The 57671-nt window shown below is 46.8% G+C and carries 16 protein-coding genes and 1 pseudogene (1 of these 17 running past the window's edge); 4 read left to right on the top strand and 13 right to left on the bottom strand.

Annotation, left to right across the window (positions count from 1 at the left end):
- From HP401_RS14815 to HP401_RS14780, 8 genes are all read right to left on the bottom strand, one after another.
- A protein-coding gene (locus tag HP401_RS14815; protein WP_173605531.1) for an SDR family NAD(P)-dependent oxidoreductase crosses the window boundary here: on the bottom strand, positions 1-3836 show its 5' portion. 7360 nt of this gene lie to the left of the window's left edge; 3836 of the gene's 11196 nt are visible here — the first part of the coding sequence; the start codon lies at positions 3834-3836; the stop codon falls past the left edge of the window.
- Between the two features lie 2 nt (positions 3837-3838).
- Positions 3839-25285, bottom strand: coding sequence for a non-ribosomal peptide synthetase (locus HP401_RS14810; protein ID WP_173605530.1), 21447 nt, complete (start codon positions 25283-25285; stop codon positions 3839-3841).
- Positions 25282-37140, bottom strand: coding sequence for an SDR family NAD(P)-dependent oxidoreductase (locus HP401_RS14805; protein WP_173605529.1), 11859 nt, complete (start codon positions 37138-37140; stop codon positions 25282-25284). Before HP401_RS14805 ends, HP401_RS14810 begins: the two co-directional genes overlap by 4 nt.
- A complete protein-coding gene (locus HP401_RS14800; protein WP_173605528.1) occupies positions 37137-45350 on the bottom strand; it encodes an SDR family NAD(P)-dependent oxidoreductase in 8214 nt (2737 codons plus the stop codon). The genes HP401_RS14805 and HP401_RS14800 overlap by 4 nt, the downstream gene beginning before the upstream one ends.
- 18 nt (positions 45351-45368) lie before the next feature.
- Entirely contained in the window at positions 45369-46184 is an 816-nt protein-coding gene (locus tag HP401_RS14795) for a methyltransferase domain-containing protein (protein ID WP_173605527.1), read from the bottom strand.
- A gap of 8 nt (positions 46185-46192) precedes the next feature.
- On the bottom strand, positions 46193-46993 hold the full coding sequence (locus HP401_RS14790) for an alpha/beta hydrolase (RefSeq protein WP_173605526.1): 801 nt from the start codon (positions 46991-46993) through the stop codon (positions 46193-46195).
- Positions 46994-47031: 38 nt separating this feature from the next.
- Positions 47032-50334 (bottom strand): ACP S-malonyltransferase, encoded by a 3303-nt coding sequence (gene fabD / locus HP401_RS14785; protein WP_173605525.1) that lies wholly within the window; start codon positions 50332-50334, stop codon positions 47032-47034.
- An 85-nt stretch (positions 50335-50419) separates the two neighbouring features.
- Entirely contained in the window at positions 50420-51268 is an 849-nt protein-coding gene (locus HP401_RS14780; RefSeq protein ID WP_173605524.1) for a 4'-phosphopantetheinyl transferase family protein, read from the bottom strand.
- Between the two features lie 286 nt (positions 51269-51554).
- On the opposite strand from HP401_RS14780, the gene loaP reads away from it, so the two are divergent.
- From loaP to HP401_RS14760, 4 genes are all read left to right on the top strand, one after another.
- A complete protein-coding gene (gene loaP, locus HP401_RS14775) occupies positions 51555-52088 on the top strand; it encodes an antiterminator LoaP (RefSeq protein WP_173605523.1) in 534 nt (177 codons plus the stop codon).
- A gap of 195 nt (positions 52089-52283) precedes the next feature.
- On the top strand, positions 52284-53114 hold the full coding sequence (locus tag HP401_RS14770) for a lipase family protein (RefSeq protein WP_173605522.1): 831 nt from the start codon (positions 52284-52286) through the stop codon (positions 53112-53114).
- Between the two features lie 38 nt (positions 53115-53152).
- Positions 53153-53971, top strand: coding sequence for a lipase family protein (locus tag HP401_RS14765; RefSeq protein WP_173605521.1), 819 nt, complete (start codon positions 53153-53155; stop codon positions 53969-53971).
- 161 nt (positions 53972-54132) lie between these two features.
- Positions 54133-54546 carry a hypothetical protein gene (locus tag HP401_RS14760; protein ID WP_173605520.1) on the top strand — a complete coding sequence of 138 codons (414 nt, stop codon included), beginning with the start codon at positions 54133-54135 and terminating at the stop codon, positions 54544-54546.
- Between the two features lie 254 nt (positions 54547-54800).
- Here the strand turns inward: HP401_RS14760 and HP401_RS14755 are convergent, their stop codons facing one another.
- From HP401_RS14755 to HP401_RS14735, 5 genes and pseudogenes are all read right to left on the bottom strand, one after another.
- Entirely contained in the window at positions 54801-54935 is a 135-nt protein-coding gene (locus HP401_RS14755; protein ID WP_015892250.1) for a cyclic lactone autoinducer peptide, read from the bottom strand.
- Positions 54925-55461, bottom strand: coding sequence for an accessory gene regulator B family protein (locus HP401_RS14750; RefSeq protein ID WP_173605519.1), 537 nt, complete (start codon positions 55459-55461; stop codon positions 54925-54927). Before HP401_RS14750 ends, HP401_RS14755 begins: the two co-directional genes overlap by 11 nt.
- Entirely contained in the window at positions 55454-56110 is a 657-nt protein-coding gene (locus HP401_RS14745; RefSeq protein ID WP_173605518.1) for a hypothetical protein, read from the bottom strand. The genes HP401_RS14750 and HP401_RS14745 overlap by 8 nt, the downstream gene beginning before the upstream one ends.
- A gap of 534 nt (positions 56111-56644) precedes the next feature.
- Positions 56645-57055: a hypothetical protein gene (locus HP401_RS14740; RefSeq protein ID WP_173605517.1), complete on the bottom strand. Its 411-nt coding sequence runs from the start codon at positions 57053-57055 to the stop codon at positions 56645-56647.
- Positions 57056-57064: 9 nt separating this feature from the next.
- Positions 57065-57671 (bottom strand): annotated as a pseudogene (locus HP401_RS14735) (hypothetical protein); the annotation flags it as partial.

The following is a 57671-nucleotide window of genomic DNA, read 5'->3' as shown; positions in this document are numbered from 1 at the left end:
ATTGCATGAAAAATGCTGTAGCACTGTTCGGATGAAAACGCTCGTAGACCGCACTCTGCTTGTAAGGAGGGCAGATTCAGGGCATGTTTCTCTGCAACAGAAGGAAGCATGACGCTGCCTTGACTGTGTATGACTCGTTCTGCATCCACAGCCTCTAACTTGCTATAGATTTCAAAAGTAATCTCACCATTTTCTTCGGGAACAAGACCGATATGTATCTGTGCAGGCTGGTCCCCCACAACAATTGGCCGTGTCCAAACCACGTTGTTGAGTTCAATCTTGGCTGGTTCTTCTGTCAAGGAAGCCGTTGCTAGCTCTGCTGCTACTCTCGCCATTTCCAGATAGGCAACTCCCGGCAAGATTTTCTGCTTCTTCACGACATGGTCCGTTAAGAAAAACTCCTGACCTGTAAAAGTGGAGCTAAACCTCTGTTCGGAAAAATCAGAAGTATTTCGCTGCAACAGTGGATGAATGGCAGCTTCGCCAGTGAATGGAGCTGCTGTCTTGCCGCTTACCGATTTACTTTTGCTTTCCGGAATCCAATAACGATTCTTCGCAAATGGGTACGTCGGCAAGGGAACACGTCTCGGTTTGTTATTCAGGTAAAGCTGTTCCCACTCCATTTCATAGCCTGTCACCCAACATTCAGCTATTTTTCTGATGTTGCCTTCAGCAATCCAGCTCTGCATAAGCTGTTGCGGGTCTTGGGCGTTGTTCGGCTTCAAGCTTCCTTCCCAACAATGATCGATCGTATTCTCGCCTCTTGAATAAGCTTCCAATTTTCCGATCAGCTCGGGTATAGCCTCGACGACAAAGGCTACTCGTTCTTTCATCGCTTCTCGTCCAACTTGCAGGGTATACGCCACATTTTCTAGATCGATTTGCGTTTCTCGATCAGCAAAAGTCTGAACTTTTTCCTCTATCTCGTCTCGATGGTTATCCATGAGAGAAGCGATGACGGAAGCAATGGAGCTGCTTTGATCGAACTCCTTGATATCTAGCTGAATAGGCAGCTCCTCTTGCAGTTTTTGCTTGAGCTGTGTGAGTTGGACGAGGTCTACTCCGTATTCATGCCACTCTTGTTCGCTCTCAATGCTGTTTTCTCCCACATGAATAATACTGGATAAAATCTTGCGGAGCTTCTTCTCCAGCATTTCTTGAAGGTGATTGTCAGATGATACCCCTTTTAGAAAGTCCGCTACTTTTTGCGCATAAGCCTGCAATCGTTCCTTATTCTTGGCAGATAGCGGAATCAACACTGGGTTATTTTTATGGCCAATTACTTGTACTTTCAGCTTTGTTTCAACCGGGATGTATTCTTCCAAAATAATATGGGCATTCGACCCCGAAGCTCCAAACGAACTTACCCCTGCCCGTCTTGGAACGGTGACTTCTTGACCGTTTTCTACGATCATCGATTTCCATTCTTCTGTCCGCTGCTGTACATAAAAAGGAGATTGCGCAAAATCAATAAACGGATTTACTTCCTTGGCGTGTAAGGAAGCAACAAGCGTTTTATGGTGAAGCTGAAGAACAGCTTTTTGCAGACCGCTGATACCCGCGGCAGATTCTGCATGCCCGATATTTGACTTCACCGAGCCTATTGAACAAAATTGCTGATCTTCTGTATATTGACGAAACGCTTTCACCAATCCTTGAATTTCAATCGGATCGCCTAAAGACGTTCCGGTCCCGTGCGCTTCCACATAACTGATCGTTCTCGCGTCCACACCGCTCTTCTCCAGGCAGGCTGTAATCACTTCTGCCTGTGCAACAGGGCTTGGCACGGATGGCCCGCTCACCGATCCGACGTGGTTCACACTGCTTCCTTTGACCACGGCATAAATATGATCGCCATCCTCCATCGCTTTTCGCAATGGCTTTAATACGACCGTACCAACGCCTTCTCCAGAAACATACCCATCGCCATCCTTGCCAAAGGTATGACAATAGCCATCACTGGCGTGCATATCCATCATGCCGTAGGACAAGTATTTTCCAGGATGCAAGGATAAATTGACGCCCCCCGCCAATGCTACCTCACATTCACCGCGCTTGATGCTTTCCAGCGCCAAATGAACAGCCGTCAGCGACGATGAGCATACGGTGTCAATCGCCATGCTCGGACCATGAAAATTGCAGAAATAAGAAACGCGATTGGCAATCGGTGCGTAGTTCAAGGATAACGGGAACATTTCGCCTCGTGACATCGCTTCCGCTCCGATGAGGGAATAATCCTTGTGCATCACGCCAACAAAGACACCAACCTGCCGCCTGTTACTGCTCCCCCGAGGCGGAACAATCGTCTTCGGCGTATAGCCTGCATCTTCCATCGCTTCCCAGCATGTTTCCAAAAACAAACGCTCCTGGGGGTCCATCGTCTCTGCTTCCCGCGGTGATATTCTGAAAAAGGGAGAATCAAAGCAATCCGGATCTTCTATAAACCCTCCCCATTTGGACATCTGCTTTCCAGATGGGGATTTGAGTTCTCCAAACTGCTGCCAATCCCAGCGAGATTTCGGGACTTCTTTGATGCAGTCTTTGCCTTCTTTTAGATTCATCCAAAATTCTTGGAGATTTCTTGCCTCTGGATAACGCCCCGCCATCCCGATGATCGCAATTTCTTCATCAGCGATCGCTGCATGACTCTTGGCGTTTGCTGATGAATCTACAATCCCGGCAGGTTGCGGCCATTCTTGTCTACCTTCCTGATTCATCAAATCAAGCCCGTTAAATACGGAAGCATGATTCTCGGTCAAATAGGCGGCCAACTCAGCGATATTCGTATACTCAAACAATAAAGTAGGAGACAGCGGCGCTCCTACTTTCGCTTCGACAGCCTGCACCACTTCCAACAAGCCAGGTGAATTTAGCCCCATTTCATAGTAACCAATCTGCGTATCGATCAACGCGGCTGGAACTTGTAATCGATCTGCCAGCAGTTGTTGTAAAAAAGCTTGTGCTTTACTCGATTCCTTTGACAGAGATACGGTTTGCTTTGAAGGTTGGATCAGGCCAGGATCACGAACTAACTTGCCCGCATAATTTTGCAAATGCGCAATTTTTTTGCCTGAACAATCAAAGAACTCCATCGTCATATACATCAGTTCATTTTTTCGTTGGATGGATGAGGTTTGTACGCTGACAAAGCAATGCTGCTGTAATAGAGCTGTGGCGCGAAAAGATTCATAAAAAAGCGGCAAAAATAGTCGCTGCTCTTCTTGGATTACCGAAGTGAACAATAGCATCGAGCCGATGGCAGCCCCGTCGATCAAGGTCGGGTGAAACATGAACCCTTCCGCACTGGGAAGGGCATGTTTACCGAGTGAAATATCCATTACCGCCGCTGAATCTGTTTCGTAAATCGTTCCTTCTGCCTTCATAAAACCTGTATGCACCAATTCCTGACGGCGGCATTGCTCATACACGTCATGCAGATTGATCTTTTTGTTTGCCGCATGCTCTAGCAAGGGAAGATTCAGCGTTTCATCGAACTGCGCGGAAGCATGGTGATGCATTTCAGCAGTGACATACAGCTTTTTCTCCGAGTCTAAAATGCCGTTGCGCTGTGTCTGACCCTCCATCCGAATCTGCCACTGTCCTGCTTTGCCTTGCGTGCACTGAATGCTCAGCATGACATCATAATCTTGTCCGACCATGATCGGATGATAGATCGTTAGATTACGAAGCTCAAGCTCGCGGTAATCATGGCCATTTTCTCGAAACATTTGATACAACAGATCAATATGGGCTAATCCGGGCAACAGTTCCTGACCGTGCACTTTATGATTTTTGAGGATTGGATGGTTGATCGTTATGAGAAACTGATCATGCACGTTTATCCCTCCACTATTTGTCGCTTCCAAATACTGATCGTATGGTTGGGTTTCTCTTCACGGTAGACGTCAAATCGGTTTAACGTCGGAGGTGCAATCGAATGTCGTTTGTTCGGACGTGAGACTGCCTCCTCCCAGGATTGTAAAACGACGTTGGCGTTGGTTCCCCCATCTGCAAAACAATTAATCGCTGCTATTCTGGGCGAATCGTTCCATTCAGAAAGCTGTCGCTGAAAATAAAAAGGCGTTGACTCCATAGGGAAATGAGTCATTGGCTCTTGCCCTGACAGGAACGGAACCAATTGTCGTTGTTTGAGCATCAGCACGACTTTTATCAAGCTGGCAATCCCTTCTGCACATAATGGATGACCGATATTTGGCTTGATTGATCCTAATCCGCAAGCCTCCGTATGAGATGAGCGATAGACAGACTGAATGGCTTTGAGTTCAAGTAAATCGGTAACCTCTGAACCTGATCCATTCGCTTCGATATAACTGATTTGTTCCGGCTTCACGCCAGCTTTAGCCAGTGCCGACTGCATCACCTCTTTTTGGGCTTGCAAATTCGGGGTGGCAGGACCTGCTGTTCGTCCATCATTGTTGACCGCTACTCCCTTGATGACGGCATGTATTTCATCCCCATCAGCTAGTGCTTGCTCCACGGTCTTCAATAGAACCATTCCTACGCCTTCTCCCAATACGAGTCCGCCCGCACGTCTATCAAAAATATGGAAGGCTGGCTCCTCGCTTAAAATTCCTCTTTGGTGGAACATCCGATGCGCTTCATCACCGTTTAATACATTAACCCCGCCGACGATAGCAGCCTCAATCTCTCCACTTCGAAGGGAATGAATCGCCATATTCATCCCGACCAGCGCTGAAGAGCATGCCGTATCGATGACCATACTCGGACCTCTAAGATCGAAGTATTGGGAAATATTCGTAGCCAAATAGTTTTGTCCCACGGTCATAATCGGGTTTTGTGTTTGATGCAGACGATCTTCGCTTGGGCGGTGATTACTTCTTGCCCCGATGTAGACGCCTACCGATTTTCCCTTGATGTCTTTCGGTGTGTATCCAGCCTGATGCCAAAGGTGAAGACTTTCCTCCAATACCAATAACGCTTGCGGGTCCATCGCCTTGGCATCTTCTTTTGCAATCAGGAAGTAAGAAGGATCAAACGTCGTGATGTCGTCCAGAAGTCCTGCGTGATAGGAATTTTCATAACCCCAACGTTCCTTGGGTACAGCACCAATGGCTGAACGGCCCTCCGCTAACAACATCCAATATTCTTCCACGCTACGTGCACCCGGAAAACGACAAGAGAGCCCCACTACCGCAATATCTGACGGATTTGGAATTGCCTCCCGATATTGCGCAGCCTGACTACTCGCCATTTGGCTTTTCACAGTCTCCCTACGGATGGGCTGACTCTTCGGATCGCCGTTCATTTCAGGAGGTGTCAGCTTCAGATCGTCAGCGATGGAATCGCCGTGATTGCTGGACAGCCATTCTGCAAGAGTTTCAATGGTGGGATATTCATATAAAATCGTCGGGTCCAACTCCTTGCCCAACCATTTACTGATCTCATTCATGACTTGAGCCAGTAACACCGAATCGATCCCATAGTCCGGAAACTCTTTGTCTATCTCCAATCTAGCAGGATCTATTTTCAGTTCCTTCGCAAACAGCTCAATCAATCTTGTTTGCGCTGTCTTCACAGGATCCACTGAGCTTTGCGGCGGCTTGCCTGCAGGTGGACGACGAGACGACAGATTCGCTCCAGAAGCTTCTTGCTTTTTGTGTTTCATCAGCTGATGGGGTTCCCACAGTTCTTGGTTAATAGCTGCCGGGAAAACTACAGGACCCATTTTCTCCAAAAGAATATGATCCAGTAATCGCAGTCCTTGCTCGTCAGTGATGTGTACGAGTCCTGTTTGTTGATAGGCTTTGGTCGTAACTGCACCAATTCCTGTTTCCTTCCAGCTCGGCCACTGAATGCTGATGATCGGGCAAGAATCCGCATGTGCGTAAGCAAAATAATCCATATAGGAATTGGCTAACGCGTAATCACTCTGTCCCGCTGCCAAGGACGGAATGACTGCCGAAGCAGATGAAAAGAGAACAAAGAACTGTAAAGGCTCGTCCTTGCAGATTTGGTAGAGCGTATGCAGCCCAGCCACTTTCGGTTGTAATACCTGCTGAATTCCAGCCGTCGTTTTCCGAATAAAGGCAGGATTTTGATCATCGCTAAAACCTGCGCAATGAATCACCCCGCCAATAGGACCCATCGTCTGTTTTATCTCGTGTACATCCTGTTTCCAAGCCTCTTCATCAGTTAAGGATACAGATAAGACTTGAACCTGTACGCCTTGCGCTTCCAAAGCTTGTATCGCCCGAATTTTCTTTGCTGTGGAAGTGCTTTGCTGCTGATAATCTCCCCATTGCTCTCGTGGCGGCAGGCTTTCTCTCCCTGTGAGCACCAGTTTTTTGACACCATAACGCTCGACAAAATGCTTGGCACATAAATACCCAAGCCCTCGTGTACCGCCTGTAATCAATAGAACATGGTTCTCAGGGAATACAAGCGCTGGCTCCTGACTGTCAGCTACCATCTCTTCCTGAAGATAAGCGCTATAACGCTCACCTGATCGATAGCAAACCTCTGCTTCCTGATCATCCATGAAAAACTCTGCTGCAATCTGTTGCGCAAGTTCTTCTCCATCGGCTAATGGATCTAGATCCACATGACGTGATTGCAGATGCTTATATTCACTTTGCAGCATTCGGTACAAGCCAACACGGGAGGCACCCGCCAAATTGACGGCGTCATTCTGGAAGGCCTCCATGCCTTTTGTCACACCCAATAGCTTTATGCCTTCTTTATGACCATTCTCAATGAGTTGTTGCAGCCATGGAATCCAAGCCAGCGAATCGGCCTGCTGATGTCCACAACCGATCAAATCTACGATACCATCATAGTTATTCCACTCCGTCTCATCCTGATGGAGTCGTGATTCAAGCTCGTTGTGCTCTATGATTTCACTCTTTGCGAAATGGTTGGACAGTTGAAGCGCCAATTGCTTCGTTTCATCTGTTGTGAAAATACCGATCGTTCGATGAGCTACCTTGGCTGGCATCGCTGGGCAAGCCTTCCATTGCTTTTTCATGATGCGCATGTCTGGCTGAACGGGATGCTGCTCATATGTGGAGAGGGATGCTGCACCTGTAAATAACGTATGTCCACCAGGCACCCAATAAGCTTCTCTGCTAAATGGATAGGTTGGAAGACTGATCCGTCGAGGCTTTCTCTCCCCATACAAGCTGCTCCAGTCAATGTTTAGCCCTTTCACCCAAACATCCAGCAATTTTCCGTATTTGCCTTTGCTCATCCAAGAATCAATCATTTGCGGCATATCATCATCGGCTGCAAAGATTGCCAAGGTCTCTTTATGACGTTTTACCTGTCCGTGATACAGGTCCTCAATGTCCTTCTGTCTGCTTATGAATTGCTTTAATTTCTCTTCAAGTTCCATCATCGAGCACGCGATCACAGCCAAACGTTCTTCCATCGCTTCTCGTCCCACTTGCAGGGTATACGCCATTTGAGCTAAATCCGCATCGGATAATCCCTGTTCTGAAATGGCTCCGAGCAGTCGTTGTACCCGTTGTTGAAGCTGCTCTTCATTTTTGGCCGATAAGAGAATCAACACAGGATTTTGCGGACTTGCCATTAGCGTAGGCTGCTCTTGCGTTTTTGGAATGTATTCTTCAATCACGACATGGGCATTCGATCCACCCGCACCAAAACTGCTCACACCGGCACGACGTGGAACCTCCCGTCCGTCAATGACCGGACGCTTCCACTCCGCCAGCTCTTGCTGAACAACAAACGGCGTTACGCTGAAATCTATATTCGGATTGAGTACTTCAGCATGCAGGGATGGGGCTAATTGTCCATGCTTGAGCTGCAATAAAACCTTCGTCACCCCAGCAATACCCGCTGCACTCTCGCAATGCCCGATGTTTGATTTTGCCGATCCAATGGCACAAAACTGTTTGTCATTTGTATACGCTTGGAAAGCCTTCGTTAAGCCCGTCATTTCAATGGGATCGCCTAAAGAGGTCCCCGTACCATGTGCTTCCAGATAGCTGATCGTCCGTGGATCGATCCCTGCTTTTTGGAAAGCACGTCCAATAACCCGAGCTTGGGCATTCGGGCTAGGCACATTGTAGCCATTGGTTTTTCCTCCGTGGTTAACGGCGGTTCCTTTTATCACACCATAAATTTGATCTCCATCGGCAATCGCTTTCGCCAGAGGTTTAAGCAGGACTGCTCCCACCCCCTCGCCAGGTACATACCCGTCGCCGCCAATGCCAAAGCTTTCGCATCGTCCCTTGCTAGATGCGAATTTGCCCTGTCCAAGCATCAAGTATTTATTAGGGTGAATCGAAACGTTGACACCACCTGCAATAGCAGCTTCACATTCCCCTTGCTGTAGACTTTGGCAAGCCAAATGAATGGTTGTCAGGGAAGAGGAACACATCGTATCGACCGCCATGCTAGGTCCATGGAAGTTGCAGAAATAAGAAACGCGATTCGCAATGGAGGCTGGACTTCCTGCCAGCGCCATCGGTCTGCCGAGCATCGTTTCCTGGGCTCCATAGAGCTGGTATTCTTCGTACATAACTCCGACATAAACCCCGACATTACCGCCTAGGCCCATGCCAGGTGTTGAACCGAGAGATTCACGAGTATACCCGGCATCCTCTAACGTTTCATAGACGCATTCCAAGAACAAGCGCTCTTGCGGGTCCATGATTTCAGCCTCTCTTGGTGTAATATTGAAAAATAACGGGTCAAATTGATCCACACCGTCCAGGAAGCCCCCCCACTTGCTGTAGGTTTTTCCTTGTTTTTTCTTATCTGCATCAAAGAATAGGCTGTGATCCCAGCGCTCTTCGGGAATTTCTGTGACACAATCCTTGCCATCACGCAGGTTACGCCAGAACTCATTCATGGTTCTCGCTTTCGGATAACGACCAGAGACCCCAATAATCGCAATGTCTAAGGCGTCGTTTGCTGGTTTGGTTTCACTCATCGTTTCCTTCAACGCATTGCCTTTGCTCCTGCGGTTATGGATGATCGGTTTTGCCGTTGCAGCAACCGTCGTCGGTGCAACGTTCGATCTTTTAGCAGGGGATACCGTTGGTGCTTCTTTTTCATCCATACCCAGGATACTCATCATCTGATCCTGATGCGCTGCCAGGAAGTATTTCGCAATTTCTTCGATGGTTTGATATTCGAAAAATAACGTTTTCGACAACGAACCAAACGTTTTTTCTAATTCATTTGTTAATTGCATGACCATAATCGAGTCAATTCCGTACTTTTCCAACAAAGCATCTGCTTCAATGCGGTCTATCGGCAGCTTGATCACGGAAGAGACCAGCTTTTTGAAATAATAGATGGCTTTTTCCTTTGGCAAATGATAACTCGTTGGTTGTACGACGGTAGAAGCTTTGACTTCTTGTTCTGTTGTCTTCGGTCTTCCCACCACTGCTGCGTGGAGGCGTTGTAGATCTCCTTCCATTACCATCACCTGATCTTTTCGAGAAGCTATGGCTTCATAAAAAGCACGAATACCCGTCGCAGTCTGCAAAGCAATCATTCCAACCTTTTGTTTCACCATTTCCTCAACTGCTTCATCTACTTGCATCCCGCCCTCTTTCCAGAGCGGCCAGTTGATGGAGACTGTTTGACCTTGACGTTGCTTTGCCTGCACTCGTTCATTCCGATCTTTCGCATAGCCATCCATAAAGGCATTCGCGCAAGCATAGTCTGCCTGACCACTATTTCCTATACTTCCTGCTATCGAAGAAAAGAGGACGAAGAAATCGAGAGGCTGATCTTTACTCGCCTCATCTAGATTCGTAAGACCCGCAACTTTTGGCGCTACCACTTGGCTCCATTCTTCTGTCGTTTTCTTGAGAATGAAGTTATCTCGCACGACACCCGCGCTATGGATGATGCCGTGAAGCCCTCCGAATTCCTGGTGAATGCTTTGGATGAGTTGGTTTACTTCCTGCTTGTCCGTCACATCAACTTGACGGTAGACAACCGTTGCCCCTGACCTTTGCAAATCATGAAGGATCGCTTGCTTATGTTCGTGCAAAGGAGAACGTCCTGTGAGAATTAAGGTTGCCTGTTTCGCTTGACTCGCGATTTCCCTTGCAAAAATCAACCCTAAACCGCCTGCTCCACCCGTAATCAGATAGGTTCCTTGCTCTCTCCACGGAATGGTGACCTCATCGTGCAATGGCTCGGTTTCGCACCAGCCCAGTACATAACGTTTACCATCTTGATAGCGAATTCGGTCATCCATAGGCTGGCAGGCATTCTCTTGCAGCTTGTTTACGATTTCTTCTGCATGTTCACCTGGGTTTAATTCAAGGAATTGACCGATGACATTTGGGTTCTCCTGCTGGGCTGTTTTCAGCAAGCCAGAAAGTCCGCTTACGTGTGCTTGCTCCGCTTTGTCGGGAACGACGACCTGTACGAACACTTTGCCAAGTATCTTTTGTTGAAAGATGCTTTGGATTTCCAAAAATACTTGGGTAGCATAGGCCTCGAATCTGTCGGTAATGCCATCCTGTTGGGACTGCAAAGGAATCAAGCGCACTTCGTTCATCTGTGCGGAAATACTCGCAAGCGACGATTCAAAGCCTTCCGCCATCATCACGATATGCTGTGCATAGACAGGAGTCACCGTTTTTTGGACAGCTGCTTGCTCCTTCCAGCAAGGATGAACCATCAACATCTCTTGTGCCTCAGTTGTTTCGAAGTCTACCGCTTTACCGTCCAGCTTACGAGACGAAAATCGCTTCATTCTGACGCAAACGTTCCCTTGCTCGTCACATAAGTCAATATCCAGCTTTTGTACATGATCAGAAGCGTTGCTGCCATCACTGTAGCGAATATACGCCCACATCTGCGTCGTGCATGGACTGAAGATTTCCAGCTCATCCAGCGCAAAAGGCAAGATTGGTTTGAGCGAATCAAGCTGGTAATCGAAGCTCCTGTCATCAGCCCCCATAAACAAGCCAATCGCCGCCTGTAAAGCAGAATCCATCATACTGGGGTGCAGCACAAACTGTTCTTCTGTCCCCAAAACAGTGAAAGGTAGGGACAGCTTTGCCAACACCTGCTCCATGCCCTTATGCACTTGCTCGATTCCTTGTAGCGCAGGACCATACTGGATTCCCATTCTTTTATAACCGTCATAGCATTGACTGCCGCTCAAGATGCCTTGGCCGCACGCGGCTTGTAACGCAGCGAGATCGAGCGTCGGCGTCTCGGCAACCGTATGGAATCCAGCACTTCCTTGACTGTGCACAATCTCTTCTGCTTCATTTCCTGCATGCTCACTGTAAATTCGATAACCAATCTCCCCACTATCCTCGAGCTGAAGAGCAATGTGAACGTCGACTGGCTGATCATCGACAGCAATTGGCTTGGCCCACACAATATTGGTGAGCTTCAAGCTATTCTGTCCCGCTTTCAAGGCTCCCGCTGACTGATCGATTGCCTCGCGTGCCATTTCAAGATAGGCAACACCCGGTAAGAGCTGCTGACCATTCACAACATGATCTGCCAAGAAAAATTCCTGTCCACGGAAGGTGGAACTATACCGCTGTTCCAACAATTCAGACGTATTTTTCTGGAGCAATGGGTGAAGGAAGAGCGCCCCTTCTGATGCCGCTGCCACTTCGCGCGCAAATTGCGTATCCATCTGAGGAATCCAATAACGTTCTCTTGCAAACGGATACGTAGGCAGGCTCACGCGCCGAGGCTTCTTCTCACCGTAGAGCTTGTCCCAATCAACCACGCCTCCATTTACCCATAGATCAAGCAACTTGGTGTATTTTCTTTTGCTGATCCAAGCATCGATGGCCTGTTTCAAATCTTCATCCGCTTCAAACACGGCGATTTTCTTTTTGTTGCCTTTCACCTGTCCACGGAATATATCTGTAATACTTTCCTGTCCATCTACAAATTGCGTCAGCTTTTCCTGAAGCTCTTGAATGGAGCTGGCCATCACGCCCAGTCGCTCTTCCATGGCTTCTCGCCCAATTTGAAGCGTGTAAGCAATATCTGCTAAGTCCATGTCAGAAATGGTCCGATCCTTGATCACCGCTAACAATCGCTGTGCCTGTTCGTGGAGCTGGCTTTCATTCTTCGCTGACAGGAGAATGATCGCTGGATTTGCGTGACTTACTTGGATAGCTGGACGTTTCTCATCGTCTGGAATGTACTCTTCCAAAACGATATGAGCATTCGAGCCACCCGCACCAAAGCTACTCACACCGGAGCGTCTTGGAATTTCCTGACCGTCAATGACAGGACGTTTCCACTCCGCCAGCTCTTGCTGGACGACAAACGGAGTCGTGCTAAAATCAATATTCGGGTTTAGCACCTCCGCATGCAAGGATGGTGCTAGCTGTCCGTGTTTGAGCTGTAACAGGATTTTCGTAATCCCAGCAATTCCCGCTGCGCTCTCACAATGCCCGATATTGGACTTCGCTGATCCGATGGAGCAAAACTGCTTGTCAGTTGTGTATGCCTGGAAGGCTTTGGTCAAGCCTGCGATCTCTATCGGATCTCCTAAAGAAGTACCTGTTCCGTGGGCTTCCAAATAACTAATCGTCCGCGGATCAATTCCTGCCTCCCTCAAGGCACGCCCAATTACGCTCGCTTGTGCATTCGGGTTCGGTACGGTATAACCATTTGTTTTGCCGCCATGGTTAATAGCGCTTCCTTTAATCACACCGTAAATTTGATCTCCATCAGCGATTGCTTTCGCCAGAGGTTTGAGCAGCACCGCGCCGACACCCTCACCGGGCACATAACCGTCGCCGCCAAGCCCAAAGCTTTCGCATCGTCCCTTGCTGGAAGCAAATTTCCCCTGTCCGAGCATCAAATATTTATTCGGGTGAATGGAAACATTGACACCACCCGCAATTGCAACCTCGCATTCACCGCGCAGCAAGCTTTGGCAGGCAAAATGGATGCCCGTTAGCGAGGAGGAACACATGGTATCAACAGCTACGCTAGGACCATGGAAATCAAAGAAATAAGAAACACGGTTCGCTACAGATGAGAAGCTTCCGCCAAGGGCCATTGGTCTGCCCATCATGGTTTCTTGTGCACCATACAATTGATACTCTTCATACATGATGCCCACATAAACACCGACATTTCCGCCAAGTCCGAAGCCTTGGGACGATCCGAGAGATTCGCGGGTATAACCTGCATCCTCTAAGGTTTCATACACACACTCCAGAAATAAACGTTCCTGCGGGTCCATGATTTCTGCTTCCAGAGGAGAAATGTTGAAGAACAGCGGATCGAATTGATCCACACCGTCTATGAAACCGCCCCATTTGCTGTAGGTTTTCCCCCGTTTGTTCTTATCCTCATTAAAATACAGACTGTGGTTCCAGCGCTCTTTGGGGATCTCCGTAATGCAATCCTTGCCATCGCGCAAATTCGACCAGAACTCTTGGATATTCCGCGCTTTCGGATAACGTCCAGAAACCCCAATGATCGCAATGTCCAAAGCTCCTGCTCCTTTTGCTGGTTGGGTTTCCTTCTGAGTCGAAATGAACCGCGAGCCTTTGCGATTGCTTCCGCGATGGCTATTCCTTTGCCTTTTCGACGTGTTCTCTTCTCTTGACACGGATACTGTTTCACGGGTAACAACTGTTTCCTGCTGTTCAGTAAGACCCAAGATTTCAATGCATTTGTCTCGATAGGAATCCAGGAAATATCCAATCAATTCTTGAATCGTTTGATACTCAAAAAATAACGTTTTCGGCAGCGAGCCAAAGCTTTTCTCTAGTTGGTTGGTTAATTTCATGGATAGAATCGAATCAATTCCGTATGTCTCCATCGCGGCATCTTCTTCAATTCGATTCACAGGCAATTGCAGAACCTCGGCAAATTCCTTTTTCACAAAATGAGTTGCTTTCTCGTGGAGAACATTATTTTCCACACTGGTTGTCGCTTGTTTTTCATTTGGCTCTACCTTGGTTGGTGTAATCGATGCGACTGGTTGCACCTGTCTGACCAGCGTGTCTTCAAATTCTTCCAGTAAATAAGATGCAAGCTGCTGAAGCGTCGGACACTCCACGAATACAGTCGGAGTCAGTCCGATGTGATATTTCTGACTGAGCTTGTTGGCGAATTCAGTTAGTAGAACCTGATTAAATCCGAGTTCAGACAGCTCTACTTTGCCATCAATATCTGTGGTAGGAACCTCAAGCAGCTCCGACACGGTTTGCATCAAGGCCAATTCCACTTTTTGCAGCAGGCTGCTGGTATCCACTGTGACCGAATGCTTGGATTGAAAATTGTTGACTGGCGTTTGCAAAAACAGTGTTTGCTTGAGCTTGGCCAGATCACCTTCCATCACCATGACCTGTGCTTTTCCAGAGGCTAAGCCTTGGTACATCGCTGCAATCCCCGTCGCAGTCCGCATAGCGACTACTCCTCTGCTATGCTCCAACATGTCACCTGCCTCTGCATCAGCCTGCATTCCGCCCTCTTTCCACAACGGCCAATTCATCGACAATGTCTGTCCGTGACGTTGCTGTAACGCAACCAATCCATTGCGATAGTGAGCAAATCCGTCCATAAAGGCGTTGGCGCACGCATAGTCTGCTTGTCCGATATTTCCCAAGCTGCCAGCCACCGAGGAAAACAGCACCAGGAAATCCAGTTCTACATCTTTAGTGGCCTCATCTAGATTGATTAGACCCGTAACCTTCGGATCCTGAACCGTTTGAACCTCCTTCCTGGTTTTCTTGAGGATATAGCTGTCACGAAGCACGCCAGCACTATGAATAATGCCATGAAGACGCCCATAGTCCTGTTGAATCGTGCGGATCAATTCTGTCATTTCCTGTTTCTGTGTCACATCAACTTGGCGGTATTCAACTCTTGCACCATATCTTTTCAAGTCATGGAGTTTACCTTGCTTCTCCTCATCCAATGGGGAGCGTCCTATCAGAATCAGGTTCGCCTGTTGAACCTTCTGTACAATTTCGTTGGCAAAAATATAACCCAGTCCACCTGCCCCGCCCGTGATGAGATAAACCCCACCGTCTTTCCACGGAATGCTCGTTTCTTGTGGAGCATCGAGTTCTACCCACCCAGCTACATATCTCTTTCTAGATCGATATCGAATCTGAACATCCAATGGGCAGCGTACATTCTCATTTACTTTTCCAGCGATCCCGAATTCGTCGTCGCCCGATTCTATCTCGATTACCTGTCCAACCAGGTTGGGATTCTCCAATTTTGCCGTTTTCAGCAAACCAGAGAAAGCGGTGAAAGACGGCTGTTCTACTCGCACGGGAACGACAATCTGAACCAATACCTTGCCGCGTACTTTTTGCTTGAAAATCCCTTGAATTTCCTCCAATATCTGCGTCGTATAATCAATGAAACGCTCGGCAATGCCTTCTTTGGCGGATTGTAAAGGAAGGCAGCGGACTCCATTCAAGTTGGATTGGAGATTGTTCCAAGTATTGCGATCCGGTTCAACCATCATCACGATCCGCTGTGTATAGTCAGGGGCTTCGGCGTTGCTCACAACTGCTTTTTCCTTCCATTCAGGATGAACCAGCAGTGTTCCGAGTTTCCCTTTGGAATCCAGCATCTCTACTTCGCCTTCTAGCACTCGTGCCGAGAAGCCCTGCATACGCACGCGAACCGTTCCTTGATCGTCACACAAATCAATATCTACTTTCTGTACCTTGTCTCCCGTTCTATTGCCGTCAGCCTGTCGAATCCATACCCACATCTGGGAGGAAGTCTGACTAAAAATACTCAGCTTCTCCAGTGCAAAAGGCAGTATTGGCTTCAGAATCGCTGTATCGCCTGTGCCAAGCAATAATCCAATAGAGGATTGTAAGGCCGAATCCAGCATACTCGGATGCAAGACGAATTCTCCTTGCGTATCGGCAACTTTGGAAGGCATGGCTAACTTGGCCAATACTTGTCCTTCACCCACGTACACTCGCTCAATTCCTTGCTGAGCTGGCCCATAGGCAAGTCCCATTGTTTGAAAGGCTTCATAGCACTCTCTGGCATGAAGCGTACGATAGCTACACTGGGCTTTGAGCTCATCGAGATTATGCGTGGGTGCAGCAGTGATCCCTGCAAACACCACACTCCCTTGACTGTGTACCACTGATTCGGCCTGGTCTATCTGCTGTTCGCTGTATATTTCATAACGAAGGTCGCCGTTATCCTCAGGATAAATCCCGATGTGTACTTGAACAGGCTTGTCTTCCATCACTATCGGTTGCGCCCAGACAACATTTTTCAGCTCCATCGCGCATTGCTCGTCTTCCAACGCTCCCGCTGCGAGATCCGCAGCTGCTCGAGCCATCTCCAGATAAGCAACTCCAGGGAGAATTCTCTTTCCTTTTACAACATGATCCGATAAAAAGAATTCCTGACCATCAAAAGTAGAGCTGAATCTTTGTTCACGGAGATCCGAAGTATTTTGATGCAGCAAAGGATGCAGGGAAGCGGTCAGACCAGGCGTACCTTTTGTGTGAGTTAACAGTTGTGTCTTCGGTTTGGGAAGCCAATAATGCTCTCTGGCAAAAGGATACGCAGGCAAGCTGATCCGACGAGGCTTTTTGTCGTCATAAAGCTTATTCCAGTCCATATGCAAGCCCTTCACCCAGAAATCGAGAAGCTTGGCGAATTTTTTGCGTTGCATCCATTTTTCAATCGCTTCTTGCAACTCTTCATCGCCTGCAAAGATGTCTGCTGTTTCCCTCCCGCGCTTTACCTGGCCGCGATAGAGGTCGACAATGCTGTCATCACCTGCAAGAAAGCTGCGCAACTTCTCTACCAGCTCTGAAAGCGAGCTCACCATTAGGGCCAGGCGTTCTTCCATTGCCTCGCGTCCCACTTGCAGCGTATACGCAATATCAGCCAGGTCCACATCTGTAAAGGATTGCTCCTCAATCGACGCTAACAGCCTTTGCACTTGTTCGATGAGACGCTCCTTATTCTTTGCCGACAGAACAATGATCGCCGGATGTTGCGGACTGACCGTGATCGACGGGCGTTCCTTAACCGCAGGAATGTATTCCTCAATCACAACATGTGCATTGGACCCTCCTGCACCAAAAGAAGAAATCCCGGCAATTCTCGGGAATTCTCTCAATACACCATTTACTTCCATTAGCGGTCGTTTCCATTCAGCCAGGTCCTGCTGAACGACAAAAGGCGTTTTCGAAAACGGAATATTCGGATTCAGTTCCTTCGCATGCAGACTTGGGACCAGCTGCTGATGCTTCATTTGCAGCAATATTTTTGCCACTCCTGCTATTCCAGCCGCCGCTTCCAAGTGACCAATATTGGATTTTACAGAACCAATCGCACAATATCCCGTATCCTGCGTATCCTTGCGGAAGGCTTGGATGAGACCCGAAATTTCAATCGGATCGCCAAGCTCCGTGCCTGTTCCGTGCGCTTCGATATAGCTTACGGTCTTGGCATGAACACCTGCCTTATCCAGTGCCTGACGAATCAATTCTCCTTGAGCAGTTGGATTCGGTACCGTATAGCCATTCGTTTTTCCGCCGTGATTCACGCTGGTTCCACGAATCAATCCATAGATATGGTCGCCATCTGCAATGGCTTTTGACAGTGGTTTGAGCAGCACTGTACCTACGCCTTCTCCCGGTACAAAACCGTTTCCGCCTTGCCCAAAGCTTTTGCATTGTCCATCCACGGACAGCATATGCAGTGCTGACAAAAAGACATAACTAGAAGGATGCAAATACAGATTGACTCCACCAGCAATCGCCAGTTCACAATCCCCGTTATACAAATGCTCGCACGCTTCATGAATCGCGGTGAGCGAAGCGGAGCACATCGTATCAATCGGCATACTCGGACCTTGGAGATTGAGGAAATAGGAAACACGATTCGTCAGTGAGCTAAACGAGGTGTGCGGGTAAATCAATTCACCCTGCTTCCATAAATCAGGTCCATACAAGCTGAATCCGGTTTTGGTAATCCCGCCAAACACTCCGACTCGTCGATTGTACTTTTCGGCAAGCTGTTGTCTCGTATAACCTGCATCCTCCAGCACTTCCCAGCATGACTCCATAAACAAACGTTCCTGCGGATCAAAATGCATCGCTTCCCACGGTGACATATTGAAAAAGAGCGGGTCAAAGTCAGCGAATCCGTCTACAAAGCCGCCCCATTTTCCATAGCTTTTTCCTTCTGCCACAGCCTTGTCTGGATCAGGCTCGAAAAAGCCATCCAGTGACCAGCGTTCTTCCGGAATTTCCGTAATGCAATTCTTTCCAGACTTCAGATTCTCCCAATACTCGTTCAACGATCGCGCTTTTGGATAACGACCGCTCATGCCGATTATGGCAATCGGCTCCCGCGCTATCTGCTTTTCTGATTGCACGGCTACACTGCGAGTCGGTTCATGACTGGCTGTATCACGTTCGTTTTCCACCAGTGGTGTTGGAGTTCCGCGATTGACCGCACCCTGACGATCTAGCCCTGTCCACTTCATGCATTCTGGCAAGTGTTCAGCGACGAGATAATCTGCAAGGGTGTCAAGCGTCTGACATTCATACAGGATGGTCTTTGACAATTCGCTAAAGACATCCCCTAGCTTTTTATTCAGCTGGATCACCATAATCGAATCAATTCCGTATGTTTCGAACGGTTCATCGACAGCGATTTTACCTGCTCCAAGCCTCGTCTCTTGACCGAACATCATTTTTAGCTGATAGAGCGTTTTCTCTTTTAACACGCCTGTATCGACTGAAAGATTCGCATCCTGCCTCGATGTGGAATCGAGCTGCGACACGGAAGGAGTACCTAGCAACTGTTCCTTGAGTATTGGTAGATGGCCTTCGATAACCAGCATCTGCACAGAGCCGGAAGCCACCCCTTGATACAGCGCCTGTATCCCGCTTGCAGTCGGCATCGCTACCATGCCTCTAGTCTCCATGATCTTCTCTGTCGCTTCATCCACACGCATACCGCCATCTCTCCACAGCGGCCAATTGAGGGAGATTGTTTGGCCTTGACGTTCACCTGCTTTCACCAAACCACTACGATACTTGGCGTATTGATCCATAAAGGCATTGGCAGTAGCATAATCGGCCTGCCCTGCATTACCAAAGCATCCCACTCCAGAGGAGAAGAAAATAAAGAAATCAAGCGCCATATCCTTGCTTGCCTCATCGAGATGCACCAGTCCAGAAACTTTCGGCGCCAGCACTTGCGCCACTTCATCCACTGTTTTTCTAATGATGAAACTGTCGCGAATGACTCCCGCACTATGAATAATGCCTGTGAGGCTACCAAACTCTTGCTTGATGCCTTGGAATAAATCTTCTACCGCTTGCTTTTGAGTGATGTCAGCTTGGCGATATTGAATATTGGCTCCCAGTGCTTTCAACTCGCTATATTTGGCTGTCTTTTCTTTATCCAAGGAAGAACGACCCGTGATAATCACTGTCGCTCCCTTCGTTTGCTGAGCGATTTCCTTGGCAAAAATCAAGCCTAATCCACCTGCACCGCCCGTAATCAAATAAACGCCATCATCTTTCCATACATGCTCCGCTTGCCCGGAAGCTTTTATTTCTTTCCAGCTGCTCACCCATCGCTTGCCATCCTGATAACGAATATGCTTACTTTTCTCATCGGTGCTGTTTAGTTGCAGCTTATGAACCAATTCCGCTGGATTGTCCTCTGCCTGCACTTCAATCAGCTGTCCAATCAGCTTGGGATTCTCCAAGTGCGCCGTTTTCAGCAAACCAGAGAGGGCGGAGAAGCATTGCTGTTCCTCTTTGGCAGGCACAACAAGCTGAAGCAGCACTTTTCCCTTTGGTTTATTAGCAAGGATTCGCTGGATTTCCGTGAATGCCTGAACGGTATAGGCATGGAACCGTTCTGCGATACTTTCCTGCGGCGATTGTGGTTGTAAGACCAGGCAGCGCACTCCGTTCATTTCGGATTCGATATGCTCTTGGAATTCCTCTGCCCATTCACAAAGGATCACGAGATGCTCTGCAAAAGCAGGTGAGTCAGCTTTTTGGGTGATCTCCTGTTCGTTCCAGCACGGTTGGAGTAGCAGCGTTTCTGGCGTTGTTGAAGAGATTGGCGTAATCTGTACAGAAGCCGCTACCGACTCCTTGTACACATTCTCAGGAACCCCATAGGACTCCTCACCAAAAGGATAGGTAGGGAGGCTGATGCGACGCGGTTTTGCATCGCTGTACAGGACTTCCCACTCGATATCCAGACCCTTGCTCCACAGCTCGGCTGCTTTTTCTCCATTGCCTTCTGCAAACAGCTTGGTAAATAACTCACGATTAGACCCATTCTTTTTCAATAGGGAGACTTCGTGGCTTGCTTGTCTTGTATTCCCTTTAAAGCTACCCGCTGTTTGTTCCGCTCCACTCAAAAGGTCACTCAGCTTTTGAATGAGTTCTGCTGTATCTTTGACAATAAAAATAGCCCTGCTCTCCATTGCTTCCCTTCCTACCTGGAGAGTATAGGCCAAATCTGCTAGATGGACTCGCTCCTGATTCCCTCTAAGGAAATCAACGAGTTGCTGGGCATATGCCAGAACACGATCATCGTTTTTGGCTGATAATGGCACGAAATAAACGCGATGCTTGTCATCATCACTCACGCTGACACGCTTATTCTCTGTCCCAACCTTCCATTGTTCAAAAATCGCATGAGCATTCGTCCCGCCAAGACCAAATGAACTTAACGCCGCTCTGTGGGGAACAGGTGCATCCTCCCATTTTTTCAGTGTATCAACCACATAAAACGGCGATTGATCCAAATGGATATTCGGATTCGGCTTTTCATAATTTAGCGAAGGAGGAATTTCATTATGGTATAAGCTCAATGCTACTTTAATGCATCCTGCTAACCCTGCGGCTGTATCGAGATGTCCAATATTGGTTTTCACCGATCCAAGTCCGCAGTACTGTTTATTGGATGTGTATTTTGTATAGACTTCATTGAGCGCCGCGAATTCTATTGGATCGCCTAAATAAGTACCCGTTCCATGCGCTTCGATATAGCTAATCGTTTCAGGATGAACCTTGGTGTCCTCTAATACTTGCTGAATCACCTCAGCCTGACCTTTTATACTTGGCGCATAAAATCCGACTTTATCTCCCCCGTCATTGTTGATGCGAATTCCTCTCATGAGGGCATAAATATGATCGCCGTCCTTGATCGCATCGGAAGCTTTTTTGAGGACAACCACGCCGACTCCCTCTCCACCGATCATACCGTCTGCTGACGCGTCGAACGTCTTGCAGTGACCATCACTGGAAAAGTTCAATCCAGCTTGATAGACATACCCTGAATAAGTCTTAGGGAAAATCGTTGCGCCCCCTACTAAAGCCACCTTCGATTCCCCCGATTGCAGGCTGCGATAAGCCAAATGCAAGCCAACCAATGAGGACGAACAATTGGAATGGACAGCAAAGCTCGGTCCCTTCAGCCCCATTTTATGAGAAATCATCGTGGGAATGGTTCCACCTTGTGCCAAAACCCACGAGACATATTCATTGGGGTCTTTCATGACATTCGGTGATTCCTTGTTGAAATGGGGCAAAAGTGCTTGATAATAACTATTGCTCGCCGACATAAATACACCCGTCTGCGGAACCTGTTTTGGTGTATACCCTGCATCCTCCAATGCTTTCCATGAATGGGTCAATAACAGCCGAAACTGCGGGTCCATAAATTCTGCGTCTCTGGCTGAAAGGTGAAAGAATCCTGGATCGAAGTGATCCTTTCCTTCTATGGTGGACTGCACCGGAATAAAGTTCGGGTTCTGTAAGTATTCATCAGGCAGGTGTAATTGATCGATTTCCTCATCGGAGAAGAAACGTACACTCTCTACGCCGTTTCGTAAATTCTCCCAAAACTCTCTATGATTTTTCGCTCCCGGGAAGTGGCAGGAGATTCCAATAATCGCGATGCTATCCTCATAATAATCAGGATAAGACTCCTCTGCTTGTCCATCGCTATACGCCGTTGTCTCGTTCGAATTGGCAAAATCTATTTGCTCATCCGATTCATTCTCTTTCCTTGCCGCGATATATTCGCTAATCTCTCGAATATTGACGTACTTAAATAGAGTAGTCACATTTAGATCGCACTGAAACTCTTCCGTCATTTTGGCGACAACCATGGTAGCGAGAATCGAGTCTCCGCCCACATCGAAAAAGCCATCTTCTAAACTGATCCCCTCTACATTCAGGACATCCTGCCAAATTTTCAAAGTCCTTTGCTCTATATCAGATTGCGGAAGGCTCTGCTTCTTCGCCTGTGTGACCACAAGCTTTTGATTCAGCAGCTCTGTGCGATCCACTTTTCCATTAGCGGTTAACGGGATTTTATCCATGGAAATAAAAAATGCCGGGAGCATATACTCTGGCAAATTCCTCCTCAAATAATCCCGTAATTTTGAAGGCTCAAGCCGTTCATGGTTCGGACCTGCTTTCGGAACATAATAAGCAACCAACCGTTTATGATCTCCCTCTTCTTTCACCAACACGACAACGCTTTGAATCTGTGGATGAGCCATTAGTTGACTCTCGATCTCACCCAATTCAATCCGAAAGCCTCGAATTTTTACTTGATGATCGATTCGGCCTAAATACTCAATCGTTCCATCAGGGAGCCAACGTGTTACATCACCTGTTTTATACAGCTTGGTCCCCGGTGTAAACGGATTATCTACAAACTTCTCTGCGGTCAGCTCCGGGCGATTCAAATACCCGCGAGCCAAGCCTTTTCCTGCAATACAAAGCTCTCCTGGCACACCGACCGGCACGGGATTCATTTGGCGATCAACGATGTAGAGTTGCGTATTTGCGACAGGTCTGCCGATCGGTGTATTGCTGCTAACCAGTTCATTTTCAGAGCAGGAGAACCATGCCGCATAAATAGAGGCTTCTGTTGGTCCGTAAATATTTTCAATCTTCGCCTTTGGAAAAGTCGCAACCGTCCTTTTCACCAACTCTTTTGGAAAGGCTTCTCCTGCAACCATCACGTATTTTAGCGGACAATCCTGAAGGAATGGCTGATTCGCTGAAACGCCGTTGACGAAGACATTTAGCATCGCTGGGACAAAATTGACATGCGTCACGCGATGCTTCACGATCGATTCCGCTAACATTTCTGGTGACTTCTCGCCATGTTGCGGGAGAATGACCAGACGCCCTCTACCAATGAACCAACCAAACAGCTCAGACAACGAAACATCAAACACATAGTTGGTTTTCATCAAATAGACATCGTTCTCCATAACCGGATAACGAGCTTCCAGGAAAAAGAGGGTGTTGATGATACTTTCATGACTCACCATGACCCCTTTGGGTTTCCCTGTGCTTCCGGATGTATAAATCACATAAGCAAGATTGGTTGGGTTTACTACCCGGTTGAGCTTTGTTTGTCGCTGGGCTGTCTGCTCAACTTCTTCCCAATCCCTGTCTAACACGATGCAGTTCGTACTTTCTCCTGCGGCTGATGATACCTTGTCCAAAAGGCGAGCCTGGGTAAGCACCAAAGTGCTCTTGCTGTCTTCTACCATGTATGCCAACCGCTCTGTGGAATAGGTTGGGTCCAATGGAACATAGGCTGCGCCAGCTTTCAGAATGCCTAAAATGCCGATGACCATTTCCAAAGAACGTTCAACACAAATTCCTACTGTAGCTTCCGAGCCTACTCCCTTCGCCTGCAAAAAGATCGCCAGCCTGGTAACCCGCTCATCTAGTTCACGGTAGGTCAACGACTGCTTTTCATAAACAACTGCCACGGCATCTGGTGTTTGTTGGACTCGCTTCTCAAACAAATCATGGATGCATAACGCCTGCGGGAATGCCTCTTCCGTCGCATTCCACTCAACAAGCAGCATGTTTCGTTCTTCAACAGAAATAAGTGGTATCTCATCCAAAGCGATGTCAGGATTTTTGATGACTGCGTTTGCGATATTTTGATAATGCGCGGCCATCCGTTGTATCGTCGCTTGATCAAATACATGCGGATTGTATTTCAAATTCAGTACAAACTCGGCTTCCTGCTCAAACACCTCTAACTCAAATTCATACTCACCCTCTTGATGAACGCCATCAATCAATTCGATAGCAAGCTTGTTTTGACATTCATCATAAAATCGCTGCAAGTTTTGCGATTGCAGAAAATTTTGGTACGTAAAGATGATAGCGAATACGGGTGAATTTCCATGAAGCCGAGGAATATTTGCCTCGCGAACCATCGCTGGAAAAGGATAGACAGCGTGATCCATCCCATCAATCAGCGTAAGCTGCAATTCCCGAATGAACTGGGAGAAAGACTTTTCCCCCGTTACCTGACTGCGAATGGGAATCATATTGACAAAATAACCAATCAGAGAATCGAATCTCTCTTCCGGACGTCCCATCGTCGGCATTCCGACAATCACATCCGTTTGGCCTGTATAGCGGTACAATAAGGCTTTAAACATCCCTAACAAAAGAACAGATGGGTTCATACGGTAATGCTTGCAGAGCTGCTTCACCTGCTGACTCACATCTCGTGAAAATACGTGCGTATGAACCTGCCCCTCAAAGCTAGGTGCGGAAGAACGCGGGCGATCGACAGGAAGCTCCAGTTGTGGAAGCGTCCCTGACAATTGCTCCAGCCAGTAAGAACGATGTTCCCCACCTTCGGCACTTGCTATCATGTCCTGTTCCCATTTTACGAAGTCAGCGTAATCCGTTGAATTCAGTGTTACTTTTGGCTGTTTTCCTTCAACCAGTCCGATATAGGTTTGGACCAGATCTCGCAGGATTAACAAGGAGGAATGTCCGTCAAAGATCATATGATGGATCGTAAACAGCACATGATGCTCTTCTTCTGAACGCGACAATAGATGAATGCGGAGTAAAGAACCCTTTTCCAATGAAAAGGGCTCTTTTACTTTTTGCCTGAGATACGGCAATACATCCTGAGACGTTAGGTGTGAGATGTCCTCCTGCTCAATGGTAAGCGATTGCTCCAGACGTTGAATGAGATACGGAACACCCTGCTTTTCCATAATCGAACGCTGTAAAATCGGATGCTGTTTCCAGACATGGTGGCAGGCCTGTTTAAATAAGGCTACGTCCCATTTCTGACGGATGCAAAAGCATAACGGAACATTATACGCACTCATCGTAGGGGACATTTTTTGCAACATCCACAATCCTTGCTGCCCGACGGACAGAGGACTTGTAAACGATGGGTTTTCCAGCTCCAGAAGCTTCTCTTGGACTTCCGCAGCAGACAGCTTACCTTCTTTGTAAGCCATGAGGATTTCCCGTCGCATCATATTATCCCTCCTTTGTCGATTAACTGTTCGATCTCTTCCAGGCTTAGTAGGCCTTCTTTGAATTTTTGCAGCATATCGACTGCGAAATTCTCCGTCCGTTCCCCGCTATCCGGAGACATTGTTTCAAAATCTGTCGTGGAAGCGATCTCTTTATGACTGCACTCTTTTATTTTTATCGCAAGGAGATGTGCCAAGGACTTCATCGTCGGGTTCTCCAGCACTTCTCGCCCTCTGATCTTGACGTTCCAGCGCTGCTCTAAATGACGTATCAGCTTGGTCACCATGATCGAATCCATGCCATAGTCCAAGAAATATTTGTTTGGCTTGATTTGCCCTTCCAAAAGGTGTAATTCCCGTGAGAGAAATTGTGCCATATCCCGCTGGATGTTTTCCTCTGTTGGGCTATCCGGGTTGATATCAATCGTTAACGTCTCTTTTTCCATAGGTGGAGTGACCGTTTCAGTGCCGAGCCAATAGCGTTCTCTGGCAAAAGGATAGGTAGGCAGAGACATCATGCGACGCTCTTCTGGATGCAAGGATTCCCAAGGAATTTTACCTCCCTGCGTCCAATGAAGGGCAAGCTTGTCCAGAATGTTTTCTGCTAAAAGGACCTGCAATACCGTATCTCCTACTTTTCCAGAAAACAGATTTCTCACTCCTCCATGGTCTTCTTCGAGGTCTCCTGTATAGATAGGAATCGATGCAGTTGGCTCGCTACCTAGTTCGACCGCTTCCAAATACGCCTGTAATCCGTGAACCAGTTCATCTCGATCTTGAACCACCATAGCCAGCCTGCATTCCATGGCTTCTCGTTTCACTTGGAGCGTATAGGCAAAATCCGCCAAGGAAAACGCTTGCTGCTGGGCAAATGCAAGCATCTGCTTGGCAACGGCACGCAATCGCTCAGCATTTTTTGCCGAGAAAACCACGATTTGAGGTGAAGTGTCAGCAGAAATGGAATTCATCTCTCTTTGCACCGGAATATATTCTTCGAGGATCAAATGAGCATTTGACCCGCCTGCTCCAAACGAACTGATCGTCGCTCGGCGCGGAACCTCTCGTTCTTCCCCATTGATTCTCAGTACGGGTCGCTCCCACTTTTGTCGAGCTTTTTGCAGATAAAAAGGCGTTTCTGCAAAATGGACATGCGGGTTCAACGGCTCCGCTTTTATAGAGGGAACCAACTCCTGATGCTGTAGCTGCAAAATCACCTTGGTCAGCTGAGAAATACCAGAAGCTGCTTCGGCGTGACCGATATTCGATTTCACTGATCCGATCGCACAAAATTGAACATCGTCCGTCTGCTTCGAAAAAGCATTTGTTAATGCCTTCAACTCAATCGGATCTCCCAGCAGCGAACCATTAGCGGCGGCTTCCACATAACTGATCGTCCGTGGATCAATGCCCGCTCTCGCAAAATTTTCTTCGATCAATTGCGCTTGTGCGTTGGGATTCGGCACGGAAAATCCATTGGTACGTCCGCCATGATTGGTCGCGGCTGATTTGATAACAGCTAGGATGGAATCTCCATCTTCCACCGCTTTGGCTAAAGGCTTCAATAGTACAGCGCCTACGCCTTCTGCTGGCAAATATCCGTCTCCATCGCCAAAGCTTCTGCTGTCCGCATGGCTTCCAATCATTTGGGCCTGACTTAAGCCTAGGTATTTCTTAGGATGGATCGAAACATTCACGCCACCCGCGATGGCAAGCGTGCTTTCACCTTTCAACAAGCTTTCGCAGGCATGGTAAATGGCAATAGCAGATGAAGAACATGCTGTATCAATCGCCATGCTTGGACCTTGCAGATTGAAGAAGTAAGAGACTCGGTTGGCAATCGAATGGTAGGAAGACAGGGAAATGATCGAGCTCTTTTCCATATCCGTATCAAATGCGTGATACGGCTGATACATCGCCCCCACATAGACGCCGACTTTATTCTCATATTGACTCTGTAATACCTCTCGCGTGTGTCCAGCTTCTTCGAGCAGATTCCACACGGTTTCCAGGAAAAGGCGTTCCTGAGGGTCCATCATTTCCGCTTCCCGCGGAGAAATATGGAAGAACAGCGGATCAAATTGATCGACACCATCTATGAAGCCGCCCCATTTGCTGTATGCTTTTCCTTGGCTGTTCCGAGTCTCGTCAAAATACAGGCTGTGATCCCAGCGCTCTTGCGGAATTTCGGTAATGCAATCCTTGCCATCCCGCAAGTTGTTCCAGAATTCTTGTATAGTGGAAGCCTGCGGATAACGACCAGAAATACCGATGACCGCTATGTCTAGGTCAGATGTTGTTTGTTTATTTGCCTGCTCACGCGTTACAAATCGAGAGAAACGACGGCGATGGGCTGTTATGGAGTCAGCAGTAGGCAGTACATTAGGAACATTTTCTCCTGTACTTGTCTCTGCTGTTTTCCCAGCCCCCATGATTTCAATGATCTTGTCTCGATGATGAGCTACAAGATAGCCTGTTAAATCCTCGATGTTTTGGTATTCATAGAGCAGGGTTTTCGACAGCGAACCGAACACTTTTTCCAATTGATTGGTCAATTGCATCGCCATAACCGAGTCGAACCCGTATTTCTCCAGTGGAGCTTCCTCATCGATTTTATAGGCAGGGAGCTTGATAACAGCAGAAACTTCTTTTTTCAGATATTCCCTTACTTTTTCCCGAAGCACATCCTGTTGCCCACCGGAAATTGGCTGTTCCTTCTCTGCGGGGTGGAACGGCTGTATGAACCGATCCTGGTATGCTTCAAACAAGTATTGCGAGACAGCAAGAAGCGTCGGGTACTCTACCAATACAGGTGGAGTAAGCTCAAGCTGATAGGCATGATTCAGCTTTTTTGTAAATTCGGTCAGCTTAATCTGGTCAAAGCCGTACTCATGGAGCTCCGCGTAGATATCTATATCCTCTTTCTCCACCTTGAGCACATCAGCGACCATTTTCCGCAAAGACGCTTGAATCTCACTTTGCAAGCTGTTCGAATGAGCTGTTGCGGTCACGGAGGTTGCCGTTTCCCCCATCAGCCTCTGCTTCATCCGTACACGATCACCTTCCATGACCATCAACTGATCTTGTCCCGAAGCTAACCCCTGATACAAGCAGTTGATACCCGAAGCTGTCTGCATTGCAACCATGCCAAGATCGTCCCACAATCTCTTTTCTGTCTCTTCGCCTACCTGCATTCCGCCCTCTTTCCACAGAGGCCAATTGATGGAGATGGTCTGACCCCGCCGTTTACCTAGCGCGATCTGCTCGTTGCGGTAAGTGGAGTAGTTATCCATAAAGGCGTTGGCCGTCGCATAATCTGCTTGGCCCATATTGCCTAAGCCTCCAGCGGCTGAAGAAAAGAGGACAAAGAAATCCAGATTCAGTCCCTTAGTCGCTTCGTCTACATGAACGAGTCCCGCAACCTTTGGCGCGAGAACTGCTTGTACTTCTTCTTTGGTTTTTTTCAGGATAAAGTTGTCGCGAGTCACCCCCGCCCCATGAATGATCCCGTGAAGATCGCCAAAGTCTGCTTGAATGCTTTGGATCAACTCCTCCACGGCCTGTTTCTGCGTGACATCCACTTGGCGGTATTCGACTCTGGTTCCGGTTCCGTTGTCCGCAAGCTTGCGAAGCTGTGCTTGCTTCTCCTCAGTCAGCGCAGAGCGTCCCGTCAAAATCAAGGTGATGCCACGGGCTTTCCCCGCCATCTCTTCAGCAAAAAGAAGTCCCAAGCCACCTGCCCCGCCTGTGATCAAATAAATCCCGTTGTCTTTCCACGGTATACTGACTTCAACCTGGGGAGCAACCTCACTCCATCCCGCTATATATCTTTTCCCTAACTGATAGCGAATCTGGCTGTCTGTAGGGCAAAGGCTGTTTGCTCTCAACTGCTCCGCTAATTCAACTGAATCTTCTGTTAAATTAACCTCAATCAACTGTCCGATTACTTTCGGGTTTTCGATCTGTGCGGTTTTCAATAGACCAACTAATCCAGCAAACAGTCGTTGTTCCGTTTCGAAAGGAACTACCATCTGAATCAGCAATTCCCCCTTTGGTTTTGCTTGAAGAAGGGCTTTTATTTCTTCAAACGCCTGAACAGCATACGCTTGGAATCTTTCCGCTATGCCTTGCTGATCCGATTGCAACACGAGAAGTCTCGCACCGTTTATCTGAGATGAAAGGCTTTCCGATGAAATCTTCCCTGGTTCGCAAAGCATCACCACATGCTGATCATATTCAGGAGCTTTGGCTTCCTTGGGAATGCCTTTTTCGATCCAAACAGGCTGCAGCATCAACGTACTAGTGATTTTGCCTGCTTCACCTGTACCTTTGTTTTTTGCGACTCCGGCAGCTTTTTCACCTTCGAGCACCCTCGTTGTGAATCCCTTCATGCTAACGCAAATCGTGCCTTGCTCATCACACAAATCAATGTCGAGCTTCTGTACTTTTTGCGTAGCTGCATGGCCGTCACTGTATCGAACCACCGCCCATACAGCAGGTGTAGAAGCACAGTAAATGTTCAATTCCTCCAAGGCAAAAGGCAGGGAAGGCTGAAGATCGGAAGTGCCTATCATGAAACCGAGCGATGCCTGTAATGCCGCGTCCATCACACTCGGATGAAGGACAAATTTTTCTGCTGTACCCGTAACCGATGAAGGCAAAACAAGCTTCGCCAGCACTTGATCTGGCCCGACAAACAGCTTCTCAATCCCTTGGTGTGATGGACCGTATGCCAGTCCTATCCCTTGAAACGTTTCGTAGCATTGGCTAAAGCTGTAACTGCTCTCTGTGCACTGTGTTTGAATAGCGGAAAGGTCGAGCGCTGGCGCCTCCATATCTGATCGTAGTACTGCTCTACCCTGGCTATGTACTACTAGACTCTCCCCGGCTTCCCTTGGCTGGCTATAGATTTCAAAAGTGATTTCACCATTCTCTTCCGGGTAAAGTCCCGTGTGTATTTCGATCGGTGCATCTTCCACGATAACTGGTTTCGCCCACACGATATTTTTCAGTTGAATCGCCGACTGGTTATCCGTTCGGACACCTGCTGCCATATCCACAGCCACTCGTGCCATCTCCAGATAAGCTACCCCAGGCAATACCTTTTGTCCGTTCACGACATGATCTCTAAGGAAAAACTCCTGCCCTGTAAACGTCGAACTGTACCGTTGCTCCGATAGTGTAGACGTATTTTGATGCAGCAAGGGATGCAGGTAAGCCAGCTCCCCTGAGGTAAAACCATTGGCTAGTGACTCCACCTTTGGCAGCCAATAGCGCTCTCTTGCAAAAGGATAAGTGGGTAAGCTGATTCGACGAGGCTTTGTTTCCCCATAGAGCTTGTTCCAGTCAAAAATCAACCCCTGTACCCACATCTGCAAAATCTTTGCGTATTTCCCTTTGGTGATCCACGTATCGATTGCCTGTTGTAAATCCTCATCTGCGGCAAAAACATCCATCGTTTCTTTATTCCGCTTTACCTGACCCGTGAACAGGTCTGGGCTATCAGCCTCATCTTTCAGATAATACGTTAGCTTTGCTTCAAGCTCGGAGATCGACTTGACGATCACAGCGAGCCGCTCTTCCATCGCTTCACGTCCTACTTGGAGCGTGTAGGCAATCTCAGCTAGATCGTTGTCCGTCAACACTTGCTCCCGAATAGCAGACAACAACCGCTGCACCTGCTCCCGGAGTCGGTCTTTATTCTTCGCTGACAGTACGATGACCACTGGATTTTTTGACGAGATGCTGCTTGGTGGGCGGTGTTCCGCTTCGATATATTCTTCTATGACGAGGTGAGCATTTGCCCCTCCCGCCCCAAAGGAGGATATCCCCGCAATTCTTGCATATTCTCTGGTTACTCCATCGATTTCAATGACGGGTCGCTTCCATTCCGCCAGCTCTTGCTGCACCACAAATGGCGTCTTGCTGAAATCAATGTTTGGATTAAGTGTGCGGGAATGCAAAGACGGAACTAACCTCTTGTATTTCATTTGCAGCAATATTTTGGTTAACCCTGCGATCCCTGCCGCACTCTCACCATGCCCGATATTTGACTTGGACGAACCAATCGCGCAGAACTGATTCTCCTTCGTGTATTCCTGAAAGGTCTTCGTCAATCCGGCAATTTCAATAGGATCCCCCAAGGAAGTCCCTGTACCGTGTGCCTCTATATAGCTGACCGTTCTCGGATGAATTCCTGCTTCTTCAAAAGCTCGGCGAATCACCCTTGATTGGGAATGAGGATTGGGAACCGTATAGCCGTTTGTTTTTCCACCATGATTAATGGCGCTTCCTTTGATCACACCATAGATGTGGTCTCCATCAGCGATTGCTCTTGCCAGAGGTTTGAGCAATACGGCTCCGACTCCTTCGCCAGGTACATAGCCGTCGCCACCTTCCCCAAAGCTTTCGCATCGTCCCTTGCTGGAAGCGAACTTGCCCTGCGACAAATACAGATATTTATTTGGATGAATAGAAACATTCACACCACCTGCAATCGCTACCTCACATTCGCCGCGCTGTAAGCTGTGACACGCTAAATGAATACCCGTCAACGAAGATGAACACATCGTATCGACCGCCATGCTCGGACCGTGGAAATTGCAAAAATAGGAGACGCGGTTCGCAATGGAAGCTGGACTCCCCGCAATCGCAAGCGCTCTGCCCAACGCCTGTTCAGCGGACGCATAGAGCTGATATTCCTCGTACATAACGCCTACGTAAACACCTACATTGCCTCCCAAGCCTTCGTGCTTGCCCAGCGTTTCGCGCGTATACCCTGCATCCTCTATCGTTTCATAGACACACTGTAAAAATAACCGCTCCTGCGGGTCCATCAGCTCCGCTTCCCGTGGGGAAATATGGAAGAACAGCGGATCAAATTGATCAACACCATCTATGAAGCCGCCCCATTTGGAATACGATTTACCGATCTTGTCCTTCGCTTCATCAAAGTACAGACTGTGATCCCAACGGTCTTTTGGGATTTCGGTAATACAATCCTTGCCATCACGTAGATTTTTCCAAAAGTCATGGATATTCCATGCTTGCGGATAACGTCCGGACATCCCAATAATGGCAATGTCCAACGCCCCTTTTGCTCGCTGGGTTTCCATGCGCAGGGACATGAATCGTTGAGACTTGCGTTTTTTGCTCCTGCGCTCTGTCTGTGCTTTCCTCTCATCCACCATCGTTGCTTCTGATTCTTGCGCGAGGGAGGCTTCCGCATTTTCCCTCACCCCTAGGATGTGCATCAGATTTTCACGGTAGTTATCAAGAAAATACCCGGTTAATTCTTTTATCGTTTGGTATTCAAAAAATAACGTTTTTGGTAACGAACCAAATTGCTTTTCCAGCTCCTTGGTCATCTGCATAGCCACAATAGAATCGACACCGTATTTTTCCAACGAGGCGTCTGCTTCCATTTTATTGGCTGGCAATTTGATCACGGAGGAAAGCAGCTTTTTAAAATAAGGGGTTGCCTGTTCCATCAGTGAGGAGGAATCTATGACCTTCTCCTCTTCGAGAGGAACGGAAGCTTTTGGCGCTTCTACTTCTGATCTAACAGATTCATTTGCGATCTTGCGCGTAGAAAAGCCCTTCATCCGCACCTGGACATTTCCGTTCTCGTCACACAAATCGATATCAAACTTCTCCACTCTGTCTCCAGCCCTACTGCCCTCCCTGTAGCGAATGAGTGCCCACATGGAAGAGGAGCAAGCACCTACGATCACCATTTCTTCAAGAGCAAAGGGAAGGATCAGCGAAAAATCACTGGTTGCCATCATCAAGCCAAGTGACGCCTGTAGAGCTGCGTCGAGCAAACTCGGATGCAGACCAAATTGGCCTTGGGTCTTCAGCACGGAAGAAGGCAGCGACAGCTTCGCGAGCACCTGTCCCTGACCAATCAAAATCTGCTCGATCCCACGATGTGCAGGCCCATAGTCGACTCCCATCTTTTTGAAAGCGTCATAGCATTGTTCCGCGCTGAGTGTGCGTAGGCTGCACTGTTCCTGCAATACAGAGAGATCGAATGATGGAATATCTGGAATGGAACACAACACGGCACTTCCTTGACTGTGTACAATCTCCGTCGTTTGTTCCCGGTCTTGCTTGCTATCACTGTAAATTTCAAAAGCAATCTCACCATTCGCCTCAGGATAGAGTTCGATATGTGCCTGAACGGGCTCTGGCCCAACAGCCAAAGGTTGAGTCCAGACCACATTTTTGAAACGGAGTCCTTCTAGTTCTCGCTCCGAATCAAGCCCTCCCGTCGCCTGCTGGATCGCTGCCCGTGCCATCTCCAGATAAGCCGCACTCGGCAAGACACGTTGCCCCTTAATGACATGGTCACTCAGGAAAAACTCCTGGCCCGTAAACATGGAGCTAAACCGCTGCTCCATGAAATCGGATGTATTTTGGTGTAAGAAAGGATGAATCGCACCCACACCTGTGCTGCTGTTAACAGACCTGGCGTGGGTCCAATAGGATTCCTTGGCAAAAGGATACGTCGGTAAACTGATACGACCCGGTTGCTCTTCCTGGTAAAGCTTGTTCCAATCGATAGATAAGCCCTTCACCCACAGGTCGAGAAGCTTGCTGTACTTTCCGCGTTCCATCCATCTCGCAATCGTTTCTTCTAATTCATCATCGGACGTCAAAATATCCAGCATTTCCTGATTTCGGTTTACCTGACCACGATACAAATCAGCAATGTGCTCTTGCCCTTTTACATAGGCTGTTAGTTTTTGTTGCAACTCCTTCATAGTGCCTGCGATGACAGCAATGCGCTCTTCCATGGCTACACGTCCTACCTGAAGCGTATACGCCATGTCTGCTAAGTGCTCATCGGACAAGGAGTGTTCCTGGATAAACGCTAACAACTGCTGAACGATCTCATACAGCCTCTCCGCATTCTTTGCCGACAAAACAAAAATAGCCGGGTTCTGAGGTGTGATTTTCAAACCGGATTGCTTTTGCTCTTCCGGAATATATTCTTCAATAATCACATGGGCATTGCTTCCCCCTGCACCAAACGAGGAAATCCCTGCAATTCGTGGATATTCATTGGTTGTGCCATTGATCTCTACAATCGGTCGTTTCCATTCTGCCAACTCTTGCTGAACCACAAACGGCGTCTTGGTGAAATCAATATTGGAATTGAGCGTGCGGGAATGTAAGGATGGCACTAATTGCGCGTGCTTCAGCTGCAATAATATTTTCGTTACGCCTGCAATCCCTGCCGCACTTTCACAATGTCCAATATTCGACTTCGCTGATCCCAATGCACAGAACTGTTTGTCCTGGGTGTCTTTTTCAAAGGCGCGAGTAAGTCCAGCAACCTCGATCGGGTCTCCTAGCTCCGTTCCTGTTCCATGTGCTTCCAGATAACTGACCGTTCTTGCATGTACCTTGGCACGCTGTAGGGCATCGGCCACTAATTGCGCCTGCGCCTGCGGATTCGGGACGGTATAGCCATTCGTTTTCCCACCGGCATTCATCATGCTTCCTTTGATGACTCCGTAAATATGGTCACCATCGGCTATCGCCTTATCCAAAGGCTTCAAGACGATTGCGCCCACACCCTCTCCATCCACAAAGCCGTCTGCTTGATCGCCGAAGGACTTGCATTGATTCGAAGGAGAGAGCATCGTCAAAGCTGACAATTTCATGTAGTGGACGGGATCGACGATGAGATTGACTCCCCCTGCGATTGCACACTCGCTTGTGCCGCTGTACAAGCTTTCCAAGGCGAAATGAATCGCGGTGAGAGAAGCGGAGCAAGCCGTATCTACCGCTACGCTCGGACCTTGAAAGTTTAATAGATAAGAGAGGCGATTCGCGATCGACCAATAAGTGGCTCCCGTCGGGTAATTGCCATTCATCACGCCGACAAAAACGCCTACTTTTCTGCTTTCACACAGAGTTGTAGGCGTATATCCAGCGTCCTCAATACTCGCATAGGCTTCTTGTAAAAATAACCGTTCTTGCGGGTCCATCTCCTCGGCTTCTTTTGGAGAGATTTGAAAAAATAAGGGATCGAATTTATCCATATCATCGATAAATCCGCCCCATTTTGTATACATCGATTCCTTCTTGCCTTTTTCTTCGTCAAAATAGCTCTGCCAATCCCAGCGATCCTTAGGGATTTCAGAAATGCAGTTTTTCCCCTCTTTTAAACGATTCCAGAATTCATCCACATTTTTCGCCTGCGGATAACGCCCGGAAAGACCGATGATCGCCACATCCCGCACCACCGATGAAGGCGCAATGGATTCCTTTCTTTCTTGTTCCCGAACGGATAAAAAGCGTCTCGTGTTTCTCACAGGAAGATCAGTGTACGCGGTTGAAGCAGCGACGGGCAATGCTTCCTCAACAGCTTCTTGTTCTTCTACTCCTATTACCTTGAGCAACGCTTCCTTTTGCGTCTCGATGAGATACTCTACCAAGGCATCAATCGTTTGATACTCGAAAAAAATCGTACTGCTCATATTCGCAAAATCTTTGCGAAGCGAATTGGTCAATTGCACAACCAGAATCGAATCAATCCCATATTGCTCGAATGGCGCAGATGATTTTATCTGGTGGGTCGGAATTCTGAGCGTTTCACCCATTAACGTTTTGATGTAAGCCGTGCTTTTTTCGCGAAGTAATTCCTCCGTGACTCTGCCTGACTTTTTCGCTGGTGTCGTGCGTACAGGCACTTGTTTTTGGAGTGGCATCGCCTTCAGCTTTGAGGCTTGCTTTTTTGCAGGCGAATACGCAACTGTTACCGCCGATTGCCTCGGTTGACTGCTGTGACGAATCACCCCATCGCTTTCTGCCACAATAATTTGTTGGCATAAATCCAGCTGGTCTTCTGCTGGCAAGAAGACAGATTGGTATCCTGCCTTTTTCAACGCCTTTTGCCATGTTTCAACCGTTAACAGGGGGCAGCCAGGAATCCGCCATTCTGGATCATCATAGCGCCACCAGCCATCCAGCAAGCCAAACGTCAAGTGAGCAAACAAGGTATTGCTCGTTAATTCATTCAGAATCAGCAAGCCATTTTTCTGTAACGTTGTTTTGGCGTGGAGCAAGGTTTGGCTAATATTTTTTGTCGCGTGCAGAACATTCGTGGCAATCACGAGATCATAGGTGTCCGCAGCGATCCCCTGCTCCTCAACAGGCTTTTCCACGTTAAAAATCCGATACGTGAGATATGGATTTTCGGCTCCATATTCTTTTTCGGCGTGAAGCAAAAAAGCTTGCGAAAGATCGGTATAACAATATTCCTCGATATGCTTCTGAAAGGGCTTTAGCCTTGGCAGTACGATCGCACTCGTTCCACCTGTACCTGCCCCGATTTCCAAAATGCGAATCCGAGCAGAAGGATCTTGCTCCGTACGCTGCTTCACATAGGTAACAATCGTATTGGCGAGCACTTCGTTAAAGTAGTCCGCAACCTCATTGTGTTTATAAATCCCTTCCACCAGTTCCATCGAGGAATTCGGGAACATGATCTCTGTAGCTGGAATCTTTCCTAACAAAATATCTGGCAGTACGCGCATGGTTGCCTCTACCAGAATCACCTGCGCTTTACTATTCGGGTCGTTCAGCCATGCTGTTTTTTCTTCCTCCCATTTTTCCCATGCGGTTTCGAGATTGATAGGGGTAGTATCGTTTGCGATGAGTGACTCTCCATCGTACGCAAGATACTGGTTTTGTACGAGAACGGCTATGCTTTCTTCCAGCCATTTGCCGTACCTGTCATGCAATTTGGCTTTGAGTTCTCCTATCGTCTGTTTTTTTACCGTGAACAGCCCGATTGACTGTAATTGACCATAGAGTAGTTCACTGAGAAGCTTATCCATTGTATTCATTTATAAGCCTCCATTTCAGATTGTCTGCGTTGAGACGAAAACTCTAGTTTGGGCATATCATTCCTTACACGTTCGATGTGGGATACTAGCTTTTCAGGATAGATGTAAATGGATTTATCCGGATTTACTTTAACCAAGGCCTGTGATTTCGTTGTTTTCACCAACGCGACTTGATTGATCGGTCCTGCAAGCAGGTTTTCCAAAGCCGCCATCGCTTCACGAGGTTCAATGGAGCCTAATCCTGCCTGTGCCATCCTCTCCTGATAATCCTTGGTGGCAACAATGCCTACGTTCGCCCAGTATCCCCAATTCATCACCTTCACTGCACTGAGGCTATGCAACGATAGCTGGTGCGCGAATATATCCTTAAACGTACAACCTGACGCATAATTGCTTTGTCCAGGCGACTTGGTAAATGAATTGATCGATGAAAAGAACATGACAAAATCCAACGGCTCCCGATCAAATACTTGAGCAATCCGCACGCTTACATCTACCTTTGCCGAAAGCCCGGCACGGAAGCGCTCTTCGTCCATATTCGCGAGACTTTTATCGAGCAGGACAATTGCGGAGTGAATGACTCCGTTCACTTGTTTATATCGTTTTTTGATTTCTTCATAAGCAAAGTACAAGGACTTGCGATTTGTCGCATCCGCCGCGATATAGACAGGAGCAGGTCCGAGCTTTGCAAGTCGATCCACTTTGGCTTGGATCTCTGCATTTTTTTCCCGGCGTCCAATCCAGATGATTTGCGCTTGATAGGTGCTGATCATGTATTCGCTCCAGACTTCGCCAATACCGCCAGCGCCTCCGATCACAACATAGACTCCCCCCTGCCTGTAGGAAGCCTGTTCCCTTTGCATTTGACGCAATGGAATTAATTCCTGACGATACCATTTCCCTCCGCGATAAACCGTTGCATTCCCCTCAGCATCTGGCGGAAGTGTGAAAACATCCTCTATAGGCCAAGCACAACCCGCTTCCAGATCAACCAGTCGGATACGCCAGTTCGTGTATTCTTTTGCCATCGAACCAACTAAACCGTAAAGACTGGCATGAATAGGGTTCACCACATCGTTTTGATGAATCGGTTGAGTCTGGAAGGTTACGAGACTCCATCTTAGCTCCTTGGTATCGTAGCCCAGCTTGAGCAGGGCTTTTAGCAAGCGAAATACATGAAATACACCGCGCTCCTGCTCGATGATCAGGGCCTCTTCTGCCAGGTATTCCAAATCAATCCATGGCGCCATCCAGATGATATGATCAATCGAACCAATCTGCTCCAGCTTCACTGCTAGTTCATCTATACTTTCTGCGGGAGTAATCTCCATAACAGCTGCCCGCGGATAGCGTTGTTGAACAAGGCTTCGGTTCTCGTCATCTGCACAAACAATCAGAATACGATCGCTTGCAAGTGGCGTTTCCGAACCATGAGCGACTACAACCTCTTCCCAAACAGGACTCAGCAGCATGGTTCCAATCAGCGATTCGCTTGCGGTCTCAACTGCCCCTTTTGCTGCTGTACGATCTGTTTGGATCTCTCTTTCCAATACCCGAGATGTGAATCCCTTCATCCGTACACAAATTGTTCCTGTGTCGTCACATAGGTCGATATCGTATTTTTCTACCTTATTCCCTGCTTGGCTACCGTCGCTGTAGCGCACGTATGCCCACATCTCAGAAGTGCACGGGCGGATGATTTCCATTTCCTCCAGGGCAAAAGGCATCACTGGCTTGCGTTTTGTCAAACTGTCAGACGACATCACGTGACGAGAAGAAAGTGTCAACTCCACAGATGCCTGCAAAGCTGAATCCATCAAGCTTGGATGCAAGACAAACTGATCCACTGACCCGGCGACCGCTAACGGTAAAATCAGCTTTGCCAAGACTTGTCCAGGCCCGACATATACCTTGTCTATACCTTTATGTCCGGATCCATAATCAATTTGAATCGCACTGAAGAACTCATAGAATTCCTCGGATGAAATCACCTGCTCGCTGCACTGCTCTTGCAAAACGGACAAATCAAGCATGTGCAACTCCGCGCGTGGAGTAAGCACAGCATTACCTTGACTGTGTACCACGATCTCGGCATCACTACCCTTTGCCTCGCTATAGATTTGGTAGGATACCTCACCATCTTCTTCGAGTACGAGGCCCGTATGTACCCGAACAGGCTGATCGCCTACAACGATCGGACGAGCCCAAATGACATTCTGTAGTTTCATCGACGTATTCCCGTGGACGTCTTCTCCTACAGCGTGCTCCATCGCGCTTCTTGCCATCTCCAGATAGGCAACTCCCGGTAATACCCGCTGCCCTTTGACTACGTGATCCGCCAAGAAAAACTCTTCTCCTGTGAAGGTAGAGCTAAACCGTTGCTCGGAGAAAGTAGACGTGTTCTGATGCAGCATGGGATGGATCAAGGATGCTGTGATGGTAGTTGCCGCTCCCCTTGCAGCAATTGCTTTTGGTTCACTCTCCAGTACCCAATGTCGTTCCTTGGCAAAAGGATACGTGGGAAGTGGAATACGAGAATACTGATCGTTCGCAAACAGCTTGTCATAGTCTAATCCATATCCCTGCACAAACAATTCCGCGACCACAGATAGCTGCTCCAAATATTCGCTCGCCTGACTCGTCACATGTAGATTCTCGATGCTTTGATTTCCATAACGTTTCAATGCGATTTGTTCACGATGATCTTTTTCATGTAACTCGGAAACAAAAGCCTGTGATGCTTTTCCTGTTTCCAGCCACTTTTTCAAAACCTGGACAAGCTCGGCTGTATTTTGAACAAGGCAAGAGAAGCGGTGATGGAAATGCTTTCTGCCTACTAACAGCGTATAGCTGATATTTCCACAATCCGTCTCCGGTGCTTTTTCACAAAACGAAAGCAATTGGGCAACTTGCTGACGCAACTGTTCAAAAGTACGCGCCGACAGCACAAGTAAATAGCCCGGTTTTTTTGCATGATTCCGCTCTACCTGCGGCGCCTCTTCGATTACCATATGCGCATTCGTACCGCTGGCTCCGAAGGAACTGATCGCAGCACATCGTTTGGCTTGCGGCTCCACTGACCATTCCTGCAGGCTTGTATTGACATAAAAAGGGCTGTCTGCAAACTTAATGTTGGCATTCCCCTCTTCAAAATGCAGGGATGGCGCGATTTTTTTGTGCTTCAATGACAAAAGGATTTTGATAACCCCTGCAACACCTGCTGCGATCTGGGTATGACCAATATTCGTCTTGATCGATCCAATCGCACAAAATTCTTTTTTATCCGTATAGGCTCGAAAGGCGCGGGTAAGTGCTTGAAACTCAATCGGATCTCCCAGCTTGGTCCCTGTTCCATGTGCCTCGACCATTGTAATTTGCTCAGGATTGATGTCAAATGTATCATAGACATTGCGTTCCAAGCGTTCCTGAGACTTCGCACTTGGCGCTGTAATCCCATTCGTCGTTCCATCCTGATTGATTCCCGAGCCTCGAATGACACCATAAATATGATCACCGCAAGCGATCGCTTCCGAGAGACGTTTCAGTACAACGACACCAGCGCCTTCCCCCGTCGCAAAACCATCTGCCTGCTCATCAAACGTGTGGCAGCGTCCTGTCGGTGACAGCATCCCTGCTCGCTTGGCCGACAAATAAAAGCCCGGCGTTGATTGAATGAAGACACCACCTGCCAATGCCATGTCGATCTCACCTGTCCGCAAGGCTTGGCACGCCATATGAATCGCCACCAAGGAACTGGAGCAAGCCGTATCAATCGTAACAGCTGGTCCCTGCAAGTCCAGATGATAAGCAACCCGGGCAGGCACAATGGACTCCATATTTCCCCAAAAGGCTTGGGCAGGAGGATTCTCTCCCACGAGACGATCGTAATCGCCTTTGGCGCATCCCGCGTAGACGCCGCATTGGATTCCTTGCACACCTTGACCCGCATAGCCAGCATCCTCCAACGCCTTCCAGGATTCCTCCAAAAAGAAGCGTTGCTGCGGGTCCATAAAGTCAGCTTCCAAACCGGAGATATTGAAAAAAAGCGGATCAAACAGGTCAATATTTTCTACAAGCCCGCCGTATTGATAGCCCTCTGCCTCGTCCAAGCCGTACGCTGATAAATCCCAGCGAGTCACTTTCCGAAGCAAATCCGAGCCGTTCACCAAATGGTCCCATAAGTCGTCAGTGTTACCAGATGAGGCGAACGTGCCACTCATTCCAATAATTGCAATGGGTTCAGTGGGGGACGAAGCTTTTTCTGACACACTCCCTGTTACCTCTGAAAGCACAGGTGCTGAATGGCCAGATGACTCGGTCCGAATAGCAGGGACGGAATCTTCCCTCCGCTCGGATAGACTGATCTTCTGCCCTAACGCTTGAGCAATAACCTCTTTGTACGCAGACAAAATATAGCCTGTAAGTTGATTTACTGAACTGTAATCAAACAGAATCGTGGTCTCAATTTCAATCATCAACGCTTGATTGATCTCTTGCACCAATCGAACGCCAAGAATGGAATCCAATCCATAATCTCTGAAAGGTTCTTCCACATCGATCGAATCGACATCGACCTCCAATGCGGTACCCAGCTTTTCAATGATCATATCCTTCACATAATCCGTCACCGTCTGCTCGGTCACTACAGATTGGCTTGGAATGTTTTGCGGTGCAGGCTGGGAAGAGACTTTTCCTTCAACTTTTTCCTGCTGTACAGTCTCGCGTGCGATCGGCGAAACGGTCGTATCGATACGAACATCTGGGTGAAGAACGCCATCGCTTTTTCCAATGACAATCTGTTGTCCCAGATCATGCGCTTCCCGAGCTGGAAAAGAGATCTTGTGAAACCCTTCACTTTCCAGTACCGTTTGCCAACATGCCGGGGTTAAGGCAGGAGAACCAGGAATACGTACATCTGTATCTTCAGACAGCCACCAGCCCTCCAAAAGACCAAAGGTCAGATGAAGGAACAAGGAATTACTGCTAATCTCATTTAAAAGAACCAAACCGTTTTCTCTTAAAAAAGCCTTGGTATGGCGCAAGGTTTTGCGAATATCTTTGGTGGCATGCAACACATTAGCCGCAATCACCAGATCGTAGTAGCCCTCTTGAACCCCTTGCTCCGCAAAAGGGGCTTCCACATTAAAAATTTGATAGGTCAAATACGGAACATGCGGTCCATATTCCTTTTGTGCGAACATCAAAAATGCTTTGGAGATGTCGGTATAGCAATATTCTTCTATAAACGGCTGATAAGGCTTCAGCTTTTCAAAGACAAACGTGCTCGTTCCGCCCGTCCCCGCCCCGATCTCTATGATGCGAATTTTTGCAGAAGGATCTTTTTTCACCCGTTCTTCCACATAGGCTGCGACTGTTTCCGCGAGCACTTCATTGTAGTGATCTGCCACCGGGTTATTTTTATAAATAGGTTGTACCAATTCCATAGAAGAGCCTGGAAACATGACATCTGTAGCAAGTTTCTTGCCTGTTACAATGAGCGGCAAAGATTTCATCGTGGCTTCCAGCAATCTGATCCGCACTACCAGATTGGCATCTTCTCGCCAAGCCACCTTACGTCGATCCCATTCTTCCCATACCGCTTCTACTTCGGTCAAAGTCGGATCGACCACCAAGCATTGCTCTCCATCGTAGCCATCGAGATAGCCGTGACGGGTTAGCATCGCCATACTCTCTTCCAACCATTTTTCATAACGCTGAGGGAAGCTTGTTTTTGCCTTGAGGTCAGCGACATTCACACTCTTGTCAGTGAACCAACCGATGGACTGCATTTGCGCCCATAACAGCTTGGCGAGAAGCTCGTCCATCTCCTTCCATAATTCTGGATGGGTATTGGGCAAGCGATCCTGTCGCTCGGTTTTGGGTAACCAATAGCGCTCCCCTCTAAATGGATAGGCAGGCAAAGGAACCCGGTTGTATCTGCCGTTTTTATAGAAGGAACTCCAATCCAGCTTGTATCCTTTTACAAACAAATCGGCAAGCGTGGACAACTTCTCTTTCCTTGCCTGGTTGGATAGCGAACGGTTCTCTGCAACTTCTGCTATTAATTTTTCTCCGAAGTCTTTCAAGCTCTTTTCTAGCCGCACGTCTATTTCATCATGGACAAAATAGTCAGCAGTTGTTCCCGTTTCTTTTACTTCCACGATGTATTGCCGTAATTCATCTACGTCCTTGGCAATAAACACGCAACGATGCGAAAAATGACTTCTCCCTGTGAATAAAGTATAGGAAATATCTTGTTGGTGAAAACGTCCCGCTTCTTTTGCTAACCATTGGGACATTTCATCCAATTTTTGCGTGAGAGCTGACTGGCTCTTGGCTGAAAACGGGAACAAGTAATAGGCTCCTGCTTGCTGATAGCCTGATTGCGGTTGTAGCGTAGGTGCTTCTTCCAAAATCAAATGACAATTGGTTCCGTTCGATCCCAAAGCGCTCACACCTGCTCTTCGCGGAGTGGCATCACTCGTATTCCACTCCATGAGCTCCGTATTGATGAAAAAAGGACTCCCGGTCAATTTGATATGCTTATTGACTTCCTTGACGCTGATCGTCGGAGCGATCTTCTTATATTTCATCGCCATGACCACTTTAAACAAACTCGCCAGTCCCGATGTCATCGTGGTATGACCGATGTTGGGCTTATGTGAGCCAATCGCGCAAAATTGTACTTTATCCGTAAACGAACCAAACGCTTCAATCAATGCCTTCACTTCAATAGGGTCACCCAGCTGCGTGCCTGTCCCATGCGTTTCGATATAACTGATCGTCTCTGGATCAACCCCTGCATTTTCATAGGCATCCACAATCAATTCTTTTTGGGCAAGCATGCTCGGTGCGGTAATCCCGTTTGACTTTCCTGTCTGATTCACCGTTGAGCCCTTGATGATTGCATAAATATGGTCGCCGTCTTCCACTGCTTTCGCAACTGGTTTTAGTACGACCGCCCCAACGCCTTCTCCAAACACCATGCCATTTGCATCATTGTCAAAGGTGTTGCATGTTCCATCCGGTGAGACCACCCCCATTTTCGAGGACATCATAAAAAATTCAGGGGAGCTGTGAATCGCGACGCCGCCTGCAAGAGCCATTTCGGTTTCTCCCCTGCGAAGACTGTCGCAAGCCAAATGAATGGCTACCAAAGCAGAAGAACAAGCTGTATCTACAGCAAGACTGGGTCCCTTGAGATTTAAAAAATAGGAGAGTCTTGCTCCTAGCATCGACATTTCATTGCCTAGCATCGTTTGTGAAGAGACACCTTCGGCCAGCATGGATTTCTCTTGGTAGTCTGAACGACGCCCTCCAACAAACACACCTACTTTTCTCCCTGCTAACTGGTCAACCGAATATCCGCTATCTTCAAAAGCTTTATAGGATTCTTGCAGGAACAACCGTTGTTGGGGGTCCATACTTTTTGCTTCATCGTCGGAAATATTGAAAAAGGATGCATCGAATTGATCAATGTCCTTGAGAAGCCCACCGTAATATTGATCCGCTTCCCAACCGCTGCGTGTTATTTCCTCGATACAACTGTCGCCAGATGCTATATGCTCCCAAAACTCTTCCACTGAATTCGAGCCAGCAAATCTCCCTGCTATACCGATGATCGCAATATCAGAGTGGCGAATTTCGTTTTCGAAAACAGTTGGCGGGATTTGGCTGTCGTTTGCTGCTATCTCCGTTGCAAATTGCAGAGAGATATATTCCGCCAGCTCCCCCACCTCTGGATAATCAAAAATAACTTCTACGCCAAGATGAATCCCCAAGTCAGCATTGATCGCTTCTATTAATTCGACCGCCAATACAGAATGGATGCCGAGCTCTATAAAGCTTTTATTTACATCCAAGGTTTCCACAGGTGTATTCAATAGCTGAGCCATGATTGTACTTATTTTGCTCGCAATCGTTGATAAACCGTTATCGGACTGGGTACGGCTTGCTGGCTGATATTTTTCGAAAATGTGCGCGGCTAGCAGCTTGGTATTCTCATGATCAAAAATGGCCTCAATCCCCAAGTCTATGCCTAGCTTCTCATTCAATATCTCTACCATTTCTACAGACAATACCGAGCTGATACCTAATTCCACAAAGCTTTTATCGAAATCCAAGGGATTCGTCGTAGCTTTTACTAAGTCGGTCATTACTTCTTTCACTATCGTTTCCACATCATGAAATGAATGAAAAAGTACCTTCATACTCGACTCCCCCGATCTCTACACCGATTTCTCACCAACAGCCATGTAAAGCTGTCTGAGAATAGAATGTCCTTCCGTATTCAGCATGTTTCGCCATGCCACAGATAACTTGCCCAACGCCTTGCTCGATAAATAACCGTCACGCACCAGCTGCACAGGAATGCCTACACCCTCCGACTTTAGAAACATCTCGTACCCGAGAAGCTCACTATGAGCGCAAATAACTTCGAAATCTATTTTTCCAAGTCCGCCTTGCTTGAGCACTGTTGGCAGTTCACGACCGATTTTTGGGTTGCCGCCTTCCGCATAGCGTGCCGCACAGTAGGCATCATACAACTCTCTCAATTCTGGTACATGTGGGGTGGTCATGATGTGCATCTCGAAATCATTGTCGATGAATACGGCTCTGCCACCTGGCTTTAACAACCTCGCCACTTCACGAACCGCACCGACTGGGTCGGGCAAATGCTCCAATACGAGGCGCGTAATGGCAAAATCATAGGAATCGCTAGGTAAACCCGTTTCCATAATCGATCCCGCGACGATCTCAAATCGATCCGAATGCTTTTGCGTCAAATAGCTTCTGGAATAATCAACGAGAAGAGGATCAATCTCCAATCCCGTCACTCTGCCATTTGGAAACGCCTGCATGACCTTTTCCATCACGAATCCCGGGCCCGAACCTAGCTCTATGACCGACATCCCATCTGTCAGACCAAACTCGATATAATGCTTCAGCTCTTTCTCCCAAAACAACTCCACCTGCGATTTCAAGCGTTCTATTTCTACCTCAACATTCGTTGCAATGTTTGCGATTTGATAAGAACCTTCCATGTTTTTCCCTACCTCCGCCGTTCAGATATCGATTCGTTTAAAAAAGCCAAAATCTCGCCAGCAACAGCCTCCCATTCAGGATCAAGCATCATATCATGACTGATATTTGGGAACAGAACGGGCTCGATTCCGTATGTTTTGCCAATTCGGCGCGTTGTTTTCTCAGAAATCATCCGATCCTGCTTAGAGCCGAGAACCAGCATCGGAGCTTTCGCACTGATGGTTTTGGGAACAATTTTTCCATTCATCTCGGTTCTTGCTTTCAATGATTCAGGCTGCAAGAGCTTCACCCACTCGTCCTTTTTTTCCATCGGTAGCTCCTTGGAAAAAAAGACATTGGCAAGCAGTGAGGCATCTCTTTTTTCGTTATATGTAAACAGCTGCATAGCTTCTTTAAAGTTTTTGAACATCAATCGGAATAAGTCACGCATCCCGCCATGCGGAGGAATTGAGGCAACGAGAACGGTACCCGAGATGATATCTGGGTACTGATGCAAGATCTTTTGCACGATGCCTCCGCCCATGGAGTGCCCGATCAGCACTGGCTTGTTTTTTAGACGCCCGATCACTTCAAGAACATCATCCGTATAATCCTGTAGTGTGTAAGTATGAAGATTGTCAAAGCCGTCACTTTCACCGTGTCCACGAAGGCTCACCGCATAAGAAGAAAAGCCTTTGTCCGCAAAATAAGGAAGGAAGTTTTTTTCCCAACACCATGCTCCATGACATGCTCCATGCACAAAAAGAAGAGGCGCTTCGTTAGAAACGCCCTGCGGATGGTATTCTACTAGTTCTAGTTCCAAATTCATTTTCGCCGTTCCTTTCTTATTTGAGAGTCATTCCTTCTTTACTTGCTCGAACCTGTTAAGGCGTGGATACGCTGATTCAAGAGGTTGGCTGTCTCCTTGAGCAGCATTTCACCGATTTGATCAACGTGACGGTCTCTCCAGTCTTCAACAGCCGTTCCCTTCACCCATTGATTAAAAGAGCCTAACGCAGGTCCGCAGTAAATCTGGTAATCGACTTTATAGCTTTCGGCTCCATCCAAGGCCCAGTCAAAACAGCGGTTAAAATACCATTTGAAAAGGAGCGCCATTTTGTATTTCGGAGTCCGTTCCGCTCTTTTCAGTTCCTGGGGCGGGCAAGTGATTTTCAGTTGTTCATACACTTCTTCAAAGCTGCGTTTAAAATACTTTTCCTGAAGCTGCTGCTTGGTTTTCTCATCGATTTCATCAAGCGAGTTGTATTGACGATAGAGGTCGTGCAATTTGTTCGCTCTCGCTGGAAAGAATAAGCCTTTTTTCAACACCTGAATTTTCGCTCCCATTTCAAACATTTCACCCGCTGGAGCATATTCTGTGTCTTGAACATTGGCCAGCTGCAACGAATCCTTCACCGACTCGCTGGTCGCCGCCTCCACTGTACACTGGTTAATCGAACCTGTCACAATATAATCCGCCCCAAGCATGAAAGCGACCGCAGCAGCTTCCGGAGTTCCAATGCCGCCCGCAGCCCCGATTCTGATCGGCTTGCGGTATCCATACTTGTGCATCATGTTATCTCGGAGCCTGATCATTGCAGGCATCAAAGCAGAAGCTACACCGTGATCGGTATTTCCACCTGAATCGGCCTCCACCGTTAACTCATCCGTCATTGGGACTTCCCGTAACAGACTTGCTTCTTCCCTAGTAAGCTTTTGTTCTTGCAGCAATTTTTCTATCAAGTACTCAGGTGCGGGACTTAAAAAGGCTTCCGCTACCTCAGGCTGTGATACCTTGGCAAAAATTTTGTTTGCCGCCTCCACTTGCCCGTTCATCCCCCGTCTTAATCCCTTGGCCCGATAGATGATCAACGCAGGGGTAATCGCCATAAACGCAGATGCTTCAATCACCCTCACTTGATAAGCCAGATACAGCTCGACAGTTTTTTCTTCCATGGACGGGTCACTTGGAAGATGTAACAAATTCATCCCATACGGCTCGCCTTGCTGTAGTTCACGTTGAATCTGTTGGATGGCTCGCTCGATTCTATCCAGCTGTAGGCCACCGCTCCCGAAAAAGCCCATCATCCCGGCTTTCCCCATTTTAATGACCAGCTTTTCCGAGGAAATTCCCTTGTACATCGCTCCTGCTAGATAGGGATATTTCAGATTGTAGTCCTGTTTAAATGACTGATCTCCCAGCGAAAAAGCGGTAATCTCTTTTGGCTGCTCCATGCTGTTTGCTCTCTCTTCTGCCTGTACGGTGATAGCAACCGGCTTTGCCTCTTGCACCATGCTTTCTTTCTCTTCTTCCCCTTCTATGATCAGCGGCTCTGCTTCATTTCGAATCGTAGTAACTAACTTGGTCAACACAGTACCAGGGCCGACTTCTTCTATTTCGTTTTCCCCCACGGCCAGAAGATATCGAATGGTGTCATTCCACTTCACTGGGTGTGTAATTTGTTCAACCAAATTCCGTTTCACATCGCGCTGTTTATAGGGTCTCGCGTGAACATTGGAAATCACCGGAATGGTCATATCAGAAAACGCAAACTGATTCAAATAGTCCTCAAAGCTCATCTTCGCATCACTCATGTAACGGGAATGAAATGCTCCGCTCACCTTTAGCGGTATATATACTTTTACGCCCGCTTCCTGAAAAACAGGGTTGGCACGCTCGATATCTTCTTTCCGACCTGCAATCACAAATTGGGAGGGAGAATTGTGATTGGCAATATCGATGCTAGTCAGATTATTTTCATGTAATACGCGTTCCACTTGCTCCAAAGTAAACCCGATCACAGCCGCCATCCCTCCACCGACGGCCAGACTCATCAACTCGCCTCTTTTTTTCACCAAATGCAGCCCTGTCTCAAAATCAAGCACTCCTGATGCAAAAAGCGCATTGTACTCACCCAGGCTGTGCCCCGCCACGTAGTCAGGCTTTTTCCCGGTTTCCTCCACTTTCTTCAGGTAGCTAAGCGCATTGACCACATACAGAGCAGGCTGGGTAAATTGCGTTTTACCTAATTGCTTGTCTGGATCATGCAAACATAGTTCTTTGATGGAATAACCTAATATCTGATCGGCTTTGGCTGTTATTTCTGGAAACTCATCAAAAAGAGAGCCTCCCATTCCTTTTATTTGGGAGCCCTGCCCTGGGAAAACATATGTGGTCATTTTTCTGCCTTCCTTTCTATTGGTTTTCAAACTTTTATTTGAGAAAAGCTGCTTGATGCGCTCTACATTTTCTCCGTCCTTTTTAAAAGGTGTGATGATGGAATGGCATTCTGACTGAGAATCTTGCCGCAAATTTCGCTTTGTAAAATTACTCAAATTGCCTGCTGGTCCCAAATCCAAATAGATGTAGCTTTGCTGTTTCTCCAGCTCTTGTACAGCTTTTGGAAGCTGCATTGGTTTTCTTACCACTTGCCAAAAGTAGTCAGCTGGCAGCTCCTTCATGATTTCACCATGAACACCAGATACAAAGGGAATCTGGGGAATTCCAAATGATTTCTGTTTCAATACCTCCCGATAATGTGGTTCAGCCGGATCGATGTAAGAGGAGTGAAACGCATATGATACAGGTAGTCGTTGACAAATAATCCCTTTGCCTTTGACGTAATCCTCCATGCGTTGTAGCTGATGACTGCTCCCGGCAATGACAAAATGCGAATGAAAATTCACTGCTACCAACTCACTATTTCGATGCAAGATCGGCTCTTGGTCATACAAATCGGGATTGTGGAGAATCGCAAGCATACTCCCTTTCTGACAATACGCTTCGTAAAGGGTGGCTTGTTCAACCACGAGTTGCAGCAATTCTTCCACAGGCATGATTTCAGACACTGCCGCCGCCACAAACTCCCCCAAACTGCTCCCCAGACAATAGTCGGGCTTTATTCCGCTTTCCATGAGAACCTGGGCCAGAGCGTATTCCACCATAAAAATAGCGGGATGCGTATAAAGGGTGCGATCAAATATATCGTCTCGTCGCTTCGTGTCATCGTATAACTGGGCAAGGACAGACTCCCCGATCAGGGAATGTACCTTTTCATCTAACCGAAGCATCCATTTGCGAAAGACCGGATTCTGATCAAAAAGGTCTTTCCCCATCTGATAGTACTGTGACCCTTGTCCAGAAAACATAAACACAACAGGCTTTTCCATGTATGATGCACCCCTTGTTTCTATGAAAGGTTTTTATAAAGAAAACTCCCCATAGCCTGGTCAACTGACCGCTTATGGGGAATTTTTATCCGTGATTTGTTATGGATTGCTCTATCTCCTGAAGTAGATTCTTTACTTCAGCAGCACTCCACTCTGTTTTTTTCGGATAGGTGATCGAACACACATAGTCACCTAGGATGTAGGAGGCAGTACGGTATTGAGGAAAGTTTTCAAATAGACTATACACAACCCCATCCCTTATCTCCACTTGGCTTATTTCATAGATATGAAAAGAAGTTGTTAACCCAGTCTTCAAAACTTTGGATAACGCTTCCTTGACTGTCCAGAAAAGAGTGAGCGTCGTTTCATAGGAATAAGGCAAGCAGGACAACAAGCTGCTCTCCTTCACAGTCATTTGCGTCTCCAGAACTTTATTTCTATCAACGCTAATTCTCTCAACATCAATCCCCATCGGTAGCTCCTCCGAAAAAGCAATGGCAGCTGCAAGATCGTCACAGTGGGTGATACTCACTTGGAGATTGGCTGGATTCGGTAGGTTTACGACAGGATGATGAAAAATGCCCTGTTCAATCCATATTCGATCTAAACTGTCTTCCCCATTCAAAAACGAAATGGCTCTTTTGGCGACATATCTCCCTGTCAGGTAGCTTTTTACTCTCCGTTCATACTCCAGATGAAAATAGTACTCGAATTCTCTTGGGTGCAGGAATTTTACTATTTTTAAAAAATCTACGGGAACAGAAAAGTAGCCCATGCATAAACTAGCACGAAACTCTCTATCTGTCCCTTTGATAACGAATTCATTCGTAAAGGTCTGTGGAAATACATGCAATCCAATCTCCGCCTTCTCTCGTTCTACGACTATGCCAAAGGGCAGAGCTTCCCCGGTTCGTGGGTAAATAGTTCTACACACTACCGTTTCTCCGTATGACCTCCCTCGTTCCTTTAACGTGCCGAAACAGCGATTAAATTCCCTGAGAGATTTTACTTTCGATAAGAAGCTGATGTAGCTAACTTTTTCTGTTTATACAGAATCTTTCAACAACCGCATTTATTGCATAACGCGAAAGAATTGGATATATTTAGTATAATACCACAAATTTTGTGAATTGATCTACTCAATCATTCCCATTTTTTTGGAAAGCAATTAGCACTCCAGATACTTACGAATTCACTTCATAATGAAAGGATTGCTCACCTTGAAATGGTATGCCATCTTTGTAGAATCCGGTAAAGAAGAAGTCGTTCAAAAGTACCTCAGACTCTATTTTAATGAGCAGTCTTTAAAATCCATTGTGCCGAAGAGATTGGTGCCTGAGAAAAAGTCAGGCATGGTGTATAACGTCCTGAAGAATTTTTTTCCTGGATATGTACTTATTCAGACTGAAATGACTAACGAAATGTTCCATAAAATCAAAAAAATTCCTAGAAGCTTGCGTTTGGTCAATAACGGTAGTTACTATTCGCAAGACGAAGGCGCTTATTATTCGAGCATTGAAGAAAAGGAAATCACCCCGATACTCCAACTCATGGGGAACGGTGAGGTTGTCGATTATTCAAAAGTATATCTGGAAAATTCAAAGGTGATCGTAGAATCTGGTCCTCTCAAAGGACTAGAAGGCATTATCAAAAAAGTGGACAAGCACAAAAACAGGGCTAAAATATTTTTAACCTTCATGGGAGTAGAGAAAACCATTGATGTGGGAATTGAAATTCTCTCAAAACCTTTGTAATTGGGGAGCGTCGCGTACGCGCCCCCTTTTTTTTTCTTCATACAAGCACGCATTCTGTCGTAAAAACATAGGCTCATGGTAAGTAACATTCGAATAGGATTGACCTGTTTTCATTTGGGAGGGACAAACAAAAGTTCGATGCACGATCTTAAAAGTGTTTGTTCCTTATTCTTGTTTGGAAAGGAATTTGTCTACATGGTTTTCTCGGACGAAGACAACATGTTTACTAGTCAGGCTGCCATTTTCCTTGCAGCCATGAGCTATCAGACTTATCTACTATTTTTTGAAGGCGAGCTTATCTTACCCAAAGGTTTTCAACTGCGATACACCATTCGAGCTTCTGCTGACGTAGAGAATCCAACTGAACATATGTATGGCTTTGTAGCAGAATCAAAAGATCAAATCATCATTGCCTTCAGAGGGTACGCAGCCTATCCGGCAGACCTTTTAGCAGCCTATGACATCCTACAAATTCCCTATCCTTTTGTTACAGATACAGGGAAAACCTCACGTGGATTTACTTGCCTGTATCAGTCAACACGCGATCGATTACTCAGAAAAATAAATCAGTTTTCCGAATCAAAAAAGCTGATTATCACTGGACACAACTACGGTGGCGCTCTGGCTGTGCTGGCAGCTTTAGATATAGCGGTAAACACGCGGTTTAGACACCCCATCGTTTATACCTATGGCAGTCCGCGTATTGGTGACCCCCACTTCGCTTCACGGTTCAATAAAGTCGTTCTAAATAGCCTGCGGATTGTCAATGTTCACGACCCTTTTCCTACCTTCCCCGACCAAAAATATCCACCTCCTTTTACCCAGGAAGGTATCTATTATCAACATGTAAAAAACAAGTTTCCGATCTCGTTTCAACAGAATAATACGCCTCGCAACGATAGTATCGCCTGCTATTTTCATAGCCTCACTCAGCTTGACCCTGATTACGCCCAAACGCTCTGTGTGGAAAATCCGGGATTTTGTCCCGATACCGATACGTGTATTCCGTTTCAAGGCAAATGCTAGCTTTTACAGCCTTGAAACCGAGAAAGGGAGACACATGAATGATCGATCGTATTTATAACAGTGAAGATGCGATTTTACTTGCGGCCATGATCCATCAGGCCTATCAGCTTTTTGAAACAGATTCACTTGTCTTGCCACAAGGGTATCGTCAGCGCTCTGCGATTCGAGCATTGGCTGGTGTCGAGACGCCGGAGCCCGAGATATTTGGTTTTGTAGCCGAGTCACCAGACAGTATCGTTGTTGCTCTTCGGGGAACACGCACGTTTAACGACAATGAGTCAGATCAGGATTTGTATCAAGTCCCCTATCATTTTGTCAGAAAGGCAGGAAAGACCCACCGTGGGTTTACTTGCATTTACCAATCCGCGCGAGATGAATTGATTCGGGAGTTGAGCAAGCTCTCTAGATCGAAAAGACTATTTGTTGCGGGGCACAGTTTAGGGGGAGGGTTGGCCACACTTGCCGGCTTGGATATTGCCGTGAATACGAAGTTTACGCGACCTTTTGTGTATACGTATGGGAGCCCTCGTGTCGGAGATCCTGTCTTTGCTTCGCGGTTTAATCAGACTGTAAAGAACAGTGTTCGGATCGTGAATGTTCATGATATTATTCCGACTTTGCCTTCTAAGGTGTACCCTCCTCCGTTTACGAAAAAAGGGTTGTACTACCAGCATATCGATCGGGAGCATTTGTTAGATTTTCAGTTGAATAGCTTAGCTGTAAGGAATCATGAAATTGTTTGTTATTTTAAGTTTCTGGCGCAGGAGGACCCTGGATTTACGGAGAGGTTGTGCGTGGAGAATGAGGGGTTTTGTCCAGATACGGGGATGTGCGTGCCGTTTTTAGGGGGATGTTGATTCCATTGAATCACTCTCTTTTTTTATGTCCTGTTTATCACGCCGGGCGAGTAATCCCTGAAAAAACTTATTGATAATCATTTTCATCGAGACTATAATGGTTATAATTTCCAAATATTTACTTTCGCTCATGAATGAGCAAAAAAGGAGGCATTACGATTATGAAAAAAGTCATTTTAGCTGGGGCATTAGGGATTGCAGTACTTTCAGGTGTATCTTTGCCAGGAGTGGAAGTCTCAAAAGCTAGCGCAGCAACAACGGCTTTAGACATGCAAGAGGTTACGAAATACTATTCTTTGAGTTCATACGAAGTGACGCAAAAAGAATCTTTTTCGCTGAAAAAGGGAGAAGAACTTACGATATTTGTAAACAATTCTGGATTCCCGATCTCTTATACCGTCTTTGATGCGGATAACAAAGTGATTGGTACATACCAAGCGAATTCACCGTACGGACGCGTCTTTCAAGCAGAAAAAGACGGCAATATTTCTGTACAATTTCAAGCTGGAGCGAATTCTTCCTATATGAAAAAAATGAATTTTACAGCTAAATTCGCTATTTCCAAGTTTCATTAAGCGTTAAGAGAAAGGGGCTGTCTCAAAAGTCGATTTTCCGACTAAACGACAGTCCCCTTTGATTCAAAAAAAATAAGAAAACCCCTTGTCTACCAAGGGGTTGAGATAATTAGTAACGCTCTGAAAGAAGCAGTCTATAAGTTCTATACCATCTCTTACTAAAGTTAAGATTCACAAAAGCTCAGTGAGGCAACCATTTTTCCCCTTTCGATATGAAGATCGAGTGAGAAATGGTCTGTGTCGTTCATTGCTTCTTATTTCTTTAATTCTTCTGGAATTTCAGGTTTTCCCACGAAACCGAAGGATGCTGTAGATACTGCCAGTACTGCAACAAATGAAGCAATTGCTGAAACATGTTTCGCTACGAACATCATCGCTTTATTTTTCATCTTTTCCACCTCCTTTCAGTGGAATTAGCGTCAGTGCTTGCACAAAGAAGGTCTTAACCAGCGTCTCGCTTTCTATGAAAAATAATAAACTGACGATGAGAATTGAGATGATCTTGAGGAGCAAAGTCTGATTCTGTTTGAATAGTCGTGATTGCATTTCTATATCTTGCGGAGCAAAAAGTGCTACTAGAACTACTGTGATGATAATAATCGGGGTGATAAAATCAGTAGGAAGGGTAATGAGAGGGATGAATACCGCTCCCGAAATACTTGTTATGGTGCAGTAGACAGACGATGAATAGTGAAATCCTCCTGAAAATTGGCGTAGTACTAAAAATCCGGCCAATGTGAGTAATGTTCCTTGAAATGTCCCTATGATGAGGGAAAGGGTAAGGCTAATCGTAATGATGAGCAGCATGTTGATGATAAGGATTAGCCCAAATTTCATGGTAGGAACTGACTTCGTTTCATGTGGATTGATCGACTTTAGTTGTATGGCTATTCTTTCAGCAAGAGTTTCAATCATATTCCCCATCCCTTTTTATAGCCAACCATGCCAGTATTGTGATTCCGATTGCCATCCCAAAGAAAATCCACACTAAGGAACCAATTCCATATGTACTTGCTAATTTAAACAAGACCGTTATCAATACACCTGTTACAATGATTAGTGATAAAATCACCATGTTGACTCTGTGGTAAAGAGAGAAAGGCGCTCCGTCTCTGACGAATGTAAATTGTAGTTTACATTTCCGAAGCCCGTAGCATAATGCAAAGGTGAGTACTGCGGAGATTGTCTGGAATATGAACCCGGTGTTGATGGTTCGATCCTCTAACGATTCAATTGTCTCTAAGGTTCCTATGACGGTCAGGAAAAACACTTCCATCATCTGAATCCCCAAGTAGATTCCTGCTGTTATAATGGTCATTAAGGCAGCATGTCCCCAATTCACGTTCCATACCAGAATTAATGCCCCAAAAATTATGACGACTTGGGCTATGGTTGCATAGTCTCCATATGGCGTAAATTGTCGTAGCCCAAACGAGAAAAGCATTAATACCAAACTCACAAAAAGAATCCGGTTGATATGCACCAAAAAACCAAATCGAAATAGCGTAGTCATAAGAGCAAATATTGCGAGGTATTCTAATGTTGAAAATAGGACAAACAGCATGGAACTTTTTCACCTCAATTACTTATATGAGGGTTATATTCTACTAGAAACGACAGAATCCTGCTTTAATTTACCAGATTTGACATTTTAGTGCGTTCGAGTGTCTTTGAGCCTAGAAGTATGAGTTTTGAAGGAAAGAAGTGCTTGAGGTACAAATTATCAAGATGATAACATTGGCGTTTTTACGACCTTAGGGACAGCATTGTCCCCTCGAAATCTGAACAGCGTATAAGCCTGCTCCTAAAGCTCTAACTCCTTCCAATATTAGTGAACCCAAAACAAAAACCGCCCGGTTATTTAACCGAGCGGCTTACTCATCGTGTGTAGCCTTAGTATAGAGCGTTTATCGATTGACTTGCAAAATTCGTAAAAACGTCTTGTGTCAGATATGTTACCCTTCAAATCACAGTTAAGTATACAGTTTTCAAACATTCTAAAACTTCCTCAGGCAGAACAAAGGTTATACTAGTGATTGTAAGGTGAAGCGGTTCATTCCGCACTGGGTAGTCCCACCAGAAGAAGCCTAAGCCTTACCTAGAAAATTTCTTCTATTATAGCCTTGAACGGAGCGTGTCCAGTTTCTGCATTTCTCAATAAAGTCGGCTTTCTAAACCTTAGACTACACCGCAACTTAAAAATAGCGGCATTTTCATTCATTTCGACGAAAAGTACATCTATCCATATTGGTACTAATGGTTGTAATCCACAAAGTAAATTTACAGTGTTATCCAATGTTAATTGCTTGTTCCCAATGTTTTCTTTACTTAAAATGTTTAGCCTCATCATATCATCTGCACCGTTTAGCGGCTTGTCTTTTTCTTTCACAGGCTCTATAACAAATTTGCAATCGTTAAAAATCAATCTTTTCTTTTTTGAAATTTCCTCAATCGTTTTTAATAAATTTTCTCTAAAAATATCTTTATTCATCTGCTTTATTTCTTCCACGTTCATCACCTACTTTAACTTAGTGCTAGAAATCTTAACAAGTTCATTTGTGTTAACATAACCCGAAGGAGTTGTTTCTATAGTATAAATATCAAACCAAGCATTTTTAGTCTTCACCCCTGCTTGCTCAAGAACTTGTGGGAATAATTTTGCTTGCTCAACTGTAGGAGTATAGTGACCAGATAGGTTAGATATACTTCGAACCTGTCCTTGACCATTAAGCTTTAGCTTTCCTGCCGCTTGAACTGGCTGCCCATTTGCCAAAAAGGAATGCCCTCTCCCAATATGAAGTCCTCCATTCATGTCTATAACAAAATCCACTCCTGTAAGACCATTAGTGTTTTTCAAATATCCATTTTCGATATTGAAAGAAAACTCTTTTCCAGTTTGAACATCATCGGGAAATCTATTATTAATTTGTTGTACAGGTCTAACATTACCCGTTCCCTTCTTTAACGCATTGACTATATCCTTAACATTTTTACTTCTCCCCAACGTCAGTGCATGTACGGCAATCCCACTGATTGCAAGTGCATCTTCTAGATTGATATCCTCATCCCGCAACGTATCCAAGTCTTCTTGCATTGGCTCGATAAAGCCTTCCTTTACAAACACT

Source organism: Brevibacillus sp. HB2.2, from assembly GCF_013284275.1.
GTDB lineage: Bacteria > Bacillota > Bacilli > Brevibacillales > Brevibacillaceae > Brevibacillus > Brevibacillus brevis_D.
Note: the sequence above shows the minus strand (reverse complement) of the source record. Positions and strands in the feature narration are given on the sequence as shown.

Excerpts from the sequence above, each read along its gene's own strand:
- HP401_RS14750 (WP_173605519.1), bottom strand. The coding sequence starts at position 55,461 with ATGATTGAAACTCTTGCTGAAAGAATAGCCATACAACTAAAGTCGATC.
- HP401_RS14755 (WP_015892250.1), bottom strand. The coding sequence starts at position 54,935 with ATGAAAAATAAAGCGATGATGTTCGTAGCGAAACATGTTTCAGCAATT.
- HP401_RS14765 (WP_173605521.1), top strand. The coding sequence starts at position 53,153 with ATGATCGATCGTATTTATAACAGTGAAGATGCGATTTTACTTGCGGCC.
- HP401_RS14795 (WP_173605527.1), bottom strand. The coding sequence starts at position 46,184 with ATGGAAGGTTCTTATCAAATCGCAAACATTGCAACGAATGTTGAGGTA.
- HP401_RS14745 (WP_173605518.1), bottom strand. The coding sequence starts at position 56,110 with ATGCTGTTTGTCCTATTTTCAACATTAGAATACCTCGCAATATTTGCT.
- fabD (WP_173605525.1), bottom strand. The coding sequence starts at position 50,334 with ATGGAAAAGCCTGTTGTGTTTATGTTTTCTGGACAAGGGTCACAGTAC.
- HP401_RS14810 (WP_173605530.1), bottom strand. The coding sequence starts at position 25,285 with ATGATGCGACGGGAAATCCTCATGGCTTACAAAGAAGGTAAGCTGTCT.
- HP401_RS14770 (WP_173605522.1), top strand. The coding sequence starts at position 52,284 with ATGGTTTTCTCGGACGAAGACAACATGTTTACTAGTCAGGCTGCCATT.
- HP401_RS14760 (WP_173605520.1), top strand. The coding sequence starts at position 54,133 with ATGAAAAAAGTCATTTTAGCTGGGGCATTAGGGATTGCAGTACTTTCA.
- HP401_RS14805 (WP_173605529.1), bottom strand. The coding sequence starts at position 37,140 with ATGAATACAATGGATAAGCTTCTCAGTGAACTACTCTATGGTCAATTA.
- HP401_RS14790 (WP_173605526.1), bottom strand. The coding sequence starts at position 46,993 with ATGAATTTGGAACTAGAACTAGTAGAATACCATCCGCAGGGCGTTTCT.
- HP401_RS14800 (WP_173605528.1), bottom strand. The coding sequence starts at position 45,350 with ATGAAGGTACTTTTTCATTCATTTCATGATGTGGAAACGATAGTGAAA.